The sequence below is a fragment of the Pseudomonas sp. CFBP 5748 genome (assembly GCF_053850495.1).
On the sequence record NZ_JBSPTN010000001.1, the window covers coordinates 583,944 to 638,676 of the forward strand.

General features: G+C 58.9%; 57 protein-coding genes and 3 tRNA genes (2 of these 60 only partly in view). 36 read left to right on the forward strand and 24 right to left on the reverse strand.

The genetic code is table 11. The features are described 5' to 3' along the window. Window positions 1–703 carry the 5' portion of a glycerophosphodiester phosphodiesterase gene (locus ACWNZ1_RS02630; RefSeq protein ID WP_018604880.1) on the reverse strand. The gene continues 20 nt to the left of window position 1, outside the view, so 703 of the gene's 723 nt are visible here — the first part of the coding sequence; it begins with the start codon at window positions 701–703; its stop codon lies beyond the left edge, outside the window. Next, window positions 700–1,296: a PilZ domain-containing protein gene (locus ACWNZ1_RS02635; RefSeq protein WP_456027325.1), complete on the reverse strand. Its 597-nt coding sequence runs from the start codon at window positions 1,294–1,296 to the stop codon at window positions 700–702. Before ACWNZ1_RS02635 ends, ACWNZ1_RS02630 begins: the two co-directional genes overlap by 4 nt. Before the next feature lie 94 nt (window positions 1,297–1,390). Here ACWNZ1_RS02635 and ACWNZ1_RS02640 point away from each other — a divergent pair, with 94 nt between their 5' ends. From ACWNZ1_RS02640 to ACWNZ1_RS02650, 3 genes are all read left to right on the forward strand, one after another. Further along, a complete protein-coding gene (locus ACWNZ1_RS02640) occupies window positions 1,391–2,641 on the forward strand; it encodes a lipoprotein-releasing ABC transporter permease subunit (RefSeq protein WP_135844539.1) in 1,251 nt (416 codons plus the stop codon). A 7-nt stretch (window positions 2,642–2,648) separates the two neighbouring features. Beyond that, on the forward strand, window positions 2,649–3,332 hold the full coding sequence (gene lolD / locus ACWNZ1_RS02645; RefSeq protein ID WP_162843734.1) for a lipoprotein-releasing ABC transporter ATP-binding protein LolD: 684 nt from the start codon (window positions 2,649–2,651) through the stop codon (window positions 3,330–3,332). Between the two features lie 63 nt (window positions 3,333–3,395). After that, window positions 3,396–4,640 (forward strand): lipoprotein-releasing ABC transporter permease subunit, encoded by a 1,245-nt coding sequence (locus ACWNZ1_RS02650; RefSeq protein WP_256452436.1) that lies wholly within the window; start codon window positions 3,396–3,398, stop codon window positions 4,638–4,640. Between the two features lie 85 nt (window positions 4,641–4,725). On the opposite strand, the gene ACWNZ1_RS02655 is transcribed toward ACWNZ1_RS02650, so the two are convergent. Both ACWNZ1_RS02655 and ACWNZ1_RS02660 read right to left on the reverse strand, forming a co-directional pair. Continuing rightward, entirely contained in the window at window positions 4,726–6,078 is a 1,353-nt protein-coding gene (locus ACWNZ1_RS02655; RefSeq protein ID WP_456027326.1) for a heavy metal sensor histidine kinase, read from the reverse strand. Then, on the reverse strand, window positions 6,075–6,755 hold the full coding sequence (locus tag ACWNZ1_RS02660) for a heavy metal response regulator transcription factor (protein WP_135844542.1): 681 nt from the start codon (window positions 6,753–6,755) through the stop codon (window positions 6,075–6,077). Before ACWNZ1_RS02660 ends, ACWNZ1_RS02655 begins: the two co-directional genes overlap by 4 nt. Window positions 6,756–6,907: 152 nt before the next feature. On the opposite strand from ACWNZ1_RS02660, the gene copI reads away from it, so the two are divergent. Continuing rightward, window positions 6,908–7,429: a copper-resistant cuproprotein CopI gene (gene copI / locus ACWNZ1_RS02665; RefSeq protein WP_135844543.1), complete on the forward strand. Its 522-nt coding sequence runs from the start codon at window positions 6,908–6,910 to the stop codon at window positions 7,427–7,429. Window positions 7,430–7,490: 61 nt separating this feature from the next. Beyond that, window positions 7,491–8,321 (forward strand): NADPH-dependent 7-cyano-7-deazaguanine reductase QueF, encoded by an 831-nt coding sequence (gene queF, locus ACWNZ1_RS02670; RefSeq protein ID WP_256452438.1) that lies wholly within the window; start codon window positions 7,491–7,493, stop codon window positions 8,319–8,321. 170 nt (window positions 8,322–8,491) lie between these two features. Here queF and ACWNZ1_RS02675 read toward each other — a convergent pair whose 3' ends face one another. Continuing rightward, a complete protein-coding gene (locus tag ACWNZ1_RS02675; protein WP_135844545.1) occupies window positions 8,492–8,755 on the reverse strand; it encodes a DUF4404 family protein in 264 nt (87 codons plus the stop codon). Between the two features lie 109 nt (window positions 8,756–8,864). Next, entirely contained in the window at window positions 8,865–9,485 is a 621-nt protein-coding gene (locus ACWNZ1_RS02680) for an HAD family phosphatase (RefSeq protein WP_256452439.1), read from the reverse strand. A 201-nt stretch (window positions 9,486–9,686) separates the two neighbouring features. Between ACWNZ1_RS02680 and ACWNZ1_RS02685 the strand changes: the two genes are divergently transcribed. The 3 genes from ACWNZ1_RS02685 to rssC all read left to right on the forward strand — a co-directional run bounded on the left by ACWNZ1_RS02685 (window position 9,687) and on the right by rssC (window position 12,384). Then, window positions 9,687–10,376 (forward strand): MlaA family lipoprotein, encoded by a 690-nt coding sequence (locus ACWNZ1_RS02685; RefSeq protein WP_135844547.1) that lies wholly within the window; start codon window positions 9,687–9,689, stop codon window positions 10,374–10,376. A 344-nt stretch (window positions 10,377–10,720) separates the two neighbouring features. Then, window positions 10,721–11,902, forward strand: a complete 1,182-nt coding sequence (rssB, locus tag ACWNZ1_RS02690; protein ID WP_003199694.1) for a two-component system response regulator RssB — start codon at window positions 10,721–10,723, stop codon at window positions 11,900–11,902. Then, complete coding sequence (rssC, locus tag ACWNZ1_RS02695) at window positions 11,902–12,384, forward strand: anti-sigma factor antagonist RssC (RefSeq protein ID WP_025212773.1); 483 nt, start codon at window positions 11,902–11,904, stop codon at window positions 12,382–12,384. The genes rssB and rssC overlap by 1 nt, the downstream gene beginning before the upstream one ends. A 215-nt stretch (window positions 12,385–12,599) precedes the next feature. Here the strand turns inward: rssC and tal are convergent, their stop codons facing one another. From tal to ACWNZ1_RS02710, 3 genes are all read right to left on the reverse strand, one after another. Beyond that, on the reverse strand, window positions 12,600–13,526 hold the full coding sequence (gene tal, locus ACWNZ1_RS02700; protein ID WP_280944798.1) for a transaldolase: 927 nt from the start codon (window positions 13,524–13,526) through the stop codon (window positions 12,600–12,602). Window positions 13,527–13,705: 179 nt separating this feature from the next. Beyond that, window positions 13,706–14,692 carry a tRNA dihydrouridine(20/20a) synthase DusA gene (gene dusA, locus ACWNZ1_RS02705; protein WP_135844549.1) on the reverse strand — a complete coding sequence of 329 codons (987 nt, stop codon included), beginning with the start codon at window positions 14,690–14,692 and terminating at the stop codon, window positions 13,706–13,708. Between the two features lie 140 nt (window positions 14,693–14,832). Continuing rightward, a complete protein-coding gene (locus tag ACWNZ1_RS02710; RefSeq protein ID WP_135844550.1) occupies window positions 14,833–15,069 on the reverse strand; it encodes a CopG family ribbon-helix-helix protein in 237 nt (78 codons plus the stop codon). A gap of 784 nt (window positions 15,070–15,853) precedes the next feature. Between ACWNZ1_RS02710 and ACWNZ1_RS02715 the strand changes: the two genes are divergently transcribed. After that, on the forward strand, window positions 15,854–16,936 hold the full coding sequence (locus ACWNZ1_RS02715) for an acyltransferase family protein (protein ID WP_280944799.1): 1,083 nt from the start codon (window positions 15,854–15,856) through the stop codon (window positions 16,934–16,936). A 350-nt stretch (window positions 16,937–17,286) separates the two neighbouring features. Here ACWNZ1_RS02715 and ACWNZ1_RS02720 read toward each other — a convergent pair whose 3' ends face one another. The 3 genes from ACWNZ1_RS02720 to ACWNZ1_RS02730 form a co-directional block, all read right to left on the reverse strand. Then, window positions 17,287–18,009, reverse strand: a complete 723-nt coding sequence (locus ACWNZ1_RS02720; protein WP_256452476.1) for a metallophosphoesterase — start codon at window positions 18,007–18,009, stop codon at window positions 17,287–17,289. 90 nt (window positions 18,010–18,099) lie between these two features. Then, window positions 18,100–18,699 (reverse strand): putative adenosine monophosphate-protein transferase Fic, encoded by a 600-nt coding sequence (locus ACWNZ1_RS02725; protein ID WP_456027327.1) that lies wholly within the window; start codon window positions 18,697–18,699, stop codon window positions 18,100–18,102. Further along, window positions 18,692–18,868, reverse strand: a complete 177-nt coding sequence (locus ACWNZ1_RS02730) for a YhfG family protein (protein WP_256452478.1) — start codon at window positions 18,866–18,868, stop codon at window positions 18,692–18,694. Before ACWNZ1_RS02730 ends, ACWNZ1_RS02725 begins: the two co-directional genes overlap by 8 nt. Before the next feature lie 509 nt (window positions 18,869–19,377). Here ACWNZ1_RS02730 and ACWNZ1_RS02735 point away from each other — a divergent pair. From ACWNZ1_RS02735 to ACWNZ1_RS02745, 3 genes are all read left to right on the forward strand, one after another. Further along, window positions 19,378–19,653, forward strand: a complete 276-nt coding sequence (locus ACWNZ1_RS02735; RefSeq protein ID WP_456027328.1) for a hypothetical protein — start codon at window positions 19,378–19,380, stop codon at window positions 19,651–19,653. Between the two features lie 239 nt (window positions 19,654–19,892). Beyond that, entirely contained in the window at window positions 19,893–20,180 is a 288-nt protein-coding gene (locus ACWNZ1_RS02740) for a metal-sensing transcriptional repressor (protein ID WP_018610008.1), read from the forward strand. 7 nt (window positions 20,181–20,187) lie between these two features. Next, entirely contained in the window at window positions 20,188–21,018 is an 831-nt protein-coding gene (locus ACWNZ1_RS02745; protein ID WP_456027329.1) for a nickel/cobalt efflux protein RcnA, read from the forward strand. Between the two features lie 16 nt (window positions 21,019–21,034). On the opposite strand, the gene ACWNZ1_RS02750 is transcribed toward ACWNZ1_RS02745, so the two are convergent. Further along, window positions 21,035–21,985: a LysR substrate-binding domain-containing protein gene (locus ACWNZ1_RS02750; protein WP_256452480.1), complete on the reverse strand. Its 951-nt coding sequence runs from the start codon at window positions 21,983–21,985 to the stop codon at window positions 21,035–21,037. A gap of 227 nt (window positions 21,986–22,212) precedes the next feature. On the opposite strand from ACWNZ1_RS02750, the gene ACWNZ1_RS02755 reads away from it, so the two are divergent. Both ACWNZ1_RS02755 and cuyB read left to right on the forward strand, forming a co-directional pair. Beyond that, window positions 22,213–23,508 (forward strand): dicarboxylate/amino acid:cation symporter, encoded by a 1,296-nt coding sequence (locus ACWNZ1_RS02755; RefSeq protein WP_256452481.1) that lies wholly within the window; start codon window positions 22,213–22,215, stop codon window positions 23,506–23,508. Between the two features lie 10 nt (window positions 23,509–23,518). Next, a complete protein-coding gene (gene cuyB, locus ACWNZ1_RS02760) occupies window positions 23,519–25,036 on the forward strand; it encodes a cysteate racemase (RefSeq protein ID WP_280944803.1) in 1,518 nt (505 codons plus the stop codon). Window positions 25,037–25,100: 64 nt separating this feature from the next. On the opposite strand, the gene ACWNZ1_RS02765 is transcribed toward cuyB, so the two are convergent. Continuing rightward, a complete protein-coding gene (locus ACWNZ1_RS02765; protein ID WP_456027330.1) occupies window positions 25,101–26,009 on the reverse strand; it encodes an AraC family transcriptional regulator in 909 nt (302 codons plus the stop codon). 380 nt (window positions 26,010–26,389) lie between these two features. On the opposite strand from ACWNZ1_RS02765, the gene ACWNZ1_RS02770 reads away from it, so the two are divergent. Beyond that, window positions 26,390–27,613 (forward strand): MFS transporter, encoded by a 1,224-nt coding sequence (locus ACWNZ1_RS02770; RefSeq protein WP_456027331.1) that lies wholly within the window; start codon window positions 26,390–26,392, stop codon window positions 27,611–27,613. Between the two features lie 214 nt (window positions 27,614–27,827). Further along, on the forward strand, window positions 27,828–28,076 hold the full coding sequence (locus ACWNZ1_RS02775; RefSeq protein WP_256452483.1) for a hypothetical protein: 249 nt from the start codon (window positions 27,828–27,830) through the stop codon (window positions 28,074–28,076). A 50-nt stretch (window positions 28,077–28,126) separates the two neighbouring features. Here ACWNZ1_RS02775 and ACWNZ1_RS02780 read toward each other — a convergent pair whose 3' ends face one another. After that, window positions 28,127–28,615, reverse strand: a complete 489-nt coding sequence (locus ACWNZ1_RS02780) for a hypothetical protein (protein ID WP_256452484.1) — start codon at window positions 28,613–28,615, stop codon at window positions 28,127–28,129. Between the two features lie 275 nt (window positions 28,616–28,890). On the opposite strand from ACWNZ1_RS02780, the gene arsN2 reads away from it, so the two are divergent. Then, a complete protein-coding gene (arsN2, locus tag ACWNZ1_RS02785; RefSeq protein ID WP_256452485.1) occupies window positions 28,891–29,322 on the forward strand; it encodes an arsenic resistance N-acetyltransferase ArsN2 in 432 nt (143 codons plus the stop codon). Here arsN2 and chrA read toward each other — a convergent pair. Together chrA and ACWNZ1_RS02795 are read right to left on the reverse strand one after the other, a co-directional pair. Further along, complete coding sequence (gene chrA, locus ACWNZ1_RS02790) at window positions 29,319–30,677, reverse strand: chromate efflux transporter (RefSeq protein ID WP_256452486.1); 1,359 nt, start codon at window positions 30,675–30,677, stop codon at window positions 29,319–29,321. The two genes, arsN2 and chrA, sit on opposite strands and share 4 nt — an antisense overlap. A 160-nt stretch (window positions 30,678–30,837) precedes the next feature. Continuing rightward, window positions 30,838–30,984 carry a hypothetical protein gene (locus ACWNZ1_RS02795; protein WP_256452487.1) on the reverse strand — a complete coding sequence of 49 codons (147 nt, stop codon included), beginning with the start codon at window positions 30,982–30,984 and terminating at the stop codon, window positions 30,838–30,840. A gap of 24 nt (window positions 30,985–31,008) precedes the next feature. On the opposite strand from ACWNZ1_RS02795, the gene ACWNZ1_RS02800 reads away from it, so the two are divergent. The 4 genes from ACWNZ1_RS02800 to ACWNZ1_RS02815 all read left to right on the forward strand — a co-directional run bounded on the left by ACWNZ1_RS02800 (window position 31,009) and on the right by ACWNZ1_RS02815 (window position 36,103). Then, on the forward strand, window positions 31,009–32,580 hold the full coding sequence (locus ACWNZ1_RS02800; RefSeq protein WP_256452488.1) for a sensor domain-containing diguanylate cyclase: 1,572 nt from the start codon (window positions 31,009–31,011) through the stop codon (window positions 32,578–32,580). 133 nt (window positions 32,581–32,713) lie between these two features. Then, window positions 32,714–33,508: an exodeoxyribonuclease III gene (gene xth, locus ACWNZ1_RS02805; protein WP_256452489.1), complete on the forward strand. Its 795-nt coding sequence runs from the start codon at window positions 32,714–32,716 to the stop codon at window positions 33,506–33,508. Between the two features lie 114 nt (window positions 33,509–33,622). Further along, on the forward strand, window positions 33,623–34,447 hold the full coding sequence (locus ACWNZ1_RS02810) for an arylamine N-acetyltransferase family protein (protein ID WP_456027332.1): 825 nt from the start codon (window positions 33,623–33,625) through the stop codon (window positions 34,445–34,447). A 135-nt stretch (window positions 34,448–34,582) separates the two neighbouring features. After that, window positions 34,583–36,103, forward strand: a complete 1,521-nt coding sequence (locus ACWNZ1_RS02815; RefSeq protein ID WP_280944805.1) for a nucleobase:cation symporter-2 family protein — start codon at window positions 34,583–34,585, stop codon at window positions 36,101–36,103. A 76-nt stretch (window positions 36,104–36,179) separates the two neighbouring features. On the opposite strand, the gene ACWNZ1_RS02820 is transcribed toward ACWNZ1_RS02815, so the two are convergent. Next, window positions 36,180–36,533: a hypothetical protein gene (locus ACWNZ1_RS02820; protein WP_135844568.1), complete on the reverse strand. Its 354-nt coding sequence runs from the start codon at window positions 36,531–36,533 to the stop codon at window positions 36,180–36,182. A 262-nt stretch (window positions 36,534–36,795) separates the two neighbouring features. Between ACWNZ1_RS02820 and ACWNZ1_RS02825 the strand changes: the two genes are divergently transcribed. Continuing rightward, the gene (locus tag ACWNZ1_RS02825) at window positions 36,796–37,614 is read left to right on the forward strand and encodes a shikimate 5-dehydrogenase (RefSeq protein WP_135844569.1); all 819 of its coding nucleotides are present in this window, start codon (window positions 36,796–36,798) and stop codon (window positions 37,612–37,614) included. Window positions 37,615–37,619: 5 nt separating this feature from the next. On the opposite strand, the gene ACWNZ1_RS02830 is transcribed toward ACWNZ1_RS02825, so the two are convergent. After that, a complete protein-coding gene (locus ACWNZ1_RS02830; RefSeq protein ID WP_135844570.1) occupies window positions 37,620–38,267 on the reverse strand; it encodes a YceH family protein in 648 nt (215 codons plus the stop codon). Between the two features lie 131 nt (window positions 38,268–38,398). Between ACWNZ1_RS02830 and ACWNZ1_RS02835 the strand changes: the two genes are divergently transcribed. Next, window positions 38,399–38,908: a DUF1993 domain-containing protein gene (locus tag ACWNZ1_RS02835; protein WP_256452492.1), complete on the forward strand. Its 510-nt coding sequence runs from the start codon at window positions 38,399–38,401 to the stop codon at window positions 38,906–38,908. Window positions 38,909–39,124: 216 nt separating this feature from the next. Here the strand turns inward: ACWNZ1_RS02835 and sstT are convergent, their stop codons facing one another. Continuing rightward, window positions 39,125–40,357 (reverse strand): serine/threonine transporter SstT, encoded by a 1,233-nt coding sequence (gene sstT / locus ACWNZ1_RS02840; RefSeq protein ID WP_135844572.1) that lies wholly within the window; start codon window positions 40,355–40,357, stop codon window positions 39,125–39,127. Between the two features lie 289 nt (window positions 40,358–40,646). Here sstT and ACWNZ1_RS02845 point away from each other — a divergent pair, with 289 nt between their 5' ends. Then, on the forward strand, window positions 40,647–41,807 hold the full coding sequence (locus ACWNZ1_RS02845; RefSeq protein WP_135844573.1) for an MFS transporter: 1,161 nt from the start codon (window positions 40,647–40,649) through the stop codon (window positions 41,805–41,807). Here ACWNZ1_RS02845 and nhaR read toward each other — a convergent pair. After that, window positions 41,804–42,700, reverse strand: coding sequence for a transcriptional activator NhaR (nhaR, locus tag ACWNZ1_RS02850; RefSeq protein WP_456027333.1), 897 nt, complete (start codon window positions 42,698–42,700; stop codon window positions 41,804–41,806). The two genes, ACWNZ1_RS02845 and nhaR, sit on opposite strands and share 4 nt — an antisense overlap. Before the next feature lie 139 nt (window positions 42,701–42,839). On the opposite strand from nhaR, the gene ACWNZ1_RS02855 reads away from it, so the two are divergent. Together ACWNZ1_RS02855 and ACWNZ1_RS02860 are read left to right on the forward strand one after the other, a co-directional pair. After that, complete coding sequence (locus ACWNZ1_RS02855) at window positions 42,840–43,091, forward strand: hypothetical protein (RefSeq protein ID WP_256452493.1); 252 nt, start codon at window positions 42,840–42,842, stop codon at window positions 43,089–43,091. 27 nt (window positions 43,092–43,118) lie between these two features. After that, window positions 43,119–43,868: a TerC family protein gene (locus tag ACWNZ1_RS02860; RefSeq protein ID WP_135844576.1), complete on the forward strand. Its 750-nt coding sequence runs from the start codon at window positions 43,119–43,121 to the stop codon at window positions 43,866–43,868. Window positions 43,869–43,943: 75 nt separating this feature from the next. Here ACWNZ1_RS02860 and ACWNZ1_RS02865 read toward each other — a convergent pair whose 3' ends face one another. Continuing rightward, the gene (locus ACWNZ1_RS02865) at window positions 43,944–44,108 is read right to left on the reverse strand and encodes a hypothetical protein (protein WP_256452494.1); all 165 of its coding nucleotides are present in this window, start codon (window positions 44,106–44,108) and stop codon (window positions 43,944–43,946) included. A 222-nt stretch (window positions 44,109–44,330) separates the two neighbouring features. Here ACWNZ1_RS02865 and ACWNZ1_RS02870 point away from each other — a divergent pair, with 222 nt between their 5' ends. Both ACWNZ1_RS02870 and ACWNZ1_RS02875 read left to right on the forward strand, forming a co-directional pair. Further along, window positions 44,331–45,008, forward strand: coding sequence for a peptidase C39 family protein (locus ACWNZ1_RS02870; RefSeq protein WP_135844577.1), 678 nt, complete (start codon window positions 44,331–44,333; stop codon window positions 45,006–45,008). Between the two features lie 101 nt (window positions 45,009–45,109). Further along, entirely contained in the window at window positions 45,110–45,310 is a 201-nt protein-coding gene (locus tag ACWNZ1_RS02875; RefSeq protein ID WP_135844578.1) for a DUF6021 family protein, read from the forward strand. Window positions 45,311–45,354: 44 nt separating this feature from the next. On the opposite strand, the gene pbpG is transcribed toward ACWNZ1_RS02875, so the two are convergent. Beyond that, on the reverse strand, window positions 45,355–46,293 hold the full coding sequence (pbpG, locus tag ACWNZ1_RS02880; RefSeq protein ID WP_135844579.1) for a D-alanyl-D-alanine endopeptidase: 939 nt from the start codon (window positions 46,291–46,293) through the stop codon (window positions 45,355–45,357). A gap of 358 nt (window positions 46,294–46,651) precedes the next feature. Beyond that, on the reverse strand, window positions 46,652–47,506 hold the full coding sequence (gene folD, locus ACWNZ1_RS02885) for a bifunctional methylenetetrahydrofolate dehydrogenase/methenyltetrahydrofolate cyclohydrolase FolD (protein WP_456027334.1): 855 nt from the start codon (window positions 47,504–47,506) through the stop codon (window positions 46,652–46,654). A 281-nt stretch (window positions 47,507–47,787) separates the two neighbouring features. On the opposite strand from folD, the gene ACWNZ1_RS02890 reads away from it, so the two are divergent. From ACWNZ1_RS02890 to ACWNZ1_RS02925, 8 genes are all read left to right on the forward strand, one after another. After that, window positions 47,788–47,864: transfer RNA gene (locus ACWNZ1_RS02890), tRNA-Arg, on the forward strand. A gap of 41 nt (window positions 47,865–47,905) precedes the next feature. Beyond that, window positions 47,906–47,981, forward strand: a tRNA-His gene (locus ACWNZ1_RS02895). A gap of 58 nt (window positions 47,982–48,039) precedes the next feature. Beyond that, window positions 48,040–48,124, forward strand: a tRNA-Leu gene (locus ACWNZ1_RS02900). Between the two features lie 422 nt (window positions 48,125–48,546). Next, window positions 48,547–49,857, forward strand: a complete 1,311-nt coding sequence (gene tig, locus ACWNZ1_RS02905) for a trigger factor (RefSeq protein WP_135844582.1) — start codon at window positions 48,547–48,549, stop codon at window positions 49,855–49,857. Between the two features lie 93 nt (window positions 49,858–49,950). Beyond that, the gene (clpP, locus tag ACWNZ1_RS02910; protein ID WP_003183177.1) at window positions 49,951–50,592 is read left to right on the forward strand and encodes an ATP-dependent Clp endopeptidase proteolytic subunit ClpP; all 642 of its coding nucleotides are present in this window, start codon (window positions 49,951–49,953) and stop codon (window positions 50,590–50,592) included. A gap of 107 nt (window positions 50,593–50,699) precedes the next feature. Then, the gene (gene clpX / locus ACWNZ1_RS02915) at window positions 50,700–51,983 is read left to right on the forward strand and encodes an ATP-dependent Clp protease ATP-binding subunit ClpX (RefSeq protein ID WP_123416516.1); all 1,284 of its coding nucleotides are present in this window, start codon (window positions 50,700–50,702) and stop codon (window positions 51,981–51,983) included. 161 nt (window positions 51,984–52,144) lie between these two features. Next, window positions 52,145–54,541: an endopeptidase La gene (lon, locus tag ACWNZ1_RS02920; protein ID WP_135844583.1), complete on the forward strand. Its 2,397-nt coding sequence runs from the start codon at window positions 52,145–52,147 to the stop codon at window positions 54,539–54,541. A gap of 148 nt (window positions 54,542–54,689) precedes the next feature. Further along, window positions 54,690–54,733, forward strand: the start of a protein-coding gene (locus ACWNZ1_RS02925; protein WP_003183171.1) for an HU family DNA-binding protein. The gene runs 229 nt beyond the window's last position; the window shows 44 of its 273 coding nt (coding positions 1–44); it begins with the start codon at window positions 54,690–54,692; its stop codon lies beyond the right edge, outside the window.

The window sequence follows — 54,733 nt, forward strand, 5'->3', positions numbered from 1 at the left end:
CAGTGGCCAAACCGGGAAAGTCTGTAATCAGGCTGTCAGCGCCAAAGTCGGCGAGCCTACGCATCAGCGCGGGTTCGTTGACGGTCCACACCGACACGTGCAGCCCCTGACGCTGGGCCTTGACCAGGCGTTCGGGCGTGCACAGCGTCCAGTTCAGCGCCAGGATTTCACAGCCATAACTCTGGGCGACCTTCAACGGGTCGAGCCAGGCGTACTCGGCCACCAGGCCGCGCGAAATGTCCGGCGTCAGGTCCAGGGCCGCCTTGAGCACTTCCCGGGAGCTGGAGGTGATGGTGATCTTGTCCAGCAGCCCGAAACGCTGGGCCATTTCGCGGATCCCCAGCACGGTGGCGGCGGCACGGGTGCGCGAGGCGCTCTTGACCTCCAGTTGCCAATGCTCGAAATCACACTTTTCGAACAACTCCTCCAGGCGTGGAATCGGGCATGGCTTGATCCAGCCCGGGCCGCCCTTGCGCGCATCGTAGGTCACCAGTTCGGCGGCGGTGTGCTCGACCACCTTGCCCCGGCGATCAGTGGTGCGCTTGAGGGTCGGGTCATGGATCACCATCAACTCGCCGTCCATCGAAAGATGCAGGTCCAGCTCGCAACGGCGCACGCCGTGCTTGAGACACTCCTGAAAACCGGTCAGGGTATTTTCCGGCGCTTCGCCCTTGGCGCCGCGGTGGCCATAAATGAGGGTCACGGTTGTTCCTTATTGATACCTGATTCGTTCAGTTCCCGAGCCAGGCGACGTTCTTGCGCCTGTTTCTGCAGGATATAGCGGGCCAGTAGCTGACGCTGGGCGTCGGTGGGGTGTTCGAATTCGGTGCCCACATCGTAGCCGTCGCCCTTGGGGTCGCAATGCGTGACGCGTGCCCGGAGTAACAACCCGAGGGCCTGCGGCATCAGCACCAGCTTGATTGACAGATGCGTACCGACGGCGACGGGCGTGGGGTATTGGAGGTCGATGCCGCCTTCGGAAATGATCACCGGTTTGGGTTCGCCGATTTCGCCGAGCGCAGTGAGGGCGATGACCTGACTGAGCAGATCGATGCGTTTGTTCATCGCCTTGAGGTACGCGGCGATGCTGCGTTCGCGCTCGCTGATCTGGCGCAGCAGGTGCTGGGACTCAAATTCGCTCAGGTGCAGTTCACTGAGCAGATTGAACAGTGGAGAAGCATCCTGCAACACTTCCTGGCCAGCAGCTTCAGGAATGGAGAGGGGCCGAATTTCCAGTGCGATCGTGTCCTCGATACGGTAGTATTCGCGGCGATCTTCTTCATCTAATGTCGACATGGCGAACCCATGGTAGCGGCGGTGGTCTGAGTGTAAAGCTGGTTTGTGACCCCCGCCACAAGGACGTTCCTTTTCCCTCCGAACAAGCCCCGACATGTTCAGACCTCTCTTCGTATTTATCGGCACGCGTTATACCCGTGCAAAGCGTCGCAATCATTTCGTATCGTTCATTTCCCTGACTTCTATCATTGGGCTGGCCCTCGGCGTGGTCGTGATGATCGTCGTGCTGTCGGTGATGAACGGCTTCGATCATGAAATGCGCACCCGCGTGCTGGGCATGGTGCCCCACGCGACCCTCGAATCCGGCGAGGCTATCAGCGATTGGCCGAGCCTGGCCGCCAAGGTCAAGCAGAACCCGCAGGTGTTGGCCGTTGCGCCTTTCACTCAGATGCAGGGGCTGCTGACCAACAATGGCAAGGTCTCCAAGGTCTTGCTCAATGGTATCGATCCCGGGCTTGAGCGGCAGGTGTCGATCATCGACAACTTCATGCAGCAGGGAAAACTCGACGACCTGGAGCCGGGCAGTTTCGGCATCGTCATCGGCGACAAGGCCGCAGCCAAGCTCGGCGCCGCCATCGGCGACAAGCTGACCTTCGTCGCACCGGAAGTCACCGTGACGCCGGGCGGCATGTTCCCGCGCATGAAACGCTTTACCGTGGTCGGCATTTTCCATGTCGGCGCCGGTGAGCTGGACGGTTACCTGGGCGTCACCAATCTCCAGGACCTGGCGCGACTGCATCGCTGGAAACCGGATCAGGTCCAGGGCCTGCGGCTGAAGTTCGACGATCTGTTCCAGGCGCCGCGCGTCGCCTGGACCATCGCCCAGCAGCTCGGCGAAGACCGCTACTACGCTCGCGACTGGACCCGCACCCACGGCAACCTGTACCAGGCGATCCGCATGGAAAAAGCCATGATCGGCCTGCTATTGCTGCTGATCGTCGCCGTTGCCGCGTTCAACATTATTTCCACCCTGGTGATGGTGGTGAACGATAAGAAAGGCGACATCGCCATCCTGCGCACCCTTGGCGCTACGCCGGGGCAGATCATGCGGATCTTCATGGTCCAGGGCACGGTCATTGGGGTGATCGGCACATTCGTCGGCGCCCTGGTCGGGATGTTCGCCGCGCTGAACGTCAGCGCCGCCATCGCGGCCCTCGAAGGCCTGATCGGGCACAAGTTTCTCAACGCCGACGTGTATTTCATCGACTACCTGCCATCGCAATTGCAGGCAGATGACGTGTTGATGGTCTGCGGCGCCGCGTTGGTCCTGAGTTTCCTCGCCACCCTGTATCCAGCCTGGCGTGCCGCGCGCACCCAGCCTGCGGAGGCGTTACGTTATGAGTGAGTCGGGCATGAGTGAAAAAGCGATTTTGAGCTGCCGTAACCTGGGCAAATCCTACGAGGAAGGCCCGGAGTCGGTGGTGGTGTTGTCGGGCCTGCAACTGGAGCTGCATCCGGGCGAGCGCGTGGCGATTGTCGGCACCTCCGGGTCGGGCAAGAGTACCTTGCTCAACCTGCTGGGCGGCCTCGATACGCCGACCGCCGGCAGTGTCTGGCTGGCGGGCGAAGAACTTTCGGCGCTGAACGAGAAGGCCCGTGGCCTGCTGCGCAACCGTTCCCTGGGCTTCGTTTACCAGTTCCACCATTTGTTGCCTGAGTTCACCGCCCTGGAAAACGTCTGCATGCCGCTGTTGATCGGCCGCACCGCGATTCCTGAAGCGCGTCAGCGCGCCACGGCATTGCTGGAGCGGGTAGGGCTGGGCCATCGCCTGGAGCATAAGCCGGCCGAACTGTCCGGTGGTGAGCGCCAGCGCGTGGCGATTGCCCGGGCCCTGGTCAACAAGCCTGGCCTGGTGATGCTCGATGAGCCGACCGGCAACCTCGACTCTCACACCGCCCAAGGCATCCAGGACCTGATGCTGGAACTCAGCACCTCGATGCGCACCGCGTTCCTGGTGGTGACCCACGACATGAACCTGGCCCGGCAGATGGACCGCGTCCTGCACTTGCAGGAAGGTTGCCTGACGCCCATCTGACCGACCGAAACCCGGTGTTTGCTACACACGCCGGGTCTCTTATTTTTATACGGTGCCCCGCGAATGTTCAGACCGTTATCGATTTTTATCGGCACGCGCTATACCCGCGCCAAGCGCCGCAATCGCTTTGTTTCGTTCATCTCCATGACTTCGATGATCGGCCTCGCCCTGGGTGTGCTGGCGATGATCGTGGTGCTGTCGGTGATGAACGGCTTCCAGCGCGAAATGAGTTCGCGCATCCTCGGCATGGTGCCCCACGCCACCATCGTCGGCGTCAATCCGATCGACGACTGGCAACCGGTGGCCGCCGCAGCGCTGAGAAATCCGGAAGTGGTCGCCGCCGTACCGTTCACCGAAATGGAGGGCATGCTCAGCCATAAAGGTTCGATGCAGCCGATTCAGATCAGTGGTATCGATCCGGCCCAGGAAGGCAAGGTGTCCATCGTCGCCCAGCATATCGTCCAGGGGCGTCTCGATGCGCTGAAGCCGGGTGAATTCGGCGTGGTGATCGGCGAAATCACCGCCCGGCGCTTTCGCCTCAACGTCGGCGACAAACTGACCCTGATCGTGCCGGAAATCAGCACCGCGCCGGGCGGCATTACCCCGCGCATGCAGCGGCTGAACGTGGTGGGTGTGTTCAAGGTCGGCGCCGAGCTGGATGGCTCCATGGCCTTGATCCACCTGGCCGACGCCGCGCAGATGCAGCACTGGCAGCCGAATCAGGTGCAGAGTGTGCGCCTGGCGGTGAAAGATCTGTACGCCGCGCCGCAAGTCTCTGGCGACATCGCCACGGGGCTTGGCGCGAAGTACAAGGCCGACGACTGGACCCACACCCAGGGCAGCCTGTTCAGTGCCATGAAAATGGAAAAAACCATGATTGGTTTGCTGTTGCTGATGATCGTCGCGGTGGCGGCGTTCAACATCATCGCCACCCTGATCATGGTGGTGAATGACAAGGGCGCGGACATCGCGATCCTGCGCACCATCGGCGCGACACCGCGGCAGATCATGGCGATCTTCATGGTCCAGGGCACGGTGATCGGCATCGTCGGCACACTGATTGGCGGCGTGCTGGGGGTGATTGCGGCGTTGAACGTCAGTGCCCTGGTGGGCTGGTTGGAGCGGGTCAGCGGCCAGCACATCTTCAGTTCCGATGTGTATTTCGTCAGCAACCTGCCATCGGAGCTTCAGCGCGGCGATGTGGTGTTGATCTGCTCCGCCGGGTTCATCCTGAGTTTCCTCGCCACGGTTTACCCGGCTTGGCGCGCGGCGAAGATCGAACCGGCGCAGGCGTTGCGCTATTCCTGAGAAACTACAAAATGGGTTTGCTGAGCCACTGCAAGCCCACGGGCAAGTGGCGATTGCCCCTGTGGCGAGGGAGCTTGTGTCGGCCTTAATCCCCCTTCGGCAACTCAATCACAAACCGCGTCCAGCCATCGGCCGATTCACATCGAATCTGCCCGCCATGAGCGCGGATGATCGAGCGGGTAATCGCCAGCCCGAGCCCTGCGTGCTCGCTGCTGCCTTCCTGGCGAGCCGGGTCGGCGCGGTAGAAACGGTCGAACAGGCGCGGCAGCAAGTCCGCTGAAATACCCTTGCCACTGTTTTCCACGCTTACGCTCACCATGTGAGCCTCATCGACAATTCGCACCCGCACTTCACCGCCACCGGGGGTGAAGCGCAGGGCGTTGTCCAGCAGGTTGGACAGCGCCCTGCGCAACATGCTGCGATCACCCTCGATGTGGCCTTTGCCCTCGCGGCTCAAGCGGACATCGGCGTCTTCGGCCAGCGGCGCGAAAAATTCCAGCAGCAGGTCCACTTCCTCCGCCAGTTCCAGCGGCTCGCGGTTGGGTGCCAGTAGGCCGTGGTCGGCCTTGGCCAGGTACAGCATGTCGTTGACCAACTGCGCCATCCATTGCAGTTCCTCGAGATTACTGTGCAGCGCTTCGCGGTAATCCTCCAGAGAACGCTCGCGGGTGAGGGTGACCTGGGTGTGGGTCAGCAGGTTTGACAGCGGCGTGCGCAGCTCATGGGCGATGTCGGCAGAAAACGCTGAGAGACGCTGAAAGGCATCGTCGAGGCGTCCGAGCATGGCGTTGATGCTGTGGGACAATTCCGCGAGTTCCGCGGGCATTTGCTCTTCTGGTAGTCGGGCGTTGAGGGAGCGGGCCGAGACACTGCCGGCGATGGCACCCATGCGTCGCAACGGTCGCAAGGCGCGTCGGGCGGCCCAGGCACCGAGCAGGGCGGTGGCCAGGGCCGAGAGGCCGACGGTCAGCCAGATCAGGCGCTGCATGCGTTGCAGGAAGTGCTGATGATGGGTGATGTCCAGCAGCAGCGTCAGTTGTGGCGAATTGGGTTGTTCGGGATACAACGGTGCGTTCAGTACACGGTAATCGCTGTCGCCATCGCTGAGGGTCGACAGCCCCGGGCGCTCGGGCAATTGCGCCGGAATCCGGATCGAGCTGTCGTACCAGCGCACCCCATCGCTGTCCTTGATGCGCAGCGCCAGGTCGGCCTGACGGCTCAGTTCATCTGCCAGGCGACTCTGGGCCTGCTCGGCATTGAGGTCCTGCAGGGCGCGGCGCAGTCCGATCAGTTTGCCTTCCAGCAGTTGCTGGTCCAGCTCGATGAAATGCGCCTCGCTGCCACGGCTGAACAACACCCCGGCAAACAGCGACACTACGGCGGTGCAGGCAGCGAACAGCAGCGCCAGCCGGCTGCTCAGTGACCACTGGCCCCTCACAGGCTGCGCTCTTCAAGCACATACCCCATGCCCCGCACGGTGTGGATCAGCTTGCTGGGGAAGTCATCGTCAATCTTGATTCGCAGGCGCCGTATCGCGACTTCGATCACGTTGGTGTCGCTGTCGAAATTCATGTCCCAGACCTGGGACGCGATCAGGGATTTGGGCAGGACTTCGCCCTGGCGCCGCAGGAGCATTTCCAGCAAGGCGAATTCCTTGGCAGTGAGGTCGATGCGTCGGCCGCTGCGTTCGACGCGTCGGCGGATCAGGTCCAGGCGCAAGTCGGCCAGTTGCAGGCTGGTTTCCTGAGGCGTCGAGCTGCCCCGGCGCAACAGGCTGCGCACCCGTGCCAGCAGTTCGGAAAAAGCGAAGGGTTTGACCAGGTAATCATCGGCGCCCAACTCCAGGCCGTGCACCCGATCCTCTACCGCATCCCGCGCCGTGAGGAACAGTACCGGCGTATCCAGCCCGGCCCCGCGCACGGCTTGCAGAATCTGCCAGCCATCGCGGCCGGGTAGCATCACGTCGAGGATCAGCAAGGCGTATTCGCCGCTCAAGGCCAGTTGCTGACCGGTGATGCCGTCGGCCACCAGGTCGGCATTGAACCCGGCTTCGCCCAGGCCCTGGCGCAGGTATTGGCCGGTTTTCGTTTGGTCTTCGACAATCAGCAGTTTCATGGGCAACTCAAGGCATGGTTGGAACAAGGGCGTTATACCGTGGCAGTCAGTGCCGTGGCGCAACCTGACAAAGTTGTAATCGAACCGTCAGCCGTCTGGCAGGCGGGCCAGGATAGAGTTTCCCACAAGCTGAATCTGATTGGAGTATGGACATGTTGATGGGAAAACGCTTGATCCTGGCCGCCTGCGCACTGGTTTTCAGCGCGCCATCCTGGGCGTCACCCGGCCATTTTGATTTCGGCCAGCCTGCGCCGGCGGCCAAGGCCAGTCGCAGCATTGATGTGGTGATGGGGGATATGACGTTCGATCCCGGCGCGCTTGATATCAAGGCAGGGGAAACCGTTCGTTTTGTGCTCATCAACAAAGGCCGGTTGCTCCACGAGTTCAACCTGGGCAATGTCGCGATGCATGCCCAGCATCAGCAGGAAATGCTCAAGATGCAACAGAGCGGACAGCTGACGCCGACTGCGATGAAGCAAGGCATGGACCATGCCTCCATGGGGCACGGCCAGGCGGGCATGGGCCACGACGACCCTAACAGTGTGCTGGTGGAGCCGGGCAAAACCGCCGAGCTGACCTGGACGTTCAACAAGGCTACGCGCCTGGAATTTGCCTGTAATGTTCCCGGCCATTACCAGGCCGGGATGAAGGGCGAGCTGACAGTCAGTCAGTAAGCACTCAAAGGCTGCGGCAAAGGCTGATAGAATCGGCTGATTCTTCAGTCAGGTTTCCGTCATGCATCCCGCAGCCGAACATTCGCCGCTGGGCAAGTCCAGCGAATACATCGCCACGTACACGCCGTCACTGCTGTTCCCGATCCCGCGTACCGCAAAATGGGCGGAGCTGGGCCTGACGGCCGAGACCCTGCCGTACAAAGGCGTGGATTTCTGGAATTGCTTCGAACTGTCGTGGCTGTTGCCGTCCGGCAAGCCGGTGGTGGCTATCGGCGAATTCTCGATACCTGCGGATTCGCCGAACATCATCGAGTCCAAATCCTTCAAGCTTTACCTCAATTCCTTGAACCAGACGCCGTTCGCCGATACCGAGAGCCTGGAAGCGACCCTGCGCCAGGACTTGTCCGCCGCTGCCGGTAAACCGGTGGGCGTGCGCGTTCGCAGTCTCAAGGACGTGGAGTGTGAAGGCATCGTGGCGCTGCCCGGCATGTGCATCGACGATTTGGACATCAGCGTCGACTCCTACGAGCACCCGCGCCCGGAACTACTAAGTTGCGATGATTCGCGCATCGTCGAGGAAAGCCTGCACAGCCATTTGCTCAAGTCCAACTGCCCGGTGACCAGCCAGCCGGACTGGGGCAGCGTGGCGGTGCAATATCGCGGTGCAGCCCTCGATCACGCGAGCCTGTTGGCCTACATCGTCAGCTTCCGCCAGCATTCGGATTTCCATGAACAATGCGTGGAGCGGATCTTTCTCGACTTGCAGCGCTTGCTCAAGCCGGAGAAGTTGACGGTGTATGCTCGGTATGTGCGCCGTGGCGGGTTGGACATCAACCCGTATCGCAGTACCGAAGACGTCCAGCTGCCGAACCACCGTTTGGTCCGCCAATGAATAACCCCTGTGGGAGCGAGCTTGCTCGCGATGAGGGCGGCACATTCAACATTGATGTTGGCTGACAAGCCGCTATCGCGAGCAAGCCCGCTCCCACAATGGGTTGCATTTCAGCTCGTGAAATTAAAAAGCCCCGCTATCGACAGCAGGGCTTTTGGCTTTTAGCGGGTTCAGATCCCCATATTGCCCAAGGCTTGCACGATATTGCGTAACGTCCCGGCAAGGGTCGGGTGTTCCAGTTCGAAGCGTTCGACGGCCAGGTTCACATTGTCGGCGAGGTTGGTGTCCGGTGTTTTGGTTTCCAGCTCAAGCTCAAGTTCGATCTGTTGCATCAGCGCGTGCAGGTCGTCGCGCTCGACTTCGGAAAGTGGTGGATTCTGTTCCAATTGCTCGCGCAGTTTATTGAGCTGTTCTTGCAATTCGCGGGCAGGCATTGGCGTACTCCCTTTATTGATAGGCACAGCCATGGACCGCGACGGTTCGTCAAAAGTCCATGGCTTGCCTTAAGAGTAATCCACCCTCACGCACCCTGCATGATCCCGGTCATGGCTTCTCGCCTTTGAGTCGGCGCAGGCTGATATCGGCCAGGCAGGTGTCGAGTTCGCCCAGGTGATCGATCACCGAATGCACCCCCAGGCCGAACAATTGCACGGTGGCCTTGGCGCGCTTGGTTTCCCGATCCTGTTTGCTTAGCGCCAGCCATTCATCCGGCGTCAGGCCACACAGCGAGCCGCAGGACGCCAGCCCGATGGTCCACAAACCGGCGTTGAGCCCCGATTGCAACAGCCTGGGTTCGCCACTGACCAACACGCAGCCGTCCAATTGCTGGACGTTCAGCGTCATCAAGGCTTGCCAGCAGGCATGCGGTGCCGGCCACGGATTATTTGTTGCTGGAAGTTGCGGCGGTTTGATCCAGGTCGGTAACGAGGCCGCCAGGGCATGACTGACAGCAGGTGGCAATTCATCGAGCCAGGCGCAGGGAATTTCCTGTCGCTGTAAGTGGTGCAGGCTCTCAAGGGCGCCAGGTGTCGGTTGCGCATGCTCGGCCGGCGCTGCCCCTGGCTGACGAATGCGTCCCCCGAAATCCACCAGGCATCCGCTCAGGCCAAACAATACAGCGGTCAGGCTGGGAGCGGGGAGGGGCAGGGCTTCGGCGCGGGGCATGGGAACGTCCTTGAAATACCCTGCAGCCTAACGTGCATCAATGACAGTCCAGTGACAGTGACATGAAGGCGTCGGGTGGTGGAAACGTCCTACGGTTTGCGCGTTTTTCAGTGCTGCCTATCTACGCGTTCCGTCTTATACTAGCCGCCTTACCGCCTGGGCTCGGCGCCCTTGCCTGATTAATCCAAGGAGTTTCCCCTTATGCGCTGGAGCCATTGTCTAGCTCAGCTGTGTTTGTCTGCCAGCGTCCTGCTGGTTCCGTTCGCTGCCCAGGCCGCCACGGAAGAAGATCCTTGGGAAAGCATCAACCGTCCGATCTTCACCTTCAACGACACGGTCGATACCTATGCGCTCAAGCCGTTGGCCCAGGGTTATCAGTATGTGACGCCGCAATTCCTCGAAGACGGCATCCATAACATGTTCCGCAACATCGGTGACGTGGGCAACCTGGCCAACAACTTGTTGCAGGCCAAGCCGGCCGCTGCCGGGACTGATACTGCACGGCTGATCTTCAACACCACCTTCGGTCTGTTGGGCTTCTTCGACGTGGGCACTCAGATGGGCCTGCAGCGCAGCGATGAAGATTTTGGCCAGACCCTGGGCTACTGGGGGGTGGGCAGCGGTCCCTATGTGATGCTGCCGCTGTTGGGGCCAAGCACCGTGCGTGACGCGCCAGCCAAGCTGGTCGATGACTACACCGCTCCGTATCGTTACATCGATAACGTTTCGGTGCGTAACTCTATCAGGGGCCTGAACATCGTAGACACCCGCGCCAGCCTGTTGTCGGCCGAGAAAATGGTGAGCGGCGACAAGTATGTGTTCCTGCGCAACGCGTTCCTGCAAAACCGCGAATTCAAGGTCAAGGATGGCCAGGTCGAAGACGATTTCTGATTTCGTCCGGTAAATCAGGAAGGCGGCCTAAAAGGCCGCCTTCCGTGCTTTGGCGCCGTGTTTGAGCGGGTTTGATCCTTCCATTGAGTTACGCTCCGCTCGGTTCTTATAACTCTCTGTACTTTGACAAATAAAGACGGCAAGCGGCTATCTGCCTGAGCTTGAAACGCCCCGCGGATGGGAGTACCGTCTGCGCCTTAGAAGGGCACCTCTGATGTAACTGTGTGTAGGGCAAAGGCCGGAAGCAGGTACGACAGAGAGGCTAGAAAGCGAATCCAGTAGTGCGCGCCAGGCCCAAGTGCCCAGCCCGCTACGCCAACCTAATTCTGGCGCCGTTTGCCCACATGCCAAAAACCAGTGCCACGCTGCTGATAATCGATGATGACGAAGTGGTGCGAGCCAGTCTCGCGGCCTACTTGGAAGACAGTGGTTTCAGCGTCCTGCAGGCCAGCAATGGCCAACAGGGTCTTCAGGTATTCGAGCAAGACAAGCCCGACCTGGTCATCTGCGACCTGCGCATGCCGCAGATGGGCGGACTCGAACTCATTCGCCAGGTCACCGAGCTTTCCTCGCAGACCCCGGTGATCGTGGTTTCGGGCGCGGGCGTGATGAACGACGCGGTCGAGGCGTTGCGCCTGGGCGCGGCGGATTACCTGATCAAGCCCCTTGAAGACCTGGCTGTGCTCGAGCACTCGGTACGTCGGGCCCTGGACCGTTCGCGCCTGCTGGTGGAAAACCAGCGGTACCGCGAAAAGCTGGAAACCGCCAACCGCGAACTGGAAGCCAGCCTGAACCTGTTGCAGGAAGACCAGAACGCCGGGCGCCAGGTGCAGATGAACATGCTGCCGGTCAGCCCTTGGGCCGTCGACGATTTCCGTTTTGCCCACCAGATCATCCCGTCGTTGTACCTGTCGGGAGACTTTGTGGACTACTTCCGGGTCGATGAGCGGCGAGTGGCGTTCTATCTGGCGGATGTTTCCGGTCACGGGGCTTCGTCGGCATTCGTCACGGTGCTGTTGAAGTTCATGACCACGCGCCTGTTGTTCGAATCCAAGCGCAACGGCACATTGCCCGAGTTCAAGCCATCAGAAGTCCTTGGGCATATCAACCGAGGCCTGATCAGTTGTAAGCTGGGCAAACACGTCACAATGGTCGGTGGAGTCATCGACGAGGAGACGGGTTTGTTGACCTATAGCATCGGCGGTCACCTGCCGTTGCCTGTTTTGTACACGCCAGACAGTGTTCGTTATCTGGAAGGGCGTGGTTTGCCGGTCGGCCTGTTCAACGAGGCCACCTACGAAGACCACGTGCTGGAATTGCCGCCGACATTCAGCTTGACGTTAATGTCTGATGGCATTTTGGACCTTTTGACAGAACCTACACTCAAAGAGAAAGAAGCGGCCTTGCCTGAACGGGTGAGTGCAGCGGGCGGCAGCCTGGAAGGCTTGCGTCAAGTGTTTGGATTAGCCACGCTCGGGGAGATGCCGGATGATATCGCCCTGTTAGTGTTGAGCAGGAATCTTTGATGAGTACTGGTAGAATCCAGTTCGCCGAGCAGGACGGCACCTTTGTCCTGAAGTTTGTCGGTGAAGTGCGCCTGACTCTATGTTCGGCGCTGGATGCGACTATTGAGCGGATCTTCACCGCGCTGAACTTCAGCGCCATCGTGATTGACCTGACCGAAACCCGCAGCATCGACAGCACCACCCTTGGCCTGCTGGCCAAGCTGTCGATCCTGTCGCGGCAAAAGGTCGGCCTGCTGCCGACCGTCGTCACCACCCACAACGACATCACCCGTCTGCTGCAGTCCATGGGCTTCGATCAGGTGTTCAACATCGTCGGCGATCCCGTGCCATGCCCTGAATGCCTGGACGACCTGCCTGACCAGGACCAGTCTGAAGAAGAAGTGCGGATCAAGGTGCTTGAAGCCCACAAGATCCTCATGGGGTTGAATGACTCCAATCGTGAAGCGTTTCATGACTTGGTGAATGCGCTGGAGCGGCCTTGAGCCTTGGGCTTTATGTAGGCTGCGCCGGCCTCATCGCGAGCAAGCTCGCTCCCACAGGTCTTGTGGCGTTCTCTTAATCGAGCCCAACCGACATCCCCCTGTGGGAGCGAGCTTGCTCGCGATAGCGTTTGTCGAGCCGCCACATCGCTTAAGCCAAACCGCATAAAAAAGGGCGAACCCACCAAGGTTCGCCCTTTTCACATCCCTGAATCAGCTCAAAGCTTGGCTTGCAGCAACGCTTCCAGCTTCTCCTGGTCCCGGGCAAACTGACGAATGCCTTCGGCCAGTTTCTCAGTCGCCATGGCGTCCTCGTTGGACAACCAGCGGAACTGCGCTTCGTTGAGAATCAAGCGCGCTTCCCCGGCTTGGCCTGGCGCAAGCTTGCGCTCAAGCTTGCCTTCATCGGCGGCCAGTTTTTCCAGCAGTTCCGGGCTGACGGTCAAGCGGTCGCAGCCGGCCAGTTGTTCGATCTGGTTGAGGTTGCGGAAGCTCGCACCCATGACCACGGTCTTATAGTCATTGGCCTTGTAGTAATTGTAGATGCGCGTCACCGACTGCACGCCCGGGTCATCGGCACCGGTGTAGTCGTTGCCATTGGCTTTCTTGTACCAGTCGTAGATCCGGCCCACGAACGGCGAAATCAGGAACACCCCGGCATCGGCACAGGCCGCAGCCTGGGCGAAGGAAAACAGCAGGGTCAGGTTGCACTGGATGCCTTCACGCTCCAGCTTCTCGGCGGCGCGAATGCCTTCCCAGGTGGAAGCGATCTTGATCAGCACGCGATCACGGCCAACGCCGGCTTTTTCATACAGATCGATCAGACGATGCGCACGCTTCAACATGGCTTCGGTATCGAACGACAGGCGCGCATCCACTTCAGTGGAAATACGCCCTGGAATCACCTTCAGGATTTCTTGCCCAACCGCCACGCCGAAACGGTCGCTGGCCAGGCCTACGTCACCCTTGCAGTCCGCGACGCAGGCGTTCAGCAGCTCGGCATAGCCGTGGATGGCCGAAGCCTTGAGCAGCAAGGAAGGGTTGGTGGTGGCATCCACGGGTTTAACGCGGGCGATGGCTTCGAAGTCGCCGGTATCGGCCACTACGGTAGTGAATTGTTTGAGTTGTTCCAGCTTGGAAGTCATGAGCGTGCTCTGTCCTATGGGTCTGTTGACATTACCCGAGGGCCGGCAGCCACTCAAGGGCGTGAAGAGGTATCAAATGGCCCCGGTGGCAACAACCTGAAAACGGCTGTTTGAAAGGTCGGGGCGGGTATCGGTAGATACGATTCCAAAACAGGCCGCAGGTTCAAAGCAAGTGACGGTCAGCGCCCTTCCAGCAACTGCCCCGCCTGATCCAGCAACGCCAACGGATCCTTGGTTTTGTGAATATCCACCGACAATAACTGCCGAAACCGCCTTGCTCCCGGAAAACCGGTGCCCAGCCCGAGCACGTGACGAGTGATGTGATGCATCGCGCCACCAGCGGCCAGATGATTGGCGATATACGGCCGCAACTGTGCCAATGCCTCGGCCCGGCTGATGATCGGTGCGGTGCTGCCAAACAGCTGTTGGTCCACCTCGGCCAGCAGATACGGGTTGTGATACGCCTCGCGACCCAACATTACGCCATCGAAGGTCTGCAAATGCTCATGGCACGCCTCCAGCGTCTTGATTCCGCCGTTGAGCACAATCTCCAACTCCGGAAAGTCCGCCTTCAACCGCGCGGCCACGTCATACCGCAGCGGCGGGATGTCTCGATTCTCCTTCGGCGACAACCCCTCCAGAATCGCAATCCGCGCATGCACGGTAAAACTCGTGCACCCGGCGTCACGCACCGTCCCGACGAACTCACACAACTGCTCGTAACTGTCCCGCCCATTGATCCCGATCCGATGCTTAACCGTCACCGGAATCGACACGGCATCACGCATGGCCTTCACACAATCGGCCACCAACACCGGATGCCCCATCAGGCAGGCACCAATCATGTTGTTCTGCACCCGGTCGCTGGGGCAGCCGACGTTGAGGTTCACCTCGTCGTAGCCGTGCTCCTGGGCCATCCGGGCGCACGCGGCCAGGTCGGCGGGAACACTGCCGCCCAGTTGCAGGGCCAGGGGGTGTTCGGACTCGTGGTGGCGCAGGAAACGTTCGTGGTCGCCGTTGAGTAACGCGCCGGTGGTGACCATTTCGGTGTAGAGCAGGGCGTGTTTGGAGAGGATGCGTAGGAAGAACCGGCAGTGGGCGTCGGTCCAATCCATCATCGGGGCAACGGAGAAGCGGCGGGACAGCGGGGCAGTTTGTAGGGGCATTGGGAATCTGGGTCAGCGAGGCGAGTGGCACAGTTTATCAGGGAAGGGCAGGAGGTGTTGGGAGAGCAATATTGCGCCGACTTCACCATTTGGTACGGGGGCGTTGTCGAGTGTGAAATACGCCGAGTATTTGGAGGCGATCACCGTGTACTCCAGCGCCGAGCACGCATAGCTGCCACTTGGTCACCGGTAACAAATTTGCCTTGATCAGCTTCCTTTACGGCAAGTTCGATCTGCGTGGTCAGAGCTTTTTCGTGTTCGATGTAGTCGCGAAGAACGTCTCGCGTCAGGTAGTTCGCACTTTGACCGGTGGTCTTGGCCAGATCGGCGAGGGAGTTTGATAGCTCTTCAGGCCGATTTAGCGTTATACCGGACAAGGCTGTCTCGATGGGGGAGGTTTGTCAGGCATCTTATACCGTTGAACGCTCGCTTTAATCCTTAGACCGTCGCTAGGTGTATCTCGACGTGAGTTGTTCCCCTCCTGCGCAGACACGAAGAGTTTCGCCGATGCTGTCGTCAAAGGGTACATTTCTGCGGGGGGAGTGTGGTTTGGAGCAGGCCGGTCCAACGACTAAAATCGCTCGACTCTTACTCTTATTGCCTTCTTGATAGGGGATTTAATAAAACGGGCCCCTTTCTTTAATTTAGCAAGCGAGATCGGCAATGTAGCAACTGGGCACGATCACATCGCGTAAGTGCCAAGTCAACTTGACGGCCTACAAAGCGCAGATACGGATTAATCGGGACGGGAGGACAGTTTATTAGTAAATCTAGCCCTTCCACCGCAAGCAGGTCATCCGGGTCCGGATCTAACGCCGCGAAACGGAGCTGGCGGAATCTGTTGGCAGCGAGCGCGCAAACCGAAAAGCTGTAACGATCAGGGGATGATCCAGCCGTGCCTGGCAAGGCGCGCTTGGCTGCGTTTAATCACAGTGCTACCGAGGTTCGCCTGGAAATGGCCGGGCCCGAGATCCCCACGTTTTAGCCTGTCCTTGTGGTGGGGCGTCGTTGGAAAAAACTAGCGGCTACCTCCCCAAAACTAATGTAGATAATTTGTAAGCTAATACTTACAATGCTTCCGTAAGTCTATGGCCGTCATGCCTCTGAACGGGGTAAAAATAATCCATGCGTCAGGACGTAACTTAAGTAGGGACACGTGTTGTGATTAAGAGCTTGACCATCGGGCAATCGACCATGCTCAACCTCATACGAGCGTTGGCTGCCTTCTCAGTCTTGGTAGGTCATACCCTTGTAGGAGTGGTTCCGGTAAGTTGGTTTGGAAAGGTAGTTCCCTTTCAGAGTCTGGCCGTTGTTGTTTTTTTCTGGCTATCAGGGTTTCTGATCGCTTATCAATGTTTGAATAAGGTCAAATATAGTTTTAGTGAATATATGATCGATCGCTTCAGCAGGATTTATGTTCTGTATATTCCGGCGCTGATTATTTCATATGTTGTTTTTATAATGGTGTTAGGTCGTGTACCTCCAGCAACTTGGGACTTGGTCGGGCACCTTCTGCAGCTTCAGCATACTCCGTTTGCTCGGATGATTGAAGGCGTGCCGCCGATAAAGGTTTACGGTGGTAACAGTGTTCTTTGGACGATAGCCATTGAATGGTGGTTGTATGTATTTTTCGGCATTGCTTTTTTTTGGCGGTCGATGTCCTTGACTGAAAGAGTCTTTGCAATTGCCCTTGCTGGACCTGCGGTCCTCGTTGTGGGGTATTTTACGGTATGGGAGTCTGTTGCATGGGAGTGGTTTCTTGGGGCCGCCTGTGCTGCGATTTATGTTTATGCACCGCAGACTAACTGGAAGCAAATTCTTGTACCGCTTGCCGCCGTTGTAGTTGGAATGTTGTGGCGGTTTCAGAAGCTTTCGCTAGCGAGTCAGATAAATATGTATGATTTGCAGCTTATGATTCTAGTCGGTGTGGTATTGATGTTTGTAGTGTTAGCGAGCACGAATCTTCCCGTCGTCTCGTCAGTCAGGTGGGTAGTGGCGAAAGGTGCATATGTCTCTTATGCAATGTACCTAACGCATGAGCCGATTCGCGTGTTGATCAGCAAGTATATGAATGTGTCCCAAATGGCCAATGCGTGGCTGTCAATCTTCCTGTGTGTGCTGTTTGCGGCTGCTTGCGCATGGCTTCTTGAAGACAAACATCTGGACCTGCGTCGCTGGCTGAAAAAGAAGCTCATTGCTCCCGAGCGAGAGCTGATTACGGTCCAGGCCAATAAGCTGAGCTAGGTTCAACCATCATAGCCCGCCATGTGCGGGCTTTTTTACATTTGAATTTGTCCTTCGCCAAGCAGGAAGGCCACTGCAGCGATAGTCGCCGAATATTTGAACGCACCACGTTGAAGCGCGCATCATCACTGGAAGAGGTTCTAAATATCCGTGCCCCCGCACGCTTATCTGGTCTCTATCGCAAGGGAGAGCAAGCAAGGGGCGGGCATTCTCGAGGGGATCTCGCGAGTGGATCGAACAATGGAGTTTGCGCAGGGGCACATCGTTGTCAGTGCGGCTGAACAACGAGCCCGTATGTAAACGGCTAGGCATGCGGGTAGTCTGGGAGCGAGTACGACTGATCCCTTAACTCATTGTGTCATGCTGATGTCGGTGATGGTTTCGGTTTTGATCTCTACGAGGCTTAACGCCCCATCGGAAAATGAACAGCCGGTGTCGGTATATATGACGTTGCCCAGACGTGTGACGCTCGACACTGTTGAGTGGCCAACGTAGAGCTGGTTTATTCCTTTTATTGGAGTGTGGTCTTGTCGCTCGATTTTTTCTCTGGCATACAGCGCTGTTTTCAGGGCCAACTGCTGATTTTGTTCCCCGAGTTTTCCAGTTATTGCGTCCTTTGCTTCCTGCCAGCCATCGTGATGTCTGCTGATAGGCGCTTCGGCATGCACAATGCCAATTGTTCGATCGCTTGCCAAATTGACTTCAATGATTAGTGGGAGTTCTTGCAAGGACTTTAAAAGTTCATGCTGGGTGGCGGGTTGTAGTGTATAGAGCCAAGCGCCGCCGTTTCGGATATGCCGGGGGATATCTCCGTGGCCGGAGATACAGTCAATAAGCATCTGCTCATGATTGCCGCGCACCGCATGGAACCACGGCTCCTTAAGCCAGTTCAACACGTCTTCGGAATCGGGGCCCCGGTCGATGAGATCGCCCACGGAAAAAATACGATCCAGATCAGTATTGAAGTTTAGTTTGTTTAAGGCTGACGTTAGAAGCTTGAAGTGCCCGTGAATGTCGCCCACTACAAAGTCTCGACCTTCTTTGTTGAGTGGGAATGACTTTGTCTTGTACATGTTCAGTGCTTCAGCAGATGTTAATTGGCGGCAACTGTATCACTTGGCGGAGTAAATCGTAAGGCGGTGAGGGTGAGTACAGTCGGCTGGTCAAGGCCGAATCGGCTGTCCGATACACTTTTCGAATACCAGCTCCATCGGTCCAGGGACGCAGTTGTAAGCCGCGATATTTGCGCAGATCCACTCATCTTTCTCAATTCCCCACCAGCTGATTTCAAATCCGGCATTCATGATGAGGTGTTCAAACAGGATGCGTTGCGCACGGCCATTGCCTTCGCGGAAGGGGTGTACGACGTTGATATCGGAATAGGCTTCTGCAACGGCGACGATCAGGTCAGCCCGGCTCATCCCCTCGAACCAGTTTGCCGCCGCCATGTTGGCGAATATTTTATTGGCTTCCTTTTCCATGTACTCGGGTTGGCAGAAGCGGGTGGCTTGTTTGGACATGCCAACGGTGCGCAGCTCCCCAGCCCACTCGAAGAGGTCCGAAAAGAGAATTCGATGAATGTTCTGCAGATCAGCCAGGCTGTAGGGAGGAGGGCTGAATTCGACGTTGTCCGCCGCGATGGCCGAGAGCTGTTGTTCGGCTGCGCTTAGGGTCAGTTCGTCACGGATGTCGAGTTTGTTGCGAAGGACCGTGGAGCCGGGATAGCAATAAGCGTCCTCGCCGACTCCATATTTGTCAGGCATTAGTTCTGGTCTGGGTGAAGGCCTTCAAGACCTCTTCACGCGTTGGCATTTTGCGTTCGCCGTCCGCGAAGGTCGTTTTGAAACCTTCCAGACGGAGGCTAGCCGCGTAGTTGGATCTGCGCGTCCTGGCGGCATAGGCTTTTTTGGTTTCAAGGCTGACATTGCCCATGGGCTGGACCTCAAATCGCGCTGGTGGGCGGATTATAGCCCATCCCGCAGGCATGGCCTATGTTGCGACCTGGACGAAAGGCGTTGAGCGCTCATTCGTTTCGAGATTTGTCCTTGCCGCCCATAGTTGCGCAGCCTAATCCATCGCCGGACGCCCCCATCGGAAATTTCCCTCAAGCTGTGTCGCTCCCCGCTGACTATTCACCGAATCACCCCGTGCGCTAAGTTTTCTCCGTCGCTGCAAATTCAGCGGCAGGGTGTGGAAGCCCTAATGCCTGGGATTTTTTCAATTAATCCTGAGATCACCCAATGAAAAAAGGTACAGCTATTGCTTTAAAACTGTGTCCGCAAGGCACGCATTATCTCAACCTCATCCAATCTGTGTTCCATTACATCAACTACCACCTCCTGCTCAACCTACGAATTCCGACCTCGGATTCGGTCCTTCATCCGTGGCATCCCTATCTTTAGCCCAGCACTGACCTCCCATCCCCGCAGGAGTAACCCCTCATGTCCCGTTACATGCCCATCACCGGTATCGAAAACAACTTTCACGCGCTCTTGATCGACACAGAAGCACCGCTGGACGTGCTGCACGACACCGCCGCTTACCGCATCGCCGCTGTCACCCAGTTGCTGGAAAACCTCGCCATGCGTTCCGACATCAGTACGGACGCGGTGGTACTCCATGGTTTTGCCCAAGTGCTAGCGATTCCCCTGCGCGACGGGTGTGATTTGCTGGATGTGATTGGGCGGCGATTGCAGGCGCAGGTTTTGGCGTCGTAAGGGAAGTGGGTGATCTCATAAGGTCTCCTGCCTGACTCACCATCCTTTGCAGGCAGCGATTTGTGGGAGCGGGCTTGCTCGCGAAAGCGGTGTGTCAGTTTGCAGGATGCTGGCCGTGCCGACGCCTTCGCGAGCAAGCCCGCTCCCACAGGTTAATCAGCGTTTCGATGGGTTTGCTTGTATCCTCCCTGGGGGGATAGGATGGCGGCGTTAATTCACCGAAACCCAAGGCTCAAGTCATGAGTGCGCACGACCACGAACATCCCCACCAAAGCCATGCGGCGATCATCAAGCGCCTCAAGCGGGCGGACGGTCATTTGCGCAGCATTATCACGATGATCGAAGAGGGTCGTGAGTGCGTGGATATCGCTCAGCAGTTGCATGCGGTGGAAAAAGCGGTGTGCCAGGCCAAGCGCACGTTGATCCAGGATCACATCGATCACTGCCTGGAGGACACCGTTTCGTCGCTGAATAAAGGCGAGCGCGCGCCCCTGGAAGCCTTCAAACAAATCACCAAGTACCTCTAGGCCCGACATGCCCAATTTTGCTGAATTGCTGCAACAGGGGGGCGCTCACGCCTGGCTGTATTTTCCCAGCGCTGTCTTGCTGGGCGCCTTGCATGGTTTGGAACCGGGCCACTCAAAAACCATGATGGCGGCGTTTATCGTGGCCATCCGTGGCTCGGTAAAGCAAGCGGTGTTGCTGGGCTTGGCGGCTACGCTTTCCCACACGGCCGTGGTGTGGCTGGTCGCCATTGGCGGCATGTACCTCGGCCAGGGGCTGGATGCCAAGACCACCGAGCCCTATTTCCAACTGGCGTCTTCCGGGCTGATCATCGCCATCGCGTTGTGGATGTTGTGGCGTACCTGGCGTGGCGAGCAGGTGTTCAAGCTCGAGCATCGTCACGATCACACTCATCATCACGATCATCACGACGACCACAACCACGACGAGCTGAAAGACCTGGCGCCGTCCCTCGATGGCTATCAGGATGCCCATGAGCGGGCGCACGCCAACGATATCCGTAAGCGCTTCACCAATCGGGAGGTCACCACGGGCCAGATCGTCGTGTTCGGCCTGACGGGCGGTTTGATTCCTTGCCCGGCGGCCATTACCGTCTTGCTGCTGTGCCTTCAGGTCAAGGAAGTCGCGCTGGGCGGCATGCTGGTGCTGAGCTTCAGTATCGGCTTGGCAATCACCCTCGTGACCGTGGGCGCGGCTGCGGCCATAGGGGCAAGGCAGGCCTCCAACCGCTGGCCTTGGTTGGGCAGTGTTGCGCGGCGCGCACCTTACCTGTCCAGCGTGTTGATCATCGGTGTTGGTTTGTACGTCGGTATCCACGGCTGGAACGGTTTGAACGCGTAGCCCGAGCGCAGATCATTCAGCCGGTGGTTCCCGCTAGCGCCGCAGACGCATTGCCAGGTCGATGCAGTGAAGCCCCCTCCAACGTCTTCCACAGCTTACGCATCGTCGGATTCCGATTGGCGATCGCACAATACGAGCGGATCTCCAGCCGCGTGCTCCATTCCTCGCTGCCAGCCCGGACCAACAACCCACGCTCCAACTCATCGGCCACCGCGCTCTGTGGCAACCAGGCCACGCCATAGCCTTCGATGGCCATGCGCATCAGCAGCATCGCCATGTCGGCCTCGTAACAGCGCTCCAGCTCAGTCGGTGCCGGGCCGTTCTTGATGACGATATCCGCCACGCGACCCAGGAATGTCGTGGCCGTGTAGGCCAAGTAAGGGACGGGTTTGCCGGAGCGGCCCGGCAAGGGGAACAGCGGTTCGCCTTTAGGGTTGGGGGCACACAGAGGGATGAACGCATCGTGGCCGAGGGTCAGGCTGCCGAAGCGCTCGGCGTCCAGCAGGATCGGCGCCAGCGGATGGTGGTAGACCATCATCAAATCGCAACTGCCTTCCTCCAGCGCGATAACGGCGTCATGAATATTGGCGGCGACCACCCGAGCGTTGAACTGCTCGGTGTTTTGCTGGAACTGCGAAAGCCATTTCGGCAGAAAGGTCATCGAGAGGCTGTGACCTGCGGTGATCTGGATGGAGCGTCCCGGCATCCGCTCTACGTCACGCAGCATCGAGCGCAATCTCAGTAAACCGGCGAGGGCTTCTCTGCTTTCGTCGCAGAAGGTGATGCCTGCGGCCGTGAGCTGGACGGGGTAGGTGCCACGGTCCACCAGCTTGACCCCCACCCATTCCTCGAGGCACTGGATTCGGCGCGACAAGGCCGATTGCGTCACGCAGCGGACTTCGGCGGCGCGGGAGAAGTTTTTCCATTCGGCGATCGCCAGTAGATCGTCCAGCCACTTGAGTTGCATATCAGGATCTCCCGCTGTGAGAGCGCCATTTTACGTCGCAACTGCCTGGCCCAGCGTGGCTTTTCGTTAACTATTCCAAAAGCGCATGGAGCTAGCAGGATTACTCATCATCTCCCCGGATCCGCTCCTTAGAATCATTACCGTAGTACCCATGCCGTCAAGAGTATCGGTACATCCACTTGATCCCTGCCAAGTAAAAACTCCAATAACTACTTGAGGACAGCACCGTGAAGAAGAATAAGCTCCCACGTCGAATTGCAATGGGTATCGCCCTCGGCGTGCTGGTGGGTTGGGCGTGTCACCATTTCGCAGGGAGCGAGCAAAGTGCCAAAGAGATAGCTTCTTACTTTTCGATGGTCACCGATATTTTCCTGCGCATGATCAAGATGATCATCGCGCCGCTGGTCTTTGCGACGCTGGTCGGTGGTATCGCCAGCATGGGCAATTCACGTTCCGTCGGCAGGATTGGCGCTCGGGCGATGGCCTGGTTCGTTACCGCTTCGGTGGTATCGCTGCTGATCGGTATGGGCCTGGTCAATCTGTTTCAACCCGGTGCCGGGCTGAATATGGACGTGGCCCAGCAAGCAACGGCTGCCGTGCCGGTCAACACCGGCGATTTCAGCCTCAAGGCGTTCATCGGTCATGTGTTCCCTCGCAGTATTGCTGAGGCGATGGCCAACAACGAGATCCTGCAGATCGTGGTGTTTTCGCTGTTCTTCGGCTTTGCGTTGGCGGGCGTGAAACGGGCGGGCTATACGCGGATCACCGACTCCATCGAAGAGCTGGCGAAGGTGATGTTCAAGATCACCGACTACGTCATGGCCTTCGCGCCGATTGGGGTTTTTGCCGCCATCGCCTCGGCCATCACCACCCAGGGGCTTGGCTTGCTCGTCGATTACGGCAAGCTGATTGCCGAGTTCTACTTGGGGATCCTGATCCTCTGGGTGCTGCTGTTCGGTGCCGGATACCTGTTTCTCGGTCGCTCCGTTTTCCACCTCGGCAAGCTCATCCGCGAGCCGATCCTCCTGGCGTTTTCCACCGCCAGCAGCGAGTCCGCCTACCCGAAAACCATCGAAGCGCTGGAGAAGTTTGGCGCACCCAAACGCGTGTCCAGCTTCGTGTTGCCCCTGGGTTATTCGTTCAACCTGGACGGTTCCATGATGTACCAGGCGTTCGCCATCCTGTTCATCGCCCAGGCCTACAACATTGACCTGAGTTTCACCCAGCAACTGCTGATTCTTCTGACATTGATGATCACCAGCAAGGGCATGGCCGGTGTCGCACGCGCCTCGGTCGTCGTGGTCGCGGCCACGTTGCCGATGTTCAATCTTCCTGAGGCGGGACTGTTGTTGATCATTGGCATCGACCAGTTCCTGGACATGGCCCGCACGGCCACCAACGTGGTGGGTAACAGCATCGCGACGGCGGTGGTCGCCAAGTCCGAGCCTTTCGAAGAGGCCGCTGAAGACGAGGGCGCGCACTTCCCCATTCGGTCCCGATCCGAACCGGTTCCGGTTGTTTGAGGAGAGGGTCATGAAGGTTAAAGCGAAGGTGAGCCACCAGGCCTCTGTTGTCCGCAAGTTGGGCATTGTCGGTGGGCTTGGGTCACTGGCCGGGGGCGATCTGTTCTACAAGTTGGTCAAGTCCCGGGCGGTGCTCGAGGATCAGGGTCGCTACCACTTTCTGTTCGAGCAGCACCCCTTCAAGGATGTGCTGTTGCCGCTGGACCAAGGCGCGAGCATGACGTCGCGCAAGTTCTATGTGTTCCAGGTGTGCAAGTCGTTCGAGGAAAGTGGTTTCGATGCGGTGATGCTCCCGTGCTTCGCCAGCCAGACTTTCCGCGCGGAAATAGAAGAGGAACTGGGCATTCCCGTGCTGGACATGATGGCTGCCTTGACCCGGCACGTCAGCCACACGGTGCCACCCCAGACGACCCTGGGCGTCATCGCCTCTGACTTCGTGCGTCATTGCGGATTGTTCGAGCGGCATTTTGGGAAAGACTTCCAGATTGTCTACCCCGACGCAGATGCTCAAGCAGGGTTGATGGACGCCATGTACGGCCTCAACGGCATCAAGGACGGTCACCTCGACGGTGTGCCGCTTGAAGCGGTCTACCAGGCGTGCCTCTCGTTGCAAGCCCAGGGTGCGACGGTGGTCCTGCCCGGCATGACCGAGCTTTCGCTGGTGTGTGCCGACTTGCAGCGCCGTGGGATCGCGGTGCTGGATATCAACGAGATCTACGCGGACTTCGCGACGCTGGATCAGCAACAGCCCAGGCGGCCGCCCTTCAAATTGGGCATCGTCGGCGGCGTTGGGCCTGCCGCCACGGTGGATTTCATGGCCAAGGTGGTGGCCAATACGCCGGCGGGAAAGGACCAGGACCACATCAAGATGGTGGTCGAGCAGAACCCGCAGATACCGGACCGGACGGCGAACCTGCTACGGGATGAAACCGATCCGACCATGGCGATGTACGCCACCTGCAAACGCCTCGAAAGCGCGGGTGCCAACGCCATCGCGATTCCTTGCAATACCGCCCATGCCTTCGTCGAGCGCATCCAGGCACACCTGAGGGTGCCCATCGTCAACATGCTGACCGAGACGGTGGAGTGGGTCGTGCACACCTACGGTTCGGGCAAGGCGATTGGTCTGCTGGCGACCTCCGGTACCGTGCAAAGCCAGGTCTATCACCAGGCGGCACGCCGCGCCGGGCTTCAGATCCTTACGCCGGGTGTCGATTATCAGGCGATGGTCATGGACGCCATCTACGGGCCGCGGGGGATCAAGGCTGGTTTCACAGAAGGGCTTTGCAGGGAGCAACTGTTGCTGGCGGCGGAGCATTTGTGTGAGTTGGGGGCGGGGGTTCTGATTTTGGGGTGTACGGAGTTGCCCTTGGTGCTTGGGCATTGCGAAGCGTTCGACCTCAATGGGCACACCGTGGCGCTTGTTGATCCGACGATGATCTTGGCGTTGAAGTGTGTTGCCTTGGCGCAAAGGCCCGGCCTCGTGGGAGCAAGGCTTGCCCGCGGTGAAGCTAACGCGGTCTCCTGAAGGCCAAGGCGCCTGCATCGCGAGCAAGCTTTGCTCCCACGGTTAATCCATGCGCGATGATGAATCAAACAGCCTTGGCCGGGCTACGCAACGCCGCGATATCCCGCTTGGGTGGCGCGCCAAACAGGCGGGCGTATTCACGGCTGAACTGCGAGGGGCTTTCATAACCCACTTTGAAGGCCGCGCTCGCCACGTCCATATAGTCGTTGAGCATCAAGCGTTTCGCTTCGTTCAACCGCAGCCACTTCTGGTACTGCAGCGGGCTCATCGCGGTCAGTTGACGGAAGTGGTGATGAAACGTGGGCGCGCTCATCTGTACCAGCGCCGCGAGGTCGTCCACGCGGATCTGCTCGGTGTAGTTCAACTTCAACCAATCGATGGCCTTGGCGATCCGGTGACCCTGGCTGTCCACCGAGGCGATCTGCCGCAGTCGGGCAGCCTGGTCGCTCATCAACAGCCGGTAGTGAATCTCGCACTGGATCAGCGGCGCCAGTACCGGGATCGCTTCAGGTTCATCGAGCAGCATCAGCAGGCGCACGAACGGCTCCAGCAGTTCGGGCGTTACCGTACCGATCCCCGCGCCGATCCCGACGGGGCGATCACGACACGGCGCGATCTCACCCTGGGCGACCAGATCGGCCACCAGGCGCAGGTCGAGCCGCATGACCAGGCCCAGGCAGGGCTGTTCCGGGGCTGCCGCGATCACTTCGGAATTGGCCGGCAAATCCAGTGACGTCATGAAGAAACGCGTGGTGTCGTACCCATAGGCCTGGCCACCGATCCATACCTGTTTCACGCCTTGGGCCACGAGCACGATGCTCGGCCCGATCATGCAGGTGGCGGGCGGTGCAAGGGCTTCGCGTCGGAAGAAGGCGAGGCCGGCGATCGAGGTTTCGAAGTCGCCGGTTCCAGTGGTGCGGGCACCAATGAGGTCGGCGAGCGTCTCTTGTGGGGATCTGCGTTGAGTGGCCATATTGGGTTCAGGTGTCATCTCAGGTTAATAGCTCTGGGCAGAACATTAACCCGCCAAGCGAAGCGCTGCCTATATGCGGTCTGTGAAGTCACAGGATCAGGCAAGAACTCCAGCGAAATGCACTACCGGATATCGGGGGGGATCCCCGAAGATGCACATCAACGGTGACGTCAAGTATCGCTTCGTGATCGATAACGCGACCTTGGCTAGCTGATCTTCGAGGCCCGGTTGAGCAACGTTGACCGGGTTCTCGCACAACAATCTGAAGCAACCGCTGATGCTCCTGTTCTGCGGCGCCGACCCTCGGTGCCGCAGTGCGCCTCTTTGAGCCCTGAGTGTCCCGACGTTCAAGTCCATCCAGAAACACAGGATTCCCTCCGATGACCGATACCTCTTTGCCGAAATCAAAAGGCCAACCCGCATGGAGCGCGGTATTCGCCATGTCACTCGCCGCGTTCGCCCTCGTTGCATCGGAGTTCATGCCGGTCAGCCTGTTGACGCCGGTCGCGAGCGATCTGCAGGTCAGCGAAGGGCAAGCCGGCCAGGGCATTGCTGTCTCCGGCGCGTTCGCCCTGATCACCAGCCTGTTCATCGCATCAATTGCCGCCCGGGTCGACCGCAAATGGTTGTTGTCAGGTCTGACGCTGCTGATGATCGTTTCCGCAACGGTGGCCGCACTGGCGCCCAACTACGCCACCTTCATGGTCGGTCGCGCGTTGATCGGGGTGGCGATTGGTGGTTTCTGGTCACTGTCGGCGGCCACGGCGATGCGGCTGGTGCAGGACGACCAGGTCCCGCGGGCATTGGCCATCGTCAACGGCGGCAATGCCTTGGCGACCGTGATCGCGGCGCCGTTGGGCAGCCTATTGGGGTCGATCATCGGTTGGCGTGGCGCGTTCTTTTGCATCGTGCCTGTCGCAGCCGTTGCGTTGGTCTGGCTGCTGTTGCGCATGCCCTCCATGCATTCGCAGCCGAAGGAGGGCAGCAATAACGTCTTCCGGTTGATGACCCGTGCTCCGGTCGCGCTGGGCATGTTGGCCGTCAGCACGTTCTTCATGGGCCAGTTCATGCTGTTCACTTACCTGCGACCGTTCCTTGAGACGGCGACGCAGGTGAGCGTGTCGATGCTTTCCTTCATGTTGCTGGTGATTGGCGTGGCGGGTTTGCTGGGGACCTTCCTGATCGGGGCATTCTTGAAGAACGGGCTGTATCGGACGCTCATCGTCATTCCCCTGTTGATGGCCGCCATCGCCATGGCTCTTGTGTGGTTCGGTGGGTCAGTGATGATCACGACGTTCCTGCTCGGTCTCTGGGGCCTGGTGGCCACCGCTGCCCCCGTAGGCTGGTGGACCTGGCTGGCGCGCACGCTGCCGGATAATGCCGAAGCCGGGGGCGGATTGATGGTGGCGATCGTCCAACTTGCCATTGCGGCGGGTGCAACGGTGGGCGGCATACTGTTTGACCTGAGCGGGTATCAAGCGACCTTCGAAACCAGCGCGGCCGTGTTGGGCATGGCCGCCGTGCTGACTCTTCTGGCTGCACGTTCTGCCGTTCGGGGGGCGTCACTGACTCCGAGCGCGACGACATGTAGTACGGCGGGTTAAAAACAGCTGGCACCCGTGACAATGGCAACTTTCCCCGTGAGTCGATTCCTAACCTGTTCCCCGCGCGCGCAAAGCCAAAGGCTGTTGAATGGACGACCGTTGAGCGCGCCATGGTCGGTGGCACATTGATGGCATGGTATGCTCTGCACTTGTTTAACCATCAAGTTGGCGAGTTGTGACTACCGAGCGAATTTCCCAGTTAGAGCAAGCCCTTATGGCCGTGATTGCTGCTGCGGGAAAGGTGGGCATCAGCAGCGACGAGCTGTGCGCACAAGCGGTGGGCGGGCTGATGTCTGATCCTTACTGGTGCTGGGTAGATGCCCGATGTGCACAAGGCGCGGCGGACGAAATCGACAACGCCTTGAACAGTCTGGTGGGAAGGCAGACGGTGCCACTTACGCCGCCACCGCTTGAAATCGCGTCCGATGGAGTCATTGAGTCAGCGGCGCAGATCAGCGGCTGATCAGTTTGACTCAATACAAATGGGCGACCTCAAGAGGTCGCCCATTTGCGTTAAAGCCCCAGGCCTTCTTCCACCAGTGAAATCAGAGCGTCTTCGTTCAGCACCATGGGCTCGGGTTGCTGTTGCCCGGTCGAGCGGAGCGCCTGGGTGTGCCACAGCGATTCACCATGCTCGCCCACGGTTCGCACAATGCAGCGTTCCTGCCCCGTCATATGGATTTCAATACAGCCTTCTCCCTTGGAAGAGAAGCGGGCGATCGGGTCGAGTTCGATGCGCCGGTGATTGCCTTCAATCACCAACTGATCGATGGCGTAGCTGTAAGTCGAGCCGCTGAAGTGACTTTCGAATACGTGGGTGGGGTTGTGCCGGATGTCCAGGCCGGCCTCGCAGACCGGCGCCAGCCAGGTCTCGATCTGACGGTATAACTCGTAGACCTGGGCGGGCCAATGTTCGATGGCCAGGTCGGCACAATGATCGGTATCGGCCGGGGTCCGTTGGGCTTGCCTCAGCTTGGCCGCCAGCTCGTCTGCTTTGCTCATGTCGATTTTCCCTGTCGTGATGATTGGGTTGAGCGTAGCTGAAGGACAATGGGGATCGTCTTGCGCTGGGTCATGAGCTGGCGCTTTGTTGAGTCTTGCTGGCATTGGCTGGCGTTTGCCTTGGACGATTTCATCCATCAGCTCATCGAAGAACTTGCTCACGGTTATCTCCAGTACTCGACGATGAGCAATGCTATGGACTCCACTCCCCGATTCACCCTATGGTTTGTACCCCAATCTGGGAGTCGGACAGGACACAGGACGGAGCAACAGTCATGCGCATGACAGCACTGAGTAATGACGATCTTGAACCGTTACGCCACGCGCTCACCTTGGCTGGCTTGCCCGTGGATGACCTGGATTACCCAGGCCGGCAGTTTTTCAGCTTCAGCCAAGCGGGTTTTGACGTGGCGTTCGGTGGGATCGAGGGGGAGGGAGCCGACCGATTGCTGCGCTCGCTCGTTGTCTTCGAGGGGCAACGTGGGCGAGGCACCGGTGCGGCGGTGCTGGGCGCTCTTGAGGTGTTTGCGAAAAGCGAGGGGGTAGAGCGGCTCCATCTGCTGACCGATAGCGCCGCCGCGTTCTTTATCGCCCAGGGCTACCAGGAACAAGACCGTTCGCTGGCGCCCGCTTCGATCAGCGCAACGGCGCAATTCAAGACGTTGTGCCCGGCCTCGGCGACGTATCTGAGCAAGAGCCTCGCTTAGCGCAGCAGGTACACCGCCAGCCCGGCCAGCCCGCAGGCCAGCAACACCTGGATCACCCCGCGTTTGTAGCGAAACAGCGCAATGGCCGCCGAGACTGCGATGATTGCCGACGGCCAGTCCAGGGCACCTGAAAAACCGTTGGGCCAAAGCACGTGGTAACCGAAGAAACAGGCCAGGTTGAGGATCACCCCGACCACGGCCGCGGTAATCGCTGTCAGCGGGGCGGTGAACTTCAGCACGTTGTGGGTCGACTCCACCAACGGGCCGCCGGCCAGGATAAACAGGAACGAAGGCAGGAACGTAAACCAGGTCACCAGCGTGGCCGCGACGGCGCCGGCGAGAAACGCCTGTTCGGGACCGAATACCTGCATCACGTAGCCACCGACGAAGCCAACGAACGCCACCACCATGATCAGCGGCCCGGGGGTGGTTTCGCCCAAGGCCAGGCCGTCGATCATTTGTGTCGGCGTCAGCCAGCCGAAGTGTCCGACGGCGCCTTGGTACACATAAGGCAGAACCGCATAGGCTCCGCCGAAAGTCAGCAAGGCGGCCTTGGTGAAGAACCAGGCCATTTGCGTCAGGGTGCCTTCCCAGCCGAATGCCACGCTCAGCAGCCCCATCGGCAATGCCCATAGCAGGGCACCGATAATTGCCAGCCGAGCGAGTCTGAAGGCACTGAACCGGGCATGCTCCGGGGGCGGGGTGTCATCGTCGATCAGGGCCGGGCCGAAGGATTGGTGCTGGGTGCCGTGACTGCCCTGGCTGAATTTTTCCGGTGCCCAGCGACCGCCCAGGTAGCCGATGACAGCCGCACCCAGCACGATCAGTGGGAAGGGGACGTTGAAGGCAAATATCGCGGTGAACGACGCGGCGGCGATCGCCCACAGCCAATTGTTCTTGAGCGCGCGGGAGCCTATTCGGTGGGCGGCGTGTACCACGATTGCCGTCACGGCGGGCTTGATGCCGTAGAAAATCCCCGCCACCACCGGCACTTCGCCAAAGGCGACATACAGCCAGGACAGCGTAATGAGGATGAACAGCGAAGGCAGCACGAACAGCGCCCCGGCAATGACCCCGCCCCAACTGCGGTGCATCAGCCAGCCCAGGTATGTCGCCAACTGTTGGGCTTCCGGCCCCGGCAACAACATGCAGTAATTGAGCGCATGCAGAAAGCGTCGCTCGGAAATCCAGCGTCGGCGTTCCACCAGTTCCTGATGCATGATCGAGATCTGCCCGGCCGGTCCGCCGAAACTGATAAAACCCAGCTTGAGCCAGAACCAGAAGGCTTCACGCAGGCTGACGGCCGAGGGTCTGGCGAGGGCCTGTTCGTCGACGATTCGGGTGGGGGTGTTCATGGTCAGTGGGTACTTAACAGTCCGGGGCACTCTACGTTAGGGGGCATCACGCAATTTAGATAGCCCCTGCAAGGTTTGCTTGGAAAAAGCAGCGGCGGGTGAACTGATGAATTCCCTCGCCGCAACAATATTCGACTCAGGAGTATCGGAGTGGCGTACCTCAGGTTGGCCTGTCCTTTTCAGCAGGTTTGAGTTCGGTTTTTGGATCCATCCAGCCACCTATCGGCTGCGTGACACGGGCAAATTGCCGCCCCACAAGCGGTAGGCTAAGCTCACGAATATTGGGGGCTTTGAGCCATTTGCTCATGCTTTGCCCTCCTCAGGAATTCGCTTGCCTATCCCCATTTTCGATCCATTCCATGCCCCCGGCGGAGCTCTGAAACGCCTGCCGTTGCTTAAGGCAGCGGTAGCGTTCATTGCGACGGTGTGCCTGTGCCTTTGCGGTTTGCTTTATCTGCAACTGGAGCAGTCGCGCCGCTACGACCTGGAGTCGGCCCGTGTCGCCTCGGCCAACCTTACCCGGGCCATGGCCCAGCAAGCCCAGGACACGTTCCTGCAGACCGACCTGGTCCTGGCCAGCCTGGCGGACTGGATGCAGATCGATGGTTTCGGTCCGGCGCTGCAACCGCGTTTGCAGACAACTTTTTCCCGGCGAGTGCAATCACTGGAGCAATTGCATGGCCTGTTTCTGTTCGACAAGCACGGGCAATGGGTTGTCACCTCCTTTAAAAGTTTGCACAGAGGGCCTGGAATTGCGGATCGAGAGTACTTTACGTTCCACCAACAGAACGCGTCTCTAATCGCCCATATCGGTCCAGCGATCCGCAGTCGGCAAAATGGCGAGTGGATCATCCCGGTTTCCCGGCGCTTGAATGATCAGGACGGCAACTTCCAGGGCGTGCTGTTGGCCGGGATCAAAATGTCCTACTTCGACAAGTTCTTCAAAAGCTTCAGCCTCGACGACAAAGGCGAGATGGTCCTGGCCCTGTCCAACGGGACCTTGCTGGCCCGTCGGCCCTTCGATGAGGCGAAGATTGGCCGCTCTCTGGCCCAGGAACCGATCTTCCAGCATGAGTCGCAGAGCATGACATCCGGCAATGTGACGATTCGTTCCGCCGTCGATGGCGTCCTCAGGCTTTACGACCATCAACATTTACAGGCCTATCCGCTGGTGGTCACCGCCGCGATGTCCGAAGAGGCGATCCTGGCGGGTTGGCACGACAGGGCGTTCAAATCCATCTTGATTGTGGCCCTGGTGGTTTTGGGCATTTGCCTGTTCGGCTGGGTATTCCTGCGTCAGGTGCGCAATAGCGAGCGGATCGAAGCGGACCTGCGCAAGGCCCAGGAAGCCCTGGAGCTGATTGCCACCCATGACAGCTTGACCGGGCTGGCGAACCGGCGCCTGTTCGAACGGGCCCTGGACATCGAGTTCGGCCGAGGCGCCCGCCAGCGCAGCCCCTTGAGCCTGGTGATGGTCGACATCGACTTCTTCAAGCGTTACAACGACACCTATGGGCACGTGGCGGGGGATCATTGCCTGGCGGAAGTGGCGAAGGTGCTCAAGAGCTGCTGTCACCGCAAGGCTGACCTTGCCGTGCGTTATGGCGGTGAAGAGTTCGCGGTGCTGCTGCCCGATACCAACCTGCATGGGGCCATGGCGTTGGCCGAACAGATCCGGCAGAGGGTCATCGACACGCACATCACCCATTCCGGTTCCCCGATCGGTTACCTGACGGTGAGCCTGGGTTGTTACGCGTTTGTGCCCAGCAGCCTGGACAGCATTGAAGTCTTTATCCAGCGGGCCGATGCCGCGCTTTATCAGGCCAAGCACGGCGGCCGCAACCGTGTCGCGGCCTTGTCGACCGAAGGCGGCCCCGACCCGCTGGAACGCTCGGATCGTTGAGGTTGAGTGCAAACATCGACTCATCGGCCACGGGCGCTTGCTCAGGTTGAAAACCGGTTCCTGAGGATCCCGTGCAACCACCGCGACCGATTGCAGGTCACAGCCAGTGTCCTGGCATTTCGAGTGGGCCCCCATGAAAAACCTGCGGATCGCGACCTTCAATATCAATGGCATCCGCGCCCGGCTGCCTAACCTGCTGGAGTGGCTGGAGCGGGAAAAACCCGACATTGTCTGTTTGCAGGAGCTCAAGGCAGCGGACAAGGACTTTCCGGCGGCGGAGCTGGAGTCGGTGGGGTATGGCGCGATCTGGCACGGGCAGACGTCGTGGAACGGCGTCGCTATCCTGGCCCGTGATGCAGAGCCGCTGGAGAGCCGCCGTGGCCTGCCCGGCGGGGAAGAGGACAGTCACAGTCGCTACCTGGAGGCGGCGGTGCATGGGGTGCTGGTAGGGTGCCTGTATTTGCCCAATGGCAACCCGCAGCCTGGCCCCAAGTTCGACTACAAACTGGCGTGGTTCGAACGGCTTATCGGCTATGCCCAAGGACTCCAGGCCAGCGATCACCCGGTGGTGCTGGCGGGTGACTACAACGTGGTGCCCACCGACATGGACATCTACAACCCGCGTTCCTGGCTCAAGGATGCGCTGTTGCAGCCCGAAAGCCGTGAGTGCTATCAGCGCCTGCTGGACCAGGGCTGGACGGATTCGTTACGCCATCTGTACCCGCAAGAGCGGATCTACACCTTCTGGGATTATTTCCGTCAGCACTGGCAGAAAAACTCCGGGCTGCGCATCGATCACCTGTTGCTCAACCCGGTGGCAAGCCCCTACTTGAGTGAGGCGGGCGTGGACGCCTGGGTCAGGAACCAGGCGCACCCCAGCGACCATGCTCCGACCTGGATCCGGCTGGCTTCGCGAAAGCGGCGTTGAGGGGCGCAGGGCCCATGCCGCTTATTGTCTCTGAAAGGGGAATGCCTTATACCTGGCGCCCAGCAGCAGGGTGCTTTCTGCCAGCCCTGCATGGACCAGGAAAAGGACACCCTAATGAGCCAACCCCGACTGAGTGACACCGGCCGCTATCTGCGCCGACTGGGCTTCGATACGCCGCCAGCCCCGACCCTTGACACGTTGCGTCAGCTTCAATGGCGTCACACGGCCGAATTTCCCTTTGAAACCCTCTCGACGCTGCTGCGCCAACCCGTGGCCATCGACCTTGAGTCGGTCGAGCGAAAAGTCTTCGAGCAAGGGCGCGGCGGCTATTGCTATGAGCTCAATCAACTGTTCCTGGCGCTGTTACAGGAACTGGGCTTCGAGGCCCGAGGCATCACCGGACGGGTGGTGATCAATGCCCCCGAGGGCGCGTGGCCTGCGCGAACTCATCGCCTGAGCCTCGTGACGTTCGACGGTGTGCGCTACATCACCGATGTGGGCTTTGGTGGCATGGTGCCGACCGCGCCGCTGCTGTTGGACAGCCGAGACATCCAGGTCACCCCCCACGAACCGTTCCGAATCGAAGACAACGAGGACGGCTACCTGCTGCGAGCCAACGTCGCCGGCGAGTGGCGGCCCATGTACCTGTTCGATCTGCAACGCCAGCAAGACATCGACTACACCCTCGGCAATTGGTACGTCTGCAGCCACCCTGAGTCACCGTTCATGGGCCGGCTGATGGTGTCCCGCACCGGTGACGGCTTGCGCAAGACGCTGAATGGCAACAGTTACGCCGTGCACAAGATGGGGCAAGAGAGCGAACGACGCTCGATCACCGACGCGGACGAATTGATCGACCTGTTGGAAAATGAGTTTGACCTGCGCGTACCGCCGCGGGAACTCTTGCGGCCTGCGGTTGAGGGCCTGTTGCAGCTATGAAATAGGGCTTTGCGGCTGCGCGGCGGTGCTCTGTTCGTCGCGCGATGCGCAACAAGTTGTATACAACTCTATGGACATTTGTCTTTAGTTTTGAATACAGTGTGCGCATAACAAAAAACAGGGAACCCCCGAACCATGAAAACGCCCCATGTTTCACTCCCACGGCCCGAGGACGAAAACCTTGGCGTCGGCGCGAATATGGCTTACGGCCTGCAACATGTGTTGACGATGTACGGTGGCATCGTCGCCGTGCCGTTGATCATCGGCCAGGCGGCCGGGCTCTCACCGGCGGACATCGGTCTATTGATTGCGGCGTCCTTGTTCGCGGGTGGCCTGGCGACGTTGTTGCAAACCCTTGGCCTGCCGTTCTTTGGCTGCCAACTGCCACTGGTTCAAGGGGTTTCGTTTTCAGGCGTCGCCACCATGGTGGCGATTGTCGGCAGCGGCCCAGAAGGGGGCTTTCGGGCGATCCTGGGTGCGGTGATTGCCGCATCCCTGATCGGTTTGCTGATTACCCCGGTGTTCTCCCGAATCACCCGGTTCTTTCCGCCGCTGGTCACCGGCATCGTGATCACTACCATCGGCTTGACCCTGATGCCGGTGGCGGCGCGCTGGGCCATGGGCGGTAACAGTCACGCCGCCGATTTCGGCAGCATGGCGAACATCGGCCTGGCTGCCGTCACGTTGGTGCTGGTGCTGCTGTTGAGCAAAATGGGCAACGCAACCATCTCTCGGTTGTCGATTCTGCTGGCGATGGTCATCGGCACAATCGTGGCGGTGTTCCTGGGCATGGCGGACTTTTCATCGGTCAGCGAAGGCCCGATGTTCGGCTTCCCCACACCGTTTCACTTCGGAATGCCGACCTTCCATATCGCGGCGATTCTGTCGATGTGCATTGTCATCATGGTGACCCTGGTGGAAACCTCCGCCGACATCCTCGCCGTGGGTGAGATCATCGACACCAAAGTCGACTCCAGGCGTCTGGGCAACGGTTTGCGGGCCGACATGCTGTCGAGCATGATCGCGCCGATCTTCGGCTCCTTCACCCAGAGTGCCTTTGCCCAGAACGTCGGGTTGGTGGCGGTGACCGGGATCAAGAGCCGTTTCGTGGTGGCCACCGGCGGGGTGTTCCTGGTGGTGCTCGGCCTGCTGCCTTTCATGGGCCGTGTGATCGCCGCAGTGCCGACTTCCGTGCTGGGTGGGGCCGGTATCGTGCTGTTCGGCACCGTTGCCGCCAGTGGCATCCGAACCTTGTCGAAAGTCGATTACCGCAACAACGTGAATCTGATCATTGTCGCCACTTCAATCGGCTTCGGCATGATCCCTATCGCCGCACCGAACTTCTACGATCATTTCCCGAGCTGGTTCGCGACGATCTTCCACTCGGGTATCAGTTCTTCGGCAATCATGGCGATCATCCTGAACCTGGCGTTCAACCACTTTACCGCGGGTAACTCCGACCAGCAGTCAGTCTTCGCCGCCGGCACCGAGCGAGTGTTGCGCTATCAGGATCTGGCGGCGTTGCGTGAAGGTGATTACTTCAGTGACGGCAAGCTGCACGACTGCGATGGCAATCAGATTCCCGTGGTGGCGGAGCCTTCGCATGCACCGGAGGAACATGGTCCGGTGCGCCTCAAAAGCAGTGAGCACGTCTGACACTGCCAGCCCAATGAAAAAGCAGCCTGTGATCCTCGATCACAGGCTGCTTTTTTTGTGTCACCTCAGAGGCTGATTACCAGCGACCGTAATGACCGCGAGGTGGGCCATAGTAATAGCCCCTTGGTGGCCCGTAATACACCGGTGCCGGGCGGTAGTAGATCGGTTGCTCGACATACACCGGCTGTGGCTGGTAATAGACCGGTGGCGGTTGCTGCACATAGACCGGCTGCGGCTGGACGTAGACCGGTTGCTGCTGCACATACACCGGACGATCACGGTTGATGATGGCTGAGCCGACGATGGCCGAACCGACGATCGCGCCAAACACTGCGGGCCCCTCCCAACCACCACGACCGTGGGCGGATGCCTGGCCGGTGACCGCGAGTGCCCCCATGAGCAGGGCAATGATGGGAAGTTTACGATTCATGGCTGTTCCTCGTTTCGGCCCCGGCGCCTGTGGTCTGTAACAGACCCGATGAGGGTCGCGGGGATACTTGCTCTGACAGCGATTTTTTCAAAATTTGCCGCGCCGTTGGGTAAATATTGTGTAAGGTCTGTAGCGTTTTCTTTACCGCGTTGCGCCATTCATCCGGTCTGAGGTCGGGCTGGATAGGGCCGTATCATCATCGAGTAAAACCTTTCGGGACGGTGATTCCGTTTGTCAGAAAGTGACTGCAAGAGGACCCAGCATGCAGATCAATCCCAACAAAGACACCCAACTGTGCATGTCGCTATCGGCACGCCCCGGGAATTTCGGCCTGCGTTTTCATAATCACTTGTATGAACAGCTGGGCCTGAACTTCTACTACAAGGCCTTCAGTAGCCAGGACCTGCCCGCAGCGGTGGGGGGGATTCGCGCTCTGGGTATCCGCGGGTGCGGGGTGTCGATGCCGTTCAAGGAAGCCTGCATTGCCCTGGTCGATGAGCTGGATCCTTCCGCTGCGGCGATCCAGTCCATCAACACCATCGTCAACACCAATGGCCATTTAAAGGCCTACAACACCGACTACATTGCCATTGCTCAGTTGCTGCAGACCCACGCCGTGCCCAAGGACTCGACCTTTGCCCTGCGCGGCAGCGGCGGCATGGCCAAGGCTGTGGCCAGTGCCCTGCGCGACGGCGGTTACAAGAAGGGGTTGATTGTTGCCCGCAATGAAACCGCCGGACGCGCCCTGGCCGAGTCCCTGGGTTTTGAGTGGCAAGCTGAGCTGGGTACGCTGCGGCCACAGATGCTGATCAACGTCACGCCGATCGGCATGACCGGTGGCGCGGAAGCCGACCAGTTGGCGTTCGAACCCGATACCATTGCAGCGGCGGATACCGTGTTCGATGTGGTGGCGATCCCCTCGGAAACGCCACTGATCGTGCGGGCCCGGGCAGAGGGCAAGCGGGTCATCACTGGGTTGGAAGTGATTGCGATCCAGGCCCTGGAGCAGTTCGTGCTGTACACCGGCGTGCGGCCAAGCCCGGAGCAGTTCGACAAAGCCGTGGCGTTCGCCCGGGCCTGAGGCGGTTATTCCAGGCGCGCCAGACGCTCCTCCAGCGCCGCGATCCGCGCTTCGAGCTCTTCGATGCGCTCCAGCGGCACGCCGCTGCCGGCACCGCGCTCCACGGGATACTGGCGCGCGGCGAGGATCGTCTCGATATCTGCCGGGTCGCCCATGGCATGCATATAACGATCTTCGCGTTGGCCGGCCTGGCGCGGCACCAGCAGCGCCAGCCCACGGGCAATCAGGCGTTCAAGCTGATGCACCACTTGTTCGGTATCTTCAAAGTCGTGCATGCGACCGCTGCGGGTCAACAGTTCATTGACGGTTTGCGGGCCGCGCAGGAACAGCAACCCCATCAGAATCACCTGGGCCGGCACCAGCTCCAACGCCTTGTCGACCCGATGCTCCCAGCGATCGGCGCGACTGCCCATCACCAGTTTGGTAAAGCCGCGACCTTCCAGCGCTCGCAGGCTTTGGCCGACCTGGCCCGGGTTGAGATTCATCACCGGTTCACGGCTGGTTTTCTGGTTGCAGGCCAATACCAGGGCGTTGAGGGTCAGCGGGTAGGTCTCAGGGTTGGTCGCCTGTTTCTCGACCAGCGCGCCGAGGATGCGAATTTCTGTGCTGTTGAGCCGTGGTTCTTCAGCCTGGCTTTGTTCTTCGATACTCATCGCGCGTTCCCTATGCTGTGGAAGCCGCCTAGCCTAATCCTTGCGCAATAAAAGACAAGCTGCGCAACGGCCGTGGCTATAATCGCTGCACATTTTGATGTGTCCTTTTCCACCTCCTGCATGAGATCGCCATGACTATTTCCCTGTACGCCGCTTCCGTCCCGGTTTTCAAGCAGATGCTCAACGCCCTGAGTGATGTCCTGAACAAGGCCGAAGCCCACGCCAGCGCGAAAAACATCGACCCGAACGCCTTCCTGCAAGCCCGCCTGTACCCGGACATGTTCCCCCTGGTGCGCCAGGTGCAGATCGCCGTGGACTTCGCCAAAGGTGTGTCCGCGCGTCTGGCCGAGATTGAAGTGCCGAAATATGACGACAGCGAAACCACTTTCGCTGAGCTGCAAGCGTTGATCGCCAAGGTCCTGGCCTTCATCGACGGCATCAGCCCCGAGAAGATCGATGGCAAGGAAGGCATTGAAATCGTCACCCGTCCAGGCACGCCGAAGGAAAAACGCTTCACTGGTCAAAGCTACCTGCTGACCTATGGCCTGCCGCAGTTCTTCTTCCACGTCACCACCACCTATGCACTGCTGCGCCACAACGGTGTGGAAGTGGGCAAGCGCGACTACATGGGCGCGTTCTAAACCCGCCGGCATGAAAAAGCCCGGGACGGTGTGGGCCGTTCCGGGCTTTTTTGTGGCTGTAATATTTGCGCAGTTCTGATGTACCGAAGCGCCTGCTTCGCGAGCAAGCCCGCTCCCACAGGAAATATTTGGGCAGACATAAATCCAATGTGGGAGCGGGCTTGCTCGCGAATGCGGAAGATCAGCCAACCGCATAGGCCAAGTTTGCCCCGATCGTTACGCCGTGCGCGCGAGCCTCTCTTCCTCACCCAAGCAAGCCGCCGCCGTAAACAGCACATCCGTAGACGAATTCAACGCCGTCTCCGCCGAGTCCTGCAGCACACCAATGATGAACCCCACCGCCACAACCTGCATGGCAATCTCACTGGGAATACCGAACAGGCTGCACGCCAGGGGAATCAGCAGCAGCGAACCGCCAGCCACGCCAGACGCACCGCAGGCGCAAATGGCTGCAACGACACTCAGCAGCACCGCCGTCGGTATATCCACCGCGATACCCAGGGTATGCACGGCCGCCAGGGTCAGTACGGTAATGGTGATGGCGGCACCGGCCATGTTGATGGTCGCACCCAGTGGGATCGACACCGAATAGGTGTCTTCGTGCAGGCCCAGGCGCTTGCTCAGCTCCAGGTTCACCGGAATATTCGCCGCCGAACTGCGGGTGAAGAACGCGGTGATGCCACTCTCGCGCAGGCAAGTGAATACCAATGGGTAGGGGTTGCGACGCAGCTTCCAGAACACAATGAGTGGGTTGACCACCAGCGCCACGAACAGCATGCAGCCGATCAGTACGGTGAGCAGATGCAGGTAGCCGAGCAGGGCACCGAAGCCGGAAGTGGCCAGGGTCGAGGCCACCAGCCCGAAGATCCCCAGCGGGGCGAAGCGGATCACCAGGCGCACGATCACGGTCACGCCATTGGACAAGTCTTCGAGCACGGTGCGTGTGGTTTGGCCAGCGTGGCGAATGGCGATGCCCATGCCGATAGCCCAGGCCAAAATGCCGATGAAGTTACCGTTCATCAGGGCCCGGACCGGGTTGTCCACCACGCTCAGCAGCAAGCTTTGCAGCACTTCGCTGATGCCGCCCGGAGCGGTGACGGCGACGTCGTGGGTAGTCAGCACCAGGCTGGACGGAAACAGCGTGCTGGCAACCACCGCGACCACGGCTGCGGCGAAAGTGCCCAGCAGATAGAGGAAAAGAATCGGGCGAATATGGGTTTCCTGGCCGTGCTTATGGTTGGCGATCGACGCCATGACCAGCACGAACACCAGGATCGGCGCCACGGCCTTGAGCGCGGAGACGAAGACCTTGCCGATGAATTCGGTGGACTTCGCCAGCTCCGGAGCCAACCACGCCAGGGCGATACCGGCGATCAGGCCGATGACGATTTGTGTGACCAGGCCAGTGCGTTTGAGGCGTTGTAAAAGGGACGGTGACAAAGCAGTCATAACGGCATCTCTGTTTTTTTTGTGTGCAACGGTCGACGAACTCAGGGCAACAAGCGGGCAGGCCACATGAGCGGGACCGAGAGGATGTACAGCATTCGCAGGGCGCGGACTTTATCACAGCTCGCTGAAAAATCTGACGGACCTGTGACGATCCGTCACCCTTATCCGGGTCATTCGGCGCGTTTTGTCTGGCCTGCAGATTCTGTTAGGCTTTGTCCTTCCCTCATTTCTCTATTTGCCAGCGAGCCCTCGGGCTAACGCTGGTATCGTCGTTTTGCTGGAGTTGTGCATGTTGTTACCCATTTTCCTGTTGTCGGCCGCCGGTTTTACCGTGCTGACTACGGAATTCATCATCGTTGGCCTGCTGCCATCCATCGCCCGCGACCTGCAAGTCACCATTCCCCAGGCCGGTCTGCTGGTCACGTTGTTCGCGTTTACGGTGGCGGCGTTCGGGCCGTTCCTGACTGCCTGGTTCGCTCGCTTCGAACGGCGCAAACTGTTTATCAGCGTGCTGGTGATGTTCGGCCTGGCCAACGTGCTGGCAACGTTCGCCCCCAATATCTGGGTGATGGCCGTTGCCCGGTTGATTCCGGCCCTGGGCTTGCCGGTGTTCTGGGCGTTGGCCAGTGAAACCGCGGTGGACATTGTCGGCCCCGAGTACGCGGGGCGGGCCATTGCCCGGATCGGCTTCGGCATCGTCTGCGCCACGGTGTTCGGCATTCCGGTGGGCACCCTTATTTCCGACGCATTCGGCTGGCGCAGCGCTTTTGCGATCCTGGCGGTCATTGCCTTCGCCAAGGCGCTGCTGCTGTTTATCTACCTGCCCAGAACCAACCTGCACCAGCATCAAGTGAGCTTGCGTTCGCAATTCAAGATCCTGCGCAGCCCGTTGATGCAAGGGCATGTGCTGCTGTCGATCCTGGTGTTCAGTGGCATGTTCACTGCCTACACCTATCTGGCGGACATTCTCGAACGCCTGGCCGGGTTCAACGGCACGTTGGTGGGCTGGTGCCTGATGGGCTTCGGCGCCGTGGGGTTGCTCGGCAACTCCTTGGGCGGCCGAGCGGTGGACCGGCATCCGTTGATCGCGTCGATGGTGTTCTGCCTGTTCCTGATCGGCGGCATGGTGGCGGTGGTACCGGCTATCCATTCGACCTTCGGGTTGGCGGCGGCGATGGGCATCTGGGGCGTAACCCAGGCGGCGTTGTTCCTGGTCAGCCACGTGCGGCTGATGAAGGCTGCGCCCGAAGCCCCGGCCTTTGCCGCGTCGCTGAACATCGCCGGTGCCAACCTGGGGATTGGCCTTGGCGCGATGGTCGGCGGCCGGGTCATCGATACCCTGGGCCTGGGCAGCGTCGGTTTTGCCGCCGCCGGGTTCATCCTTGTATCGATCCTGCTGGCGATGTTGCTGATGACCTTCAAGCCTCGCGCCACCTGCACGAATAGCTAAGCGCTGAACAGTTCGCGCCGCGCCCCTTCGGCGATCGCTACGATGCCTGGGTGGCTGACCTTGCGCTCCACGGAAATGGCGTAGAAGGATTCACTCACTGCGTCGGTCTGGCCGATCACTTCTACGCCGTACTGGCGCTTCACCTCTTCGGCAATCACGCTTGGGCCGATGAAAATCCCACTGCCTGACTGGCCGAAGGCCTGCATCAATGCGCTGTCGTCGAACTCACCGACGATGCGCGGTTGGATCTGTTGCTCGGCGAACCAGCGTTGCAGGCGGCTGCGCACCACGGTTTCCGGGCCTGGAATCAGCAGCGGGGCGTCATGCAGGCTGTGGGGGAAATCCTGCCCGTAGCGTTCGGCCAGCGCGGCGGTGGCGAAAAAACTGATCCCACATTCCCCCAATTTCTGGCTGTAGCCCTTGATGTCCAGGTGAGTCGGCATCGGGCTGTCGGAAATCACCAAGTCCAGGCGCTGGATCGCCAGGTCCGCCAGCAGCCGTTCGAGCTTGTCCTCGCGGCAGGTGATGCGCAGCGGTTCACTCAGTTCCATGGTCGGCGCCAGTAGCCGATAGACGATGGACTTGGGTACCACATCCGCTACCCCGACCCGGAACAGCGTCTGCTGCTCGTTGGGCTGGGCGCGCAGCATCAGCTCGAGTTCGCCGCCCAGTTGGAACATGTGTTCGGCGTAGGGCAGTGTTTGCCGGCCAGCCTCGGTCAACTCCAGCTGCCGCCCGACGCGGCGAAACAACTTGATGTTATAGGTCTGCTCGAACAGGGAAATCTGTCCGCTGATGGTTTGCGGGGTGAGGTTCAGTTGCTCGCAGGCCCGAACGATGCTGCCCGTTTTCGCCACCACCCAGAAGTAATGCAATTTTCGGTAATTGAGCATGGGTGCACGCCGATTCGTAAAAACCGAAGTATAACCGCTGAAAATACGAATTTTCCTGAAGTATCGTCGTCTCTAGAATGCCTTGCCATTGGCGAGCCACCTTTCGTGCTCCGTCTAATCTCTTAGAGGCATTTACTCCATGACATACAAATCCCTGGGGCTTGCAGCTTTGTTGGTGATCTCTTCAATGACGCTGGCGGGTTGTGAACAGGCCGAAAAAAGCGCCCAGCAATTGATGGGGCAGGCAGCAGAAACCGCCAAGCAAGCAATCGACGACACCCATAAGGCCGCCGAACAGGCCATCAGTGAAGCCACCGGTGGGTTGATCAGCCCCAAGAAAAAACCGGCGGACGACGCTGACGAGTCAGCATCCTCCAACCAAACCATCTAAACCCGTCACATCAGTCAGGACTGACCCATGGATTATCTTTTACAGCTCGCCGCCAGCCCCACTGCGTGGATCGCCCTGGCAACTCTGGTCGTCATGGAAATCGTGCTTGGCATCGATAACCTGATCTTCATTTCGATCCTGACCAACAAGCTGCCCGAACAGCACCGTGCCAAGGCGCGGCGGATCGGTATCGGCATGGCGCTGATCCTGCGCCTGGGCTTGTTGAGCACCATTGCGTTCATTGTGCAGCTGACCGAACCTGTCATCGAGATCCTTGGCCAGGCGTTCTCCTGGAAGGACATGATCCTGATCGCCGGCGGCCTGTTCCTACTGTGGAAGGCCACCACTGAGATCCACCACAGCATGGATCCGGCGCCGAACGATCCCAAGTCGGCCACGTCCGGCGTGACCTTGGGCTTTGCCGCCGCGATCGGTCAGATCCTGATGCTGGACCTGGTGTTCTCCATCGACAGCATCATCACCGCCGTGGGCATGACCGAGCACTTGCCGATCATGATCATCGCCGTCGTGGTGTCGGTACTGGTGATGCTGCTGGCAGCCGAGCCGTTGGCCAAGTTCATCAATGACAACCCGACGGTGGTCATGCTGGCCCTGGGCTTCCTGATCATGATCGGCATGACGCTGATCGCCGAAGGCTTCGGCGCTCATGTGCCTAAAGGCTATATCTACGCCGCCATGGCGTTCTCGGCGGCGATTGAGACGTTGAACATGCTGTCCCGTCGCGCCAGGCAGAAGACGTTGGCTGAAAGCGCCTGATTCCAGGCAGACAATAAAGCCGCCCGGGTCTACATCCCGGGCGGCTTTATTTTGGGGATTTTGAACAGTCGGTGCTCAGTGTGCGGTTGCGTGGCGCCGGGAGGCTTTCGTGGTTTTTTCCGATAGAGCGGGCGGCGCGTGATGATGGCGGCGGGTAATTCGCAACACACCCCATAACATGGCGGTCGCTACGCTCAGCCAGCCGAATATCAGCATCAGAATTGTCGTCGTCAGGCTCATCTGTGCCTCCTTCTGCCCCGGTTCAGGGCGCGCAATCAGTACAGTAGACAGTCTAGTCGAGCCAGTGTTGCAGGCAGTCGATCGGTAGCGCCCGGCACGGGCCGATTCGTTCTATCGCGACGGTGCGACCGTTGTTTAAGGCTATACCCAGGCTTGTGCGCACCTTATGATCGACGGCCCAAGCATGGCCCGAATATCGGGTACCTGAACTAGAGAGTCATAATGTTGCCGGTAATTTCCTCTTTTCGATCACTGGTACTGGCGACGGTTTGCCTGGCGACCCTGGCGGGTTGCGCGGGCAGCGTGTCGCCTCAGATCCAACGCCTGCCCGAGCGGGTTGAGCTCAACAGCGTGCCGTTCTTTCGGGGCGAAATGTACCAGGGAGCCCCCCAATCGCTGGCGGCCCTGCTGACGTTGCAAGGCACAGTCATTACGCCGGGGCTGCTGGAGAAACCTCTGCACCTGCCGGGCGGAGAAGCTGCTTTGCAGCAGAATATGCAAACCCTGGCGCGAGAGTATGGGCTGGTGGTGTATCCCCTCGACAACGCGCTGCCCGCATTGCTGGAGCAGGTTGCGGCGGGTTACCCCGTATTGCTGCGTTATACCGAGGGGACGGCGTTCTGGTCCGCGCCGCGCTACGGGATTCTAGCGGGCTATAACCGGCAGAAGCAGACCGTCTTGTTGCGATCAGGCATGAATCGGCGACAGTTGATGAGCTTCAGTTCGTTCGAATCGGCCTTCAAAGATGCCGGTGGCTGGGCGGTTCTGGTCCAGCGTCCTACGCAGCTTCCGGCCAATGTTGACTCGCAGCGCTGGCTGAAAGCGGCGAATGAGCTGGCCGGGGCAGGGCAGGAGCACGAGGCGGCGCGGGCCACCAAAGCCCTGGGCACCGCCCACTGATCGCCGGTCCCGTTCGTCACTCGCCGGGCACGACTTGGCTGGCCCGGGGCTCTTATCGTCAGGGGTCGGAATTTTTCCGACCATGATTCGAGGAGGCAGGTATGGCACAGCCAAAAGCACCTACGGGGCCACATTCTTCCGAGCATTCTTCCGGTGACAATGATCTGGGCTTCGATCCGGACTCTCCGGATCTCGGCGACCCACAAGTCGATCCGGTAGGGCCAGCCAAGGCGCCTCTGGACGAGAAAGACGAGCAAGAGAAGTCCAAGCCCTATGATCCGCTGGGTGATCTAAAGCCGTGAACAAAAAAGCCCCGACAAATCGGGGCTTTTTTTGGGAGGGTGGATTACTGGGACGCTTCCACCACGCCACTCTGACGGCTCTTGAGGTTCTTCGCCGCCTTGTATTGGAGGGCCACCGATGGCACGTTGGCGCTTTTGCCGGTTTCTACCCAACTGCGAATTCGGCTGGCATCAGCGAAGTGGGTGTATTTGCCGAAGGCATCAAGGATCACCAGCGCCATTGGACGATTACCCATTTTCGTCACCAGCACCAGGCAGTGGCCGGCCTGGTTGGTGAAACCGGTCTTGGTCAGTTGAATGTCCCAATTGGCTTTGTGGACTAGGTGGTCGGTGTTGCGAAAGCCCAGGCTATACACCGGTTTGCGGAAAGTGACGGTTTTTTCCTTGGTGGTGCTCAGTTCGCTCAGCAGCGGATACTTGCGGGCCGCGATCAGCAGTTTGGTCAGGTCCCTGGCGGTAGAAACGTTCCGGACTGACAGGCCTGTGGGTTCGACGTAATGAGTGCTGGTCATGCCCAGCGATTTGGCCTTGGCGTTCATGGCTGCGATGAATGCCGCGTATCCGCCTGGATAATGATGCGCGAGGCTGGCGGCTGCGCGGTTTTCCGAAGACATCAGGGCGATGAGCAGTACGTCCCGGCGCGACAATTCACTGTTGAGCTTGACCCGGGAGAACACACCTTTCATCTCTGGCGTGTTCGCGATGGTGATGGAGATGTACTCATCCAGGTTCTGTTTGGCATCCAGTACGATCAAGCCGGTCATCAATTTGGTCACCGAAGCGATCGGTACTACCACGTCCGGATTGCTGGAATAGACGACTTTATCTGTCTGCAAGTCCAGCAGGATCGCGCTGCCTGAGGCAACCTGCAGTTTTGAAGTGTCTCGTGGGGCCGCGATGGTTTCCTGCGCGTCGACATTTTGCGTGATGAAGGTGCCTGTGAAAGCGATGAACAGGCTAAGGATCGAAAGACGGATTTTCACGCGAGTAGGCTCGATGGAGTTGAAAAGGTGCCGTTGGCAACGGTTTTCTAAAAAAACGTTGCATTTTATGAGTATGGGCGACAACAGCGCTATATGCCTGTGCCGCCGGGGCTTGTGAATAAATAAAGTTTAATGAAGGGGGATTTTGGCGAATCGGATCTGAAAAATTTGTAGTTTGGGGGATTCAATAACAACCGCCGACGGCTGCCTGTCGATTCAAGAACAGGCGACCAAAACATCTGTGGGAGCGAGCCTGCTCGCGATAGCGGTATGTCAGCCACCATTGATGCTGGCTGCTCCGAGGCTATCGCGGGCAAGCTCGCTCCCACAGGGAGGGCGGCTGGATTGAAGCGGTGTATCAGCTATGCAGCGTTTCTGCTGCGTACAGCGTGTTTTCCAGCAGGCAGGCGCGGGTCATCGGGCCTACGCCGCCTGGTACCGGGGTGATCCAGGCGGCGCGGGGCAGGGCGGTCTCATAGACTACGTCACCTACCAGCTTGCCATCGCCCTGACGGTTGATGCCCACGTCGATGACGATGGCGCCTTCCTTGATCCACTCGCCCTTCACCAGGCCGGGTTTGCCGGCAGCTACCACCACCAGATCGGCGCGGCCGACGTGGCCGGCCAGGTCCTTGGTGAAACGGTGGGTCACGGTGACGGTACAGCCGGCCAGCAGTAACTCCATGGCCATTGGGCGGCCGACGATGTTGGACGCGCCCACGACCACTGCATCAAGGCCATAAAGGTCCACGCCGGTGCTTTCCAGCAGCGTCATGATGCCTTTTGGGGTGCATGGGCGCAGCAACGGGATGCGCTGGGCCAGCCGGCCGACGTTATAAGGATGGAAGCCATCGACGTCTTTGTCCGGGCGGATACGCTCCAGCAGCTTGGAGGCATCCAGGTGCTGGGGCAGCGGCAGTTGGAGCAGAACGCCGTCGATGTTCGGGTCGTCGTTCAGGCGATCGATCAGATCGGCCAATGCTTGCTGAGTGGTTTCGGAAGGCAGGTCGTAAGCCTGGGAAAGGAAGCCGACCTCTTCACAGTCTTTACGCTTGTGCGAGACATAAACCTGAGAGGCAGGATCGCTGCCGACCAGAATCACCGCAAGGCCGGGCGTGCGCAGGCCTTGCTGGCGGCGCTCGGTGACTCGTTGGGCGATCTGCTGGCGCAGGCTTGCGGCGATCGATTTGCCGTCGATAAGTTGTGCAGTCATTGCGCGTGGTTAACCATCGAGAGGGGAAAAAAAGAGAACGCATTCTCGCACGCCGAGGCGTGAGGGCAAAGGCGCTTGGTCTGCAAATTCCCCTAAGCCCTTTAATTAAATGAATTTTTTTTAAAAAAGAGTTGACGACCTATCAGGCCGTCTATAACATTCGTCGCACTTGTCGGGCACAGCCTAGCACTGGTTAAGAAGGTTGAGCGGAGTTGGTTGTTTCAACTCGGCAAAACTGAAAGCACTTAGTTTGTAATCGTCCAAGAATACAGATTAAAAAGGCGCCCGTAGCTCAGCTGGATAGAGCATCCGCCTTCTAAGCGGATGGTCGCAGGTTCGAGTCCTGCCGGGTGCGCCAATTAGGCAGCTTTGGCACAAGTAAGGCAACAAGGCAATATGGTGGGCGTAGCTCAGTTGGTAGAGCACGGGATTGTGACTCCCGTTGTCGTGGGTTCGATCCCCATCGTCCACCCCATATTCTAGAAAGGCGCCAGATTTAAAAGTCTGGCGCCTTTGCTTTAAAAGCTTGATACGCGGATGTGGTGGAATTGGTAGACACACTGGATTTAGGTTCCAGCGCCGCAAGGTGTGAGAGTTCGAGTCTCTCCGTCCGCACCATACAAGTCGCTATTTAAATAGCAGAAAACGGCGCAGTACCTGAAAAGGGCTGCGCCGTTTTTGTTTTCAATGGTTTTGTGTTGTTCGCCAGCTCCGGTTTTGGAGTTGTGCGCAGCGATCGGTTCGTCGCGATTGTGTTTCGTGATGATACGCGGGGCGCCCGTCGGTCTCCTTGCGGGGCCGGGAGCCGCGAGTTCGGATACCGTGCTTCTATATATAGGAGCGTTGGTGCAGAGCCTTGGGCTGATCGACTGTATTTGCAATCCGGGCGGGGCATGATCGTTTGCCCCGTCCTTAAATTCGGCGCCTGTTTCCTGCGCGTTTTCAGTAGGGTGACTTCTTGAGTTTGACCTACTAGAATGCATGCCCTTGATTCTGGGGTCGGAAACGCCCGGCCAACGTCTGTGCAACGAGGAATATCCATGCAAGTTTCTGTTGAAAATACTTCTGCTCTTGAGCGCCGCATGAGCATCACCGTGCCGGCTGAGCGCATCGAGACTCAGGTCAACAAGCGTCTGCAGCAGACTGCCCAAAAGGCCAAAATCCCAGGTTTCCGCCCAGGCAAAGTGCCAATGAGCGTGATCCGTCAGCGTTACGAAGCTGACGCGCGTCAGGAAGCCGTGGGCGACGTGATCCAGTCTTCGTTCTACGAAGCGGTTGTCGAGCAGAAGCTGAACCCGGCTGGCGCTCCCTCCGTCGAGCCTAAAGTGCTGGAAAAAGGCAAGGACCTGGAATTCATCGCCACGTTCGAAGTGTTCCCTGAGTTCACTGTTGCCGGTTTCGAGTCCATCGCTGTCGAGCGCCTGAGCGCTGACGTTTCGGACGCTGACCTGGACAAGATGCTGGACATCCTGCGTAAGCAGAACACCCGTTTCGAAGTGGCCGAGCGCGCTGCCCAGAACGAAGATCAGCTGAACATCGATTTTGTCGGCAAGGTCGACGGTGAAGTGTTCGCCGGCGGTTCCGCCAAGGCTACCCAGCTGGTACTGGGTTCCGGCCGCATGATCCCTGGCTTCGAAGACGGCCTGGTCGGCGCAAAAGCCGGCGAAGAGCGTGTGCTGAACCTGACCTTCCCTGAGGACTACCAGAACCTGGACCTGGCTGGCAAAACCGCCGAGTTCACCGTGACGGTCAACAGCGTTTCCGAGCCGAAGCTGCCTGAGCTGAACGAAGAGTTCTTCGCCCAGTTCGGCATCAAGGAAACCGGTCTGGAAGGCTTCCGCACCGAAGTTCGCAAGAACATGGAGCGTGAGCTGCGCCAGGCCATCAAGTCCAAGGTCAAGAACCAGGTGATGGACGGTCTGCTGGCCTCCAACCCGATCGAAGTGCCAAAGGCTCTGCTGGACAACGAAGTGAACCGTCTGCGTGTGCAGGCTGTTCAGCAGTTCGGCGGCAACATCAAGCCGGACCAATTGCCTGCCGAGCTGTTCGAAGAGCAAGCCAAGCGCCGCGTCGTGCTGGGCCTGATCGTTGCCGAAGTGGTCAAGCAGTTCGAACTCAAGCCTGACGAAGCCCGCGTTCGCGAGCTGATCCAGGAAATGGCCTCGGCCTACCAGGAACCTGAGCAAGTCGTGTCCTGGTACTACAAGAACGATCAGCAGCTGAACGAAGTCCGTTCGGTTGTGCTGGAAGAACAAGTTGTGGATACTGTTCTGCAGAAAGCTAGCGTGACCGATAAAGCGGTCTCTTACGAAGAAGCGGTCAAGCCGGTGGAAGCTCCACAAGCCGATTGATCGTTCTGCGGTAAGAAATACACACCCATAAGCCAGCCTTCGTGCTGGCTTATGCGTATTCAAGACATAACTATTTGGGAGTGACTGCGAGACATGTCCCGCAATTCTTTTTATCAGCAGAGCTCTGACATCCAAGCCGCAGGCGGCCTGGTCCCGATGGTTATCGAGCAGTCCGCCCGTGGCGAGCGTGCCTATGACATCTACTCGCGTCTGCTCAAGGAACGCGTCATCTTCCTGATCGGCCCCGTTGAAGACTACATGGCCAACCTGGTCGCGGCGCAACTGCTGTTCCTTGAAGCGGAAAACCCGGACAAGGATATCCATCTGTACATCAACTCACCCGGCGGTTCGGTGACTGCGGGGATGTCGATCTACGACACCATGCAATTCATCAAGCCAGACGTTTCCACCATCTGCATCGGCCAGGCCTGCAGCATGGGCGCATTCCTGCTTGCCGGTGGCGCAGCGGGCAAGCGTCACTGCCTGCCTAACTCGCGCATGATGATTCACCAGCCACTGGGCGGCTTCCAGGGCCAGGCTTCGGATATCGATATCCATGCCAAGGAAATCCTCCACATTCGCTCGCGTCTCAATTCGCTGCTGGCCCATCACACCGGTCAAAGCCTCGAAACCATTGAGCGTGATACCGAGCGTGACAACTTCATGAGCGCCGAGCGTGCAGCCGAATACGGTCTGATCGACTCTGTGATCAACAAGCGTCAAATGCCTGCCTAAGCCGCTCAAAATGCAGGTGGTTGGGATGACCGGCCGCCTGCGGGCTTGAAAAAGCCCGCAATTGCCTTCATCTTGTGTTGCAAGCCTATCGGATTTGGATCGATCGAATGACTGACACCCGCAACGGCGAGGACAACGGCAAACTGCTTTATTGCTCCTTCTGTGGCAAAAGCCAGCATGAAGTACGCAAATTGATTGCCGGCCCCTCGGTCTTCATTTGCGACGAGTGCGTCGACCTGTGCAATGACATCATCCGCGAGGAGGTGCAGGAAGCCCAGGCCGAGAGCAGCGCGCATAAATTGCCTTCGCCTAAAGAAATCAGCGGCATCCTTGATCAGTATGTGATTGGTCAAGAACGTGCGAAAAAGGTACTGGCCGTAGCGGTGTACAACCACTACAAGCGCCTGAACCAGCGTGACAAAAAGAATGACGACGTCGAACTCGGCAAGAGCAACATCCTGCTGATCGGCCCGACAGGCTCGGGTAAAACCCTGCTTGCCGAAACTTTGGCGCGCTTGCTGAACGTTCCGTTCACCATCGCCGACGCAACCACCCTTACCGAGGCGGGTTACGTAGGTGAAGATGTCGAGAATATTATTCAGAAGTTGTTGCAGAAGTGCGATTACGATGTGGAAAAGGCCCAGATGGGCATTGTCTACATTGACGAAATCGACAAGATTTCCCGCAAGTCCGACAACCCGTCCATCACCCGGGATGTTTCCGGCGAGGGCGTGCAGCAGGCCTTGCTCAAGTTGATCGAAGGTACGGTCGCTTCCGTTCCGCCCCAGGGTGGCCGCAAGCATCCGCAGCAGGAGTTCCTGCAGGTCGACACCCGTAACATCCTGTTCATCTGCGGTGGTGCGTTCTCCGGCCTGGAAAAGGTTATTCAAAACCGTTCCACCCGTGGCGGCATTGGTTTCAACGCCGAAGTGCGCAGCAAGGAAGAAGGCAAGAAGGTCGGTGAGTCCCTGCGTGAAGTCGAGCCTGACGATCTGGTCAAGTTCGGTCTGATCCCGGAATTCGTGGGTCGTCTGCCGGTCCTGGCGACGCTGGACGAGTTGGATGAAGCGGCGTTGATGCAGATTCTGACCGAGCCGAAAAACGCCCTGACCAAGCAGTACGCCAAGCTGTTCGAAATGGAAGGTGTAGACCTGGAGTTCCGTTCCGACGCGCTGAAATCGGTTGCCAAACGTGCCCTGGAGCGTAAGACCGGTGCCCGTGGATTGCGCTCGATTCTCGAAGGCGTCTTGCTCGACACGATGTATGAAATCCCCTCGCAGTCCGAGGTGAGTAAAGTCGTGATCGACGAAAGCGTTATAGAAGGCAAGTCCAAGCCATTGTATATCTACGAAAACAATGAGCCGACTGCCAAGGCCGCGCCGGACGCGTAAGCGTCCCGCTGCTGGTACAAAGGAGGGGCCTTCGGGCCCCTTTGCTTTTCGCGCGTTTTAGACGTGTCTTAGCGCTTGTTTTTTTTCAAGGCTGCCCCCATCTTGGTTTCAAGCTTACTTCCATCTGTTTCCGGCCTTGTGGCCGCCGTAGAGGCGAAATCATGAAGACAACCATCGAATTGCCTCTCCTGCCATTGCGTGATGTTGTGGTGTATCCGCACATGGTTATCCCGCTGTTCGTGGGGCGCGAGAAGTCTATCGAAGCCCTCGAGGCTGCGATGACGGGTGACAAGCAGATCCTTCTGCTGGCTCAGAGAAATCCTGCTGACGACGATCCCGGCGAAGACGCACTTTATCGCGTAGGTACGATTGCAACGGTTCTGCAACTGCTCAAGCTGCCCGACGGCACCGTCAAGGTCCTCGTCGAAGGCGAACAGCGCGGTGCAGTCGAGCGTTTCAGCGAAGTGGACGGCCATTGCCGGGCCGAAGTGTCGCTGATCGAAGAGGTCGATGCGCCCGAGCGTGAATCCGAGGTGTTTGTCCGCAGCCTGCTGTCTCAGTTCGAGCAATACGTGCAGTTGGGCAAGAAGGTGCCTGCCGAGGTCCTGTCGTCGCTTAACAGCATCGACGAGCCCGGGCGGCTGGTCGATACGATGGCGGCCCACATGGCGCTCAAGATCGAGCAGAAGCAGGAAATTCTCGAAATCATCGATTTGTCGGCCCGTGTCGAACACGTGCTGGCATTGCTCGATGGCGAAATCGATCTGCTGCAGGTCGAGAAACGCATTCGCGGTCGCGTCAAGAAGCAAATGGAGCGCAGCCAGCGCGAGTACTACCTGAATGAGCAGATGAAGGCCATTCAAAAGGAACTCGGCGATGGTGACGAAGGCCACAACGAAATCGAAGAGCTGAAAAAGCGTATCGATGCCGCTGGCTTGCCCAAGGATGCACTGGCCAAGGCCCAGGCCGAGCTGAACAAGCTCAAGCAGATGTCGCCGATGTCTGCCGAAGCCACCGTGGTGCGCTCCTACATCGATTGGCTGGTGCAGGTGCCGTGGAAGGCCCAGAGCAAGGTGCGTCTGGACTTGGCCCGTGCCGAAGACATCCTCGACGCCGACCATTACGGTCTGGAAGAGGTCAAGGAACGCATCCTTGAATACCTTGCCGTGCAAAAGCGCGTGAAAAAAATTCGCGGCCCGGTGCTGTGCCTGGTTGGTCCTCCCGGGGTTGGTAAAACCTCCCTGGCGGAGTCGATTGCCCACGCCACCAACCGTAAATTCGTGCGTATGGCCCTTGGCGGCGTGCGCGACGAGGCGGAAATCCGCGGTCATCGCCGCACCTACATCGGGTCGATGCCAGGAAGATTGATTCAAAAGATGACAAAAGTGGGTGTGCGCAACCCATTGTTCCTTTTGGATGAAATCGACAAGATGGGCAGCGATATGCGTGGCGATCCCGCCTCTGCGTTGCTTGAAGTGCTCGATCCTGAGCAGAATCACAATTTCAACGATCACTACCTGGAGGTCGACTACGACCTGTCGGACGTGATGTTCCTTTGCACCTCCAACTCCATGAACATTCCGGCGGCCCTGCTGGATCGGATGGAGGTGATTCGTCTGCCCGGCTATACCGAAGACGAGAAGATCAACATCGCCGTCAAATACCTTTCGCCCAAGCAGATCCAGGCCAACGGCCTGAAAAAAGGCGAGTTGGAATTCGATGAGGAAGCCATTCGCGACATCATCCGTTACTACACCCGCGAAGCCGGTGTGCGTGGCCTGGAGCGGCAAATTGCCAAGGTTTGCCGCAAGGCGGTCAAGGAGCATGCGCTGGAAAAACGCTTCGCGGTCAAGGTCACTTCGGACCTGCTGGAGCACTTCCTGGGTGTGCGCAAATTCCGCTATGGCCTGGCCGAGCAACAGGATCAGATTGGTCAGGTGACCGGTCTTGCGTGGACCCAAGTGGGCGGCGAGTTGCTGACCATCGAGGCGGCTGTGGTGCCGGGCAAAGGGCAGTTGATCAAGACCGGTTCCCTGGGCGACGTGATGGTTGAGTCGATTACTGCGGCGCTGACGGTGGTTCGTAGCCGCGCTCGGAGCCTGGGCATTCCTGTGGACTTCCACGAGAAGCGCGATACGCATATCCACATGCCTGAAGGGGCGACGCCCAAGGATGGCCCAAGCGCTGGCGTAGGTATGTGCACGGCCCTGGTATCAGCGCTGACCGGCATCCCGGTGCGCGCCGATGTCGCCATGACGGGTGAAATCACGCTGCGCGGCCAGGTATTGGCAATCGGCGGCCTGAAGGAAAAACTGCTGGCGGCTCACCGTGGCGGGATCAAGACCGTGATCATTCCTGAAGAGAATGTTCGCGATCTGAAGGAAATTCCTGACAACATTAAGCAGGATCTTCAGATCAAACCAGTTAAATGGATTGACGAGGTCCTGCAAATTGCGCTGCAATACGCGCCGGAGCCCTTGCCGGATGTGGCTCCGGAGATAGTCGCGAAGGACGAAAAGCGCGAGTCTGACTCTAAGGAAAGAATTAGTACGCATTAATACGCATTTGCCTGGGGGGCTTCCTTGACAGTTTTTTAGAGCCCTTGTTATAAAGCGGCTCTTAAGTGTCTGTAGGCCATTCAGCACTCGTTTTTGCTTTCACCAAAAAAACTTAGAATCATCTCAAATAGATATAAGGGGACTTAGAGTGAACAAGTCGGAACTGATTGATGCTATCGCTGCATCCGCTGA

Coding starts and splice junctions, on each gene's coding strand:
- ACWNZ1_RS02775 (WP_256452483.1), top strand. CDS start 27,828: ATGGCCGTGATTGCTGCTGCGGGAAAGGTGGGCATCAGCAGCGACGAG.
- folD (WP_456027334.1), bottom strand. CDS start 47,506: ATGACTGCACAACTTATCGACGGCAAATCGATCGCCGCAAGCCTGCGC.
- ACWNZ1_RS02815 (WP_280944805.1), top strand. CDS start 34,583: ATGAAAACGCCCCATGTTTCACTCCCACGGCCCGAGGACGAAAACCTT.
- ACWNZ1_RS02865 (WP_256452494.1), bottom strand. CDS start 44,108: ATGAGCCTGACGACGACAATTCTGATGCTGATATTCGGCTGGCTGAGC.
- clpP (WP_003183177.1), top strand. CDS start 49,951: ATGTCCCGCAATTCTTTTTATCAGCAGAGCTCTGACATCCAAGCCGCA.
- clpX (WP_123416516.1), top strand. CDS start 50,700: ATGACTGACACCCGCAACGGCGAGGACAACGGCAAACTGCTTTATTGC.
- tal (WP_280944798.1), bottom strand. CDS start 13,526: ATGACTTCCAAGCTGGAACAACTCAAACAATTCACTACCGTAGTGGCC.
- ACWNZ1_RS02680 (WP_256452439.1), bottom strand. CDS start 9,485: ATGCCCCGCGCCGAAGCCCTGCCCCTCCCCGCTCCCAGCCTGACCGCT.
- ACWNZ1_RS02820 (WP_135844568.1), bottom strand. CDS start 36,533: ATGAATCGTAAACTTCCCATCATTGCCCTGCTCATGGGGGCACTCGCG.
- ACWNZ1_RS02720 (WP_256452476.1), bottom strand. CDS start 18,009: ATGTACAAGACAAAGTCATTCCCACTCAACAAAGAAGGTCGAGACTTT.
- ACWNZ1_RS02875 (WP_135844578.1), top strand. CDS start 45,110: ATGGCACAGCCAAAAGCACCTACGGGGCCACATTCTTCCGAGCATTCT.
- ACWNZ1_RS02675 (WP_135844545.1), bottom strand. CDS start 8,755: ATGCCTGCCCGCGAATTGCAAGAACAGCTCAATAAACTGCGCGAGCAA.
- lolD (WP_162843734.1), top strand. CDS start 2,649: ATGAGTGAAAAAGCGATTTTGAGCTGCCGTAACCTGGGCAAATCCTAC.
- ACWNZ1_RS02860 (WP_135844576.1), top strand. CDS start 43,119: ATGGATTATCTTTTACAGCTCGCCGCCAGCCCCACTGCGTGGATCGCC.
- copI (WP_135844543.1), top strand. CDS start 6,908: ATGTTGATGGGAAAACGCTTGATCCTGGCCGCCTGCGCACTGGTTTTC.
- ACWNZ1_RS02780 (WP_256452484.1), bottom strand. CDS start 28,615: ATGAGCAAAGCAGACGAGCTGGCGGCCAAGCTGAGGCAAGCCCAACGG.
- rssB (WP_003199694.1), top strand. CDS start 10,721: ATGCCAAAAACCAGTGCCACGCTGCTGATAATCGATGATGACGAAGTG.
- ACWNZ1_RS02835 (WP_256452492.1), top strand. CDS start 38,399: ATGACTATTTCCCTGTACGCCGCTTCCGTCCCGGTTTTCAAGCAGATG.
- ACWNZ1_RS02830 (WP_135844570.1), bottom strand. CDS start 38,267: ATGAGTATCGAAGAACAAAGCCAGGCTGAAGAACCACGGCTCAACAGC.
- ACWNZ1_RS02825 (WP_135844569.1), top strand. CDS start 36,796: ATGCAGATCAATCCCAACAAAGACACCCAACTGTGCATGTCGCTATCG.
- nhaR (WP_456027333.1), bottom strand. CDS start 42,700: ATGCTCAATTACCGAAAATTGCATTACTTCTGGGTGGTGGCGAAAACG.
- ACWNZ1_RS02810 (WP_456027332.1), top strand. CDS start 33,623: ATGAGCCAACCCCGACTGAGTGACACCGGCCGCTATCTGCGCCGACTG.
- ACWNZ1_RS02740 (WP_018610008.1), top strand. CDS start 19,893: ATGAGTGCGCACGACCACGAACATCCCCACCAAAGCCATGCGGCGATC.
- lon (WP_135844583.1), top strand. CDS start 52,145: ATGAAGACAACCATCGAATTGCCTCTCCTGCCATTGCGTGATGTTGTG.
- ACWNZ1_RS02635 (WP_456027325.1), bottom strand. CDS start 1,296: ATGTCGACATTAGATGAAGAAGATCGCCGCGAATACTACCGTATCGAG.
- ACWNZ1_RS02745 (WP_456027329.1), top strand. CDS start 20,188: ATGCCCAATTTTGCTGAATTGCTGCAACAGGGGGGCGCTCACGCCTGG.
- xth (WP_256452489.1), top strand. CDS start 32,714: ATGAAAAACCTGCGGATCGCGACCTTCAATATCAATGGCATCCGCGCC.
- ACWNZ1_RS02855 (WP_256452493.1), top strand. CDS start 42,840: ATGACATACAAATCCCTGGGGCTTGCAGCTTTGTTGGTGATCTCTTCA.
- ACWNZ1_RS02650 (WP_256452436.1), top strand. CDS start 3,396: ATGTTCAGACCGTTATCGATTTTTATCGGCACGCGCTATACCCGCGCC.
- ACWNZ1_RS02685 (WP_135844547.1), top strand. CDS start 9,687: ATGCGCTGGAGCCATTGTCTAGCTCAGCTGTGTTTGTCTGCCAGCGTC.
- ACWNZ1_RS02735 (WP_456027328.1), top strand. CDS start 19,378: ATGTCCCGTTACATGCCCATCACCGGTATCGAAAACAACTTTCACGCG.
- chrA (WP_256452486.1), bottom strand. CDS start 30,677: ATGAACACCCCCACCCGAATCGTCGACGAACAGGCCCTCGCCAGACCC.
- sstT (WP_135844572.1), bottom strand. CDS start 40,357: ATGACTGCTTTGTCACCGTCCCTTTTACAACGCCTCAAACGCACTGGC.
- ACWNZ1_RS02730 (WP_256452478.1), bottom strand. CDS start 18,868: ATGGGCAATGTCAGCCTTGAAACCAAAAAAGCCTATGCCGCCAGGACG.
- ACWNZ1_RS02750 (WP_256452480.1), bottom strand. CDS start 21,985: ATGCAACTCAAGTGGCTGGACGATCTACTGGCGATCGCCGAATGGAAA.
- ACWNZ1_RS02795 (WP_256452487.1), bottom strand. CDS start 30,984: ATGAGCAAATGGCTCAAAGCCCCCAATATTCGTGAGCTTAGCCTACCG.
- ACWNZ1_RS02765 (WP_456027330.1), bottom strand. CDS start 26,009: ATGGCCACTCAACGCAGATCCCCACAAGAGACGCTCGCCGACCTCATT.
- ACWNZ1_RS02725 (WP_456027327.1), bottom strand. CDS start 18,699: ATGCCTGACAAATATGGAGTCGGCGAGGACGCTTATTGCTATCCCGGC.
- queF (WP_256452438.1), top strand. CDS start 7,491: ATGCATCCCGCAGCCGAACATTCGCCGCTGGGCAAGTCCAGCGAATAC.
- cuyB (WP_280944803.1), top strand. CDS start 23,519: ATGAAGGTTAAAGCGAAGGTGAGCCACCAGGCCTCTGTTGTCCGCAAG.
- ACWNZ1_RS02770 (WP_456027331.1), top strand. CDS start 26,390: ATGACCGATACCTCTTTGCCGAAATCAAAAGGCCAACCCGCATGGAGC.
- ACWNZ1_RS02870 (WP_135844577.1), top strand. CDS start 44,331: ATGTTGCCGGTAATTTCCTCTTTTCGATCACTGGTACTGGCGACGGTT.
- ACWNZ1_RS02845 (WP_135844573.1), top strand. CDS start 40,647: ATGTTGTTACCCATTTTCCTGTTGTCGGCCGCCGGTTTTACCGTGCTG.
- ACWNZ1_RS02640 (WP_135844539.1), top strand. CDS start 1,391: ATGTTCAGACCTCTCTTCGTATTTATCGGCACGCGTTATACCCGTGCA.
- ACWNZ1_RS02660 (WP_135844542.1), bottom strand. CDS start 6,755: ATGAAACTGCTGATTGTCGAAGACCAAACGAAAACCGGCCAATACCTG.
- dusA (WP_135844549.1), bottom strand. CDS start 14,692: ATGCCCCTACAAACTGCCCCGCTGTCCCGCCGCTTCTCCGTTGCCCCG.
- rssC (WP_025212773.1), top strand. CDS start 11,902: ATGAGTACTGGTAGAATCCAGTTCGCCGAGCAGGACGGCACCTTTGTC.
- tig (WP_135844582.1), top strand. CDS start 48,547: ATGCAAGTTTCTGTTGAAAATACTTCTGCTCTTGAGCGCCGCATGAGC.
- arsN2 (WP_256452485.1), top strand. CDS start 28,891: ATGCGCATGACAGCACTGAGTAATGACGATCTTGAACCGTTACGCCAC.